The sequence below is a fragment of the Peterkaempfera griseoplana genome (assembly GCF_001418575.1).
GTDB classification, from domain to species: domain Bacteria; phylum Actinomycetota; class Actinomycetes; order Streptomycetales; family Streptomycetaceae; genus Peterkaempfera; species Peterkaempfera griseoplana.
Genome location: NZ_LIQR01000186.1, coordinates 203 through 42,713 on the forward strand (window position 1 = coordinate 203; position 42,511 = coordinate 42,713).

Consider the following 42,511-nt stretch of genomic DNA (forward strand, 5'->3'; position numbering starts at 1 on the left):
CTGCACGCCACCAACAACTTCCCCGAGTTCACCGGCCGGCTCTGCCCCGCCCCGTGCGAGACCGCCTGCGTCCTGGAGATCAATGCGGACCCCGTGACGATCAAGGATGTGGAGGTGGCCGTCGCCGACCACGCCTGGGCCACCGGGGCTCTCCCTGCGCGCCCGCCGCAGCGGCTCTCCGGCCGCACCGTCGCGGTGATCGGCTCCGGCCCGGCAGGTCTTGCCGCGGCCCAGCAGCTGACCCGCGCCGGGCACACGGTGGCGGTCTACGAGCAGGCGGACCGGATCGGTGGACTGCTGCGCTACGGCATCCCCGAGTTCAAGATGGAGAAGCGGCACCTGGACCGCCGGATCGGGCAGCTGGAGGCGGAGGGCACCGTCTTCCGCACCGGCGTCCGGGTGGGCGTCGACCTGGACGCCCGGGAGCTGCTGCGGCGCAGCGACGCCGTCGTGGTGGCGGTCGGCGCCACCCGGCCCCGGGAGCTGGCGGTGCCCGGCAGGGAGCTGGCCGGCGTCCACCAGGCGATGGAGTACCTGCCGATGGCCAACCGGGTGGTGGAGGGGGATCTGGCGGCGCCCCCGCTCACCGCCGAGGGGAAGGACGTGGTGATCGTCGGCGGCGGCGACACCGGGGCGGACTGCCTGGGCACGGCACTGAGGCAGCACGCGGCCTCCGTGGTGCAGCTGGACATCAACCCCCAGCCGGGCGAGTACCGGGCGGAGAGCGAGCCCTGGCCGGTGTATCCGCGGGTGTACCGGGTCTCGCCCGCGCACGAGGAGGCCCGGGAGCTGGCCCTGCTGCGCGACCCCGGCGGGGGACGCCCGGACCCGTCGGGGGCGGATCTGCCGCCGCCGGGAGCGGTGGGGGACGTACGGATGTTCTCCGCGTCCACCCTGCGGTTCGAGGGGGACGCGGAGGGCCGGGTGCGGGCACTCCACCTGGCCGAGGCGGAGCCCGGCAGCAGGTCCCCGCGGCCGGGCACGGAACGGGTCGTCCCGGCCCAGCTGGTGCTGCTGGCCCTCGGCTTCCAGGGGCCGGAGCGGGACGGCGGCCTGGCGGAGCAGCTGGGCCTGCACTTCGACGTACGCGGCAACTTCGGGCGGGACGCGGGCTACGCCGCGGGAGCCGACGGGGTGTTCGTCGCGGGCGACGCGGGCAGGGGGCAGTCGCTGGTCGTCTGGGCGATAGCGGAGGGGCGGTCCGTGGCGGCGGCCGTGGACCGCTATCTGACGGGCGCCACCGCCCTGCCCGCCCCCGTGGGGCCCACCGATCGGCCGCTGGTGGCCTGATCCGCCGTCGGTCGGCGCCGCTTCGTTCCCGTGCGGTTCACGGTCGCACGGCGCCCCCACGGACGGCGGGAGGCACCGGCCGCGACGGGGCCATGTACGATGCCGCACGGGACAGTTACCGACGGGTAGTGTGCAGGCCGGAGCGTGTCCCGCGCAGTCGCACGACGCCGCGTCCGTGACGGCCGTACCCGTGACGGCCCCCGTGAAGGAGCTGCCATGCCCGCGCTCGACCGGCAGGACGACGTCTTCGTCCTGGACATCGGGGACACCGAGAACCGCTTCCACCCCGACTGGGTGGCGTCGGTCGACGCGCTGCTCGACGAGGTGGTGAAGGCGGAGGGCCCTCGGGCCCTGGTGACCACCGCCACCGGCAAGTTCTTCTCCAACGGCCTGGACCTGGACTGGCTGTTCGCCCACACCGACCAGGCGGGCGCCTATGTCGCGGGCGTGCAGGAGCTGCTGGCCCGGATGCTGACTCTTCCGGTGGTCACCGTGGCGGCCCTGCAGGGGCACACCTTCGCTGCCGGGGCCATGTTCTCCCTGGCACACGACTTCCGGGTGATGCGCGGCGACCGCGGCTACTGGTGCCTGCCCGAAGCCGAGATCGGCATACCCTTCACGCCGGGCATGTCCGCGCTGATCCAGGCCCGGCTCACACCGCAGACGGCGCACGAGGCCATGGTCACCGCCCGCCGCTGGGGCGGCCTTGACGCCCTGGCCGCGGCGATCGTCGACCGTACGGCGGCGGACGAGGCCGACGTCCGCCGGACCGCCGTGGAGATCGCCCGCGCCCAGACGGGCAAGGCGGGGGAGACCCTCGGCACGATCAAGGCGCGTATGTACGCCCCGGCCGTGGCCGCGCTGCGGGAGAAGGAGATCCCGCTCGGGCCTGCTGTCGCCTCGTGACCCACGGCCGCAGCACCGCCGACAGGGGCTGCGGCCGCTCGACGGACGTGCGATGGCCGGACTCCTCGGCCGGCGCCGGCGAGGCCCGGCGATGCCCGCTGCGGGGAACAGCGCCTCCTCCCCCGCGCTGACGCGGTCCTGGCGGCCCCGGATCACCTGAGTGCCGGCCCGGATGCGGCCGGGCAGCGGTCCGGTGCCGCAGTCGCGCGCCGGCGGACGCAGCGGTCACCGGGGCTCGCGCTGCCGTGCCCGCAGCCGGTCGCAGAACGCCGTGTCCGGGTAACGGCACGCGTGCAGAATCCGGCCGACATGGTCGTTCAATGCTTGGTCGGTCCCGGACGAGTTGGACGCACAATGGGTCGAGCTGCTCTGGAATGCCCTGCTGCCTTCGCGTTCGGGTGCCCGGAGAGAGGGTTTCGGCACCCTTTCCGGCGCTCGCTCCGCGACTTCCCGGGCGACCCGTCCGCCGGGCGGCTGCCCGGGGTGGGAGAAGGACTCCGGTGGGTGCACAAGGACGTGGTCGGCCGGCTGGGCCCGGGTCGCCTGCTGGTCGACGACCATGACCTCTCCGGTGGTGAGATCGGCGAGGTCGGCTGCCTGACGGCGCCGGAGCCACTCCCGCCCTCCCGCTCCCGGGACGAGGACGATGTGCTCGGAGGACGGAATCCCCGCTCGCTCCCCGCCGCGGCCGGGGTTCAGTCCCGGCCCGGTGCCCGGCGGCGGCCACGTCCGTCCTCGGCCGCCGCTCGCCCCTGCGCATCCGTCTCCCGGCTCCCGGCCCCGTCTCCGGCGCCGGTGTCCCGGCCGCGTACGTCCTCGGCGGCCCGCTGCAACGCGGCGAGGACGGTGCGGACGGCCCTGCGCGCGGTCCGCTCCGGGCGGTGGAGCACATCGATGTGGCGCAGGGCGTGCACACCGTCGAGCGGCCGCAGGACCACCGCGGGGTGCGGACGGGCCGTCCAGCGCGGCATCAGCGCCAGTCCCGCTCCGGCCGCCACCACCTCGGCGACCACCGAGAACTCGTTGATGCGGTGGGTGACGGTCAGTCGGCGGCCCGCCGCGGTCGCCACCGCCTCGACCGTGGCCAGCAGCGGGAATCCCTCGTGGACGCTGATCCAGGGCTGGTCGGCGACATCCCCCGGGGTGACAGTGCGTCCGGCGGCCAGCGGATGACCGGCCGGCATGGCGACGTCCAGCGGTTCGCGGAGCAGCGGGGTGACGGCGACGGTCCGCGGCCAGGGCGGGGCGTGGTCCAGACGGTGGGCCACCACCAGGTCGTAGTCCCGGGTCAGCTGGGGGAAGCGGTCCTGCGCCACGTCCTCGTCGGCCAGGACGAGTTGCGGCCGCCCCGGGCCCGCGAGGCTGCGCAGCAGCAGAGGGAAGAAGGTCGCGGCCGCGCTGTGGAAGGCGGCGACCGACACACTGCCGTCCGGCTGCTCGATGAAGTCGTCGACCGAGTGCCGGGCCCTGCTCAGGGCGCTCTCCACCTCGATCGCGGCGCCCGCCAGCGCCTGCCCGGCCTGGGTGAGCACAAGTCGCCGCCCCTCGCGCTCGGTGAGCGGTACGGGGATCGAGCGCTGCAGCAGCCGTAGCTGCTGGGAGATCGCCGATGGCGTCACCCGGAGCGCCTCGGCGACCGCGGTGACACTGCCCAGCTCGCCGAGTTCGCGCAGGATCCGCAGTTGCCGCTCATCCACGGCCGACAGTGTAGGACTTCTTAAGGGTTGCTTGAGAAGGTCGTCCTTGGCTTGGGTGTCTCCGTTGGTGCACCGTGAGGGCGTGCCCGACACCCGCCGTACCGACGCGGTACTCCTGCTTGTCGCCGCCGTCTGGGGTTCCAGTTATCTGGCCGCCAGAACGGCCACCTCCGCCCTGCCCGTGACGGTGGTGCTCTTCGCGCGGTACGCGATCTCCGCCGCCGCCTGTGTCGCGGTCGCCGCCGCCGGACGCCGCGGCCGGCGCCGCTGCACCCGCGCGGAGCTCCGGGCCGGCTCACTGCTCGGGGTCACCCAGGCGGTCGTCCTGGCGCTGGAGACCTACGGCGTCGCCCACACCAGCGCCGCCGACGCGGGACTGATCATCAGCCTGGCCATTGTGCTCACCCCGCTGATCGACCGGCTGGGCGGCCCCGGTGGGCTGCCTCCGCGGTTCTTCGCCGCCGCGGGTGTCTGCGTCCTGGCCGTGGGGCTCCTGGTGTGCGGCAGCGGATTCCGTTCACCGCGCTCCGGTGACCTCCTGGTGCTGGCCGCCGCGGTGGTCAGAGCCGCGCACGTCAGCCTCGTGGGACGGCTCTCCGCGGGCCGCGAGCTGCGGCCCACCCAGCTGACGGCCGTGCAGACCGTCGTCGGCTCGGTCCTCTTCCTGGTGCCCGCCGCGCACGGGCTGCCGGCTCTGGTCCGCGCCGACGGCGCCACCTGGGCAGAGCTGCTCCATCTCGCCCTGCTGTGCAGTGTGTTCGCCTTCCTCGCCCAGACCTGGGCGGTGCAGCGCAGCTCGGCCAGCCGGGCCAGTCTGCTGCTGGGCACCGAACCGGTCTGGGCCGTCGTGGTCGGCATCGGCCTCGGGGGCGAACGGCTCACCGTCGTGGCGGTCCTCGGCGCGCTGCTGATGGTCGCCGGAACCTACTGGGGCCAGGCCGTCGAGGCCGCCCACCGCACCGCCCTGCGGACGGAGCCGGCGCAGGTGGGGCCGCCCGTGCTGCCGCTGGGCACCGGCTGACGCTGCGTCAGGCTGCTTGTGCCACAGCCTGCGGGATCCAGTCCGCGCGGTGTCCCGCCACGGCGCTGCGGCGGCTGACGCTCCGGCCCGTCCGCCACCGCGGCGCCGCAGTGGCGGACGGGGCCGGCCGCGCCCCGGGCCGACGGCAACGGGGACACCCCCGTGACCCCCCCGTTGCCGTCGCTCACGAGCCCCGGCGGTCACGCCCCGGGGCCGGGGTGCCGCTGAAAGCCCCCGGCTCTGTTCAGACGGCGGCCCCGGAGGCGGCGCGCAGCGGCGCGAGCGCGGCGCTCCAGGCGATGACCTGGTCCAGCATCGCGTCCAGCGCCGTGACGTTGTAGTCGCCCGGCCTGAAGACGGTGAAGTTCTCGAACTCGGTCTGCAGCGACAGGGCGACCTGCTGGGTCACATCGGCCATCTGCAGCGCCCCGCAGATCAGCCGCAGGTGCTCCGCCGCCCGGGCGCCGGCCGCGCCGCCGTAGGAGACGATGCCGACCGCCTTGTTGTGCCACTCGGCGTGCAGGTGGTCGATGGCGTTCTTGAGCACCCCGGAGGTGGAGTGGTTGTACTCGGGGGTGACCATGACGAACCCGTCGAAGGAGGCGACGGTGTCCGCCCATGCCTTGGTGTACTCGTGCTCGTACTGGCCCAGCGACGGTGTCAGCGGCTCCTCCTGGGGTGGCATCGGGTAGTCACGCAGGTCGATCAGCTCGAACTCGGCGTCGCCGCGGCTCGACGCTCTGTCATGCACCCAGGCGGCGACCTGCTCGCCGTTGCGGTGGGCGCGGGTGCTGCCGAGGATGATGCCGATCCTGGTCACGGTGGGGTTCTCCTGTACTGGTCGGGATGGTCTGGAGCCGTCATGGGCCGGTACGGCAGGGCTGCGCGGCGATCGGGCGCGTCGCGGTCATCCCTGTGGCGCGGGGGCGTCCCCCGTGGACGGGACGGTGGGTGCCCCCGCCGACCGGTACGCCGAGCCCGCCAGGGGGCTCTCGTCGAGGTACCGGATCTCGTAGACCCGCTCGGTGAACCGCCAGCCGTCGCCGGTGCGCCGGTAGCGGTCGTGGTAGATGGCGAAGTTCTGGTGCGAGCCGCCGTCACGGAGACGGATGAGCTCCTGCATGTAGGCGCGGCCCCACGCGGTGTCGCCCTCGATTCGGACGACGCCCGGGTGCATGGTCTGCACCAGGTAGTCCACGAGGTGCGGCACCCGCTCGCCCCAGCCGCGGATCTCGGCCGCACCGTTGAGTTCCACGGGGACGTCGGGCATCCGCAGCACGCCGTCCGCGGTGAACAGCGCCGCCAAGCGGTCGTAGTCGCGCATCATCGCGGCGTCGGTGAACTCGCCGCGCAGCGACTCGATCTCGACACGGTCGGCGATCGCCTGGAAGTCGTTCATCGTTCCCTCCCTGTCACGTCCGAGCCGGTGAGCCGCCGTCGCTGATCGCGGCGCTCATGGAACGGCCGTGGTCTCGCGGGGCTCTCCCGCTCGCGGGGTGGTGTGTCCCCCTCGCAACAGTCCGACGAGACAGGGCTCCGGAATGTGAGGCGGCCCGGGGGCCCCAGTGCCGCATCACCCGTCCTTGCGCGGCAGAGACTCCGTTCGCCGAGGCTCGCCCGGGAGCCGCAACCCGGCCGTTCGGTGAACGGCGGCCGGGAAGGCGCATGCCCAGACCCGGGTGTGCCGTCGTGCCGTATGTCCGACGCGACCTGGTGACGGGTTCCTTCACGCGGCGATGCGAAACGGGCTGCGTCGAGTCGGGCGGGGACGCCCCGGCCAAAGCGCCCGCTGTCCCTGGCGCCCGCCCAGTCGCGTGATGACGAACCGTCAAGTCCGACGGAGGAACTCAGCGAGCAGACGGTCCTCGCGGAGGAAGAGCGCGTAGTTGTGCCATCCGGCGGCGGAGACCGCGGCGAGCACCTGCGGCCACACCTCGTCGTGCCCGCGGTACTCGTCGACACGGCCGCGGGCGGCAGTCGGCGCCGCCCGTCTGACCATCTGGAGTGAATCCTTTCAACCGGCCGCGCCCGAAGGGTCGGCCTCCAATGGATCGTGCACCCAGGAGGCCGCCGTACACAGGGGAGCCACGGAGAGCGACCAGCGACGGACGGAGCGGCACCGGCAACACCCGCTGCCCGGTGCCCGCCTGCACAGTGACACGATTCAACACGGCTCCTCGGGCGGCGCTCCCGACGCCCCTCGCCGCCCGGGCGCCGGATCGCCCGGTCAGCGGTCCGCGGGCCAGGCCGCCAGGCTGGAACTGCGGACCACCAGTTCCGGCTGCAGCACGACCTGCCGGTGCCGGTGGCCGACGTCGGCGCCCGAGGTCTCCTCCATCAGCAGCTCCGCCGCCAACCGCCCCATGGCGGCGGCCGGTTGGCGCACCGAGGTCAGCGGCACAGCGGCGGCGGCGGCGAACTCGATGTCGTCGTACCCCACGATGGCCAGCTCGTCCGGGACGCCGACCCTGGCCGCGTACATCGCCTGCAGCACGCCCAGCGCCAGCAGGTCGTTGGCGCAGAACACCGCGGTCGGGCGCGGCGCGAGGCCCAGCAGACGGGCTCCGGCATCACGCCCCGCCGCGACGTCCATGCCGTCGGCGGAGATCTCCAGCAGGGACTCGGGCGGCAGGCCCGCCTCGGCCAGAGCGGCGCGGGCGCCCGCACCGCGGTCGCGGACCTGGATGAGCTCCGGGGGGCCGCCGATGAAGGCGATGGAGCGGTGGCCCCGGGCGATCAGGTGGCCGGCCGCGAGCATGCCGCCGTTGACGTCGTCCACCGAGACCGAGCACTCCGCGGGGCCCGCGGCGACCCGGTCCACCAGGACGAACGGTGTGCCGTTGCGGCGCAGCGCGTCCAGGGTGCGTCCGGTCGGGTCGGCGGGGGTCAGCAGGACGCCGCGGACCCGCTGCTCGGCGAAGAGCGAGATGTAGTCGGCCTCCTCGCTGGGGCTCCGGGCGCTGTTGCACACCATCACACCCAGCCCGGCCTGGCGGGCGGCGCGTTCGGCGCCCCTGGCGACGTCCACGAAGAAGGGGTTGCCCATGTCCAGGACCAGCAGGGCGACGATCCGGCTGCGTCCGGCCCTCAGCTGCCGCGCCGACTCGCTGCGTACATAGCCCAGACGCTCGATCACCGCCTGCACCCGGGCTCTGGTCTGCTCGGACACCAGATCAGGCCGGTTGATCACATTGGAGACGGTGCCCACCGAGACGCCGGCCTGCCGTGCCACGTCCTTGATCCCCGCCATGGTGCTCCCACCGCTCCGCCGACCATGCACTGAATCTGTTCAATCATAGGGGTCGCCGAGGTGCCGGACAGCTCGCCGCGAGGCTCCCGCACCGTGGCCGGGGCGTGCTGCGAGCGGCAGGGTCCGTACGACGGAGGCCAGCCGACGGCGTTCCGCCGAATGAGTCGTTTCAAGACCACCAGATGAGCCTGAACCGGGCGGACCGACCGGGCGGTCGCGGTGACGGTCGACGTCACCTCGGACGGTCACCGACGAGATCCGTTGCACTCCCCCGGCCTGGTACCGGCGGCCCGCGTCCGCCCGGCGCTCGCCGACGTCAACGCCGGGGATCGGCCGCAGGACCGCCGGTTCCGCGGCGCGCCCGCCCAGCCCCCGCGGTAGCCGCACGGATCCGTACGCAGGACCCGGCGGCGACATGTCCCGTATGGTGGGTTTTATGCGGCGTTCCGCGTGACGACGGGATCAGTGGGATGTGCCCTTCGGTCAACGCATCCGCAGCCGGCTTCCGCACCGGTCTCCCCCGCGTCGGCCAGGTGGCGACATTCCTCTTGGACGGCAGGGGTGCCGTGATCGCGTGGAGCCCCGCGGCGGAGCAGCTGTTCGGCTACCGTACGGCCGAGGTCCTGGGCCGCGCGGCTGCGGAGTTGTGGCCCGAGACCTTTCCGGCCGTCCTGTCGCCGCCGCTCGGCGCCATGCGCACCGACGGCACCCCCCTCGGTGTCATCGCCCTCGCCGACCGGCACGGCCGTCGACTGGACGCCACACTCCTGGTCTCCCCGCTCGCATCCGGCCACCCGGACGGCGACTTCACCGCGGTGGTCGTGTGGGTGCAGGGCCTGCTGCGGCAGGCGGAGGACCAGGCCATCCTGGACGGGCTGTTCACCCAGTCCCCGATCGGTGTGGCCGTGTACGACGCCGAGCTGCGCCTGGTCCGGATCAACGCGGCCCTGGAGAGCATCCACGGGATCCGACAGGAGGAGGCGCTGGGCCGCCGGATCGGCGAGGTCCTCCCCGACGTGGACGCCGTGGCGGTCGAGCAGCGGCTCCGCAGCGTCCTGGAGACCGGTCTGCCGATCTTCAACGCCGTGCACCGCGGACGCACCCCCGCCGACCCGGACCGGGAGCACGTCTGGGAGGTCTCCTCCTTCGCGCTCACCGCCCCGGACGGCACGACTCTGGGTGTCACGGACGCCGTCATCGACATCACCGACCACTACTGGGCCCGCGAGCGCATGCTCCTGCTGGACGAGGCCGCCGCCCGGATCGGCACGACCCTGAACGTGACCCGGATCGCGGAGGAGCTCACCGACGTCCTCGTCCCGCAGCTCACCGAGTTCGCCGCGGTCGACCTCCTGGAGGGGGTGACGTCGGGCGCCGAACCGCAGCCGTCGGAGACCGGCCGCGACATCCTGCGCCGCGCGGCGTGCAAGGCCGCCGACCCGCGGCTGCTCCCGGGCCTCAAGCAGGTCGGTGAACTGCTGGACTTCCCGGAGGGTTCGCCCTACAACGAGTGCCTGCGCGACGGGCAACCCAGGCTGCTGCCGGTCGTCGACCCTGACGCCGACTGGCTGCGGAGCATCGCGAGCGAGGCCCGGGTCCGGTCCATGGTGGAGTACGGGGCGCGCTCGCTGATGGTGGTGCCGCTGCGCGCCCGCGATGCCGTCCTCGGCTTCGTGCACATGTACCGCACCTCCCAGGCCAACGCCTTCGAGTGGGACGACCTCGTGCTGGCCCAGGAGCTGGTCGCCCGCACCGCGGTCTGCATGGACAACGCCCGGCGGTACACCCGCGAGCACACCGCTGCGGTCACCCTCCACGAGAGCATGCTCCCGCGCAGCGTCCCCGACCAGAGCGCCGTCGACGTCGCGCACCACTTCGTTCCGACCCGCAAGCACGCCGGGGCGAGCGGCGACTGGTTCGACGTGATCCCGCTCTCCGGCGCCCGGGTCGCGCTGGTGGTCGGCAGCGTGCCGGGCACCGGCGTCCACGCGGCGGCGTGCATGGGGCAGATCTGCTCCGGGGTGCGTACTCTCGCGCAGCTCGACCTGGCGCCTGAGGAGCTGCTGGGGCGGCTCGACGAGATGGTGCCGCGCCTGGTCGAGCGGGAACTCGCCTCCGGATCCGCGCCCATCGTGGAGGGGCTGGTCGGCGCCACCTGCCTGTACGCCGTCTACGACCCCGTCTCGCGCCGCTGCGTCATGGCCAGCGCCGGGCACCCGCCGCCCGTCATCGTCCCTCCGCTGGGCGGGGCGCACTTCCCCGACCTGCCGTCCAACAAGCCGCTGGGCAAGGGCGACCCGGTGTTCGAGCCCCTGGAGATCGAGCTGGACGAGGGCAGCACCCTGCTCCTCTACACCGCAGGCCTGGTGCACGCCTGCGCGGCCGACAGCGGGGCGCGTGCCGGGCTGCGTACCGTCCTCACCGAGGACGACCGGCCGCTGGACGAGACCTGCCGGGCGGTGGCCGACGTCGTCGTCCCGCATCTGGCGGCCGAGGACGACCTGGCGCTGCTGCTCGCCAGGACCCGCTCGCTGGGTCCGGCCCGGGTCGTCACCTGGGACCTCCCCAGGGATCCCTCCGTCGTCTCGGAGGCCCGCGCCCTGCTGCTGCGCCAACTCGACCGGTGGGACCTGGGACATCTGGCCTTCACCGCCGAGCTGATCGTCAGCGAACTGGTCACCAACGCCATCCGCTACGGCAGCGAGCCCCTGCGACTGCGCCTGATCCGCGATCGGACACTGATCTGCGAGGTCAGCGACGCCAACAGCACCTCGCCGCACATCCGCCGGGCGGCCGACACCGACGAGGGGGGACGCGGGCTGTTCCTGGTCGCGCGGTGCTCCCACCGCTGGGGCGTGCGCTACCCCGCCACGGGCAAGATCATCTGGGCCGAGCAACTGCTCACCCCGGCCTGGGACGCCTTCGCGGCGGACGACGGCGCCCCGGACGGACCGCACGCCCCCTGCGCGGGCGTACCCGACCTCGGCATTCTCTGACCGGCCCGGACCCGCCGCGGGGGCGGTCCCGTCACCCGATCGGGTGGGACGTCCACGACACGGCCGCCGCGCCACGGGGAACGGCCGGCCCGCTGGAAGCATGACCGGGTCCGCGGCCCCCGCTGGAGATCGGGCAGATGACGAAGCTTCCCCGAATCACCCTGGCCTTCTGGGTCATGAAGATCGCGGCGACCACCCTGGGTGAGACCGGGGGCGATCTGCTCGCCCAGACCCTCGCCGTCGGCTACGCCGTGAGCTCGCTGGTCCTGGTCGGGCTGTTCCTGGTGAGCCTCGGCGCCCAGTTGCGGACCCGGCGCCACCACCCGGCGCTGTACTGGGCGGTGATCCTGTCGACCAGCACGGCCGGAACCACCATGTCGGACTTCATGAACCGCACCGCGGGCCTGGGCTACGCCAGGGGCGCACTGGTACTGACCGCCCTGCTGGCGGCGGTGTTCGGCGTCTGGCGGGCCGCCGGCCTCCCGTTCGACGTCGGGCGGATCAGCACCTTCCGGGGCGAGCTGCTGTACTGGGCGGCCATCCTGCTCTCCAACACCCTGGGCACCTCCCTCGGCGACTTCCTGGCCGACAGCTCCGGACTCGGCTACGCCGGCGGGGCATTGCTGATCAGCGGACTGCTGGCGTCGGTCGCCGTCGCCGCGTTCACAACCCGTGTCCCCACCGCGCCGCTGTTCTGGGCCGCTTTCGTGCTGACCCGGCCGCTGGGTGCGACCGTGGGCGACTTCTTCTCCAAGCCGACGGACAAGGGCGGCCTCGGGTACGGCACCGTCGGTTCCTCGCTGATCCTGGCGGCGGTGCTCGCGCTGCTGGTCGGGCGTTCGGTCCTGCAGCAACGCCGGGAGCGCGGGCCGGCCGGGGCGCAGGCCCCCGCGGAGGCGTCCGCGGGCTGACCGGCCGGGGCGCGCGGCGGCCGGTCAGGCCGTGGGCGCCGCTTTGGGCGCCGCCGTGGCCGCTCCGCTCAGTACGGTGATCAGCTCGGCCACCGTCCGGCTCATCGCGGTGCGGGCCGGCGCCAGATAGCCGCGCGGGTCCACAGCGCGGGGGTCGCCGTCGAGATGGGCGCGTACCGCCGCGGTCATGGCCGCGTTGAGAGCGGTGCCGATGTTCACCTTGGTGACGCCTCCGGCGACGGCCCGGCCCAGCTCCCCGTCGGAGAGCCCGGAGGAGCCGTGCAGCACCAGGGGCAGCTCCAGTGCCTCGTGCAGCCTGGCGAGGAGGCCGTGGTCGAGCCGGGCGGTGCGGGAGGTCATGGCGTGGGAGCTGCCGACGGCGACGGCCAGCGCGTCGACGCCGGTGGCCTCGACGAACGCCCGGGCCTCGGCGGGGTCCGTCCGGGCACCCGGGGCGTGCGCATCCAGCGGGGCGGCGCCGTCCTTGCCGCCCACCTCGCCAAGTTCCGCCTCCAGCCAGAGCCCCCTGCGGTGGGCCCAGTCGGCGGCGGCCCGGGTCGCTGTGAGGTTCTCCCCGTACGGGAGGCGGGAGGCGTCGAACATCACCGAGCTGAACCCGCAGTCGGCGGCCTGGTGGAGCAGCGCGGTGGTGTGCACATGGTCCAGGTGCAGGCCAACCGGGACGGCGGCGAGCCGCGCCGCCTCGGCGGCGGCGCGGGCCAGGGGCGCGGGGCGGCCGTGGTGGAACCTCACGGCGTTCTCGCTGATCTGCAGGATCACCGGGGATCCGGCGGCCTCGGCGCCCGCCACGATCGCTTCGACGTGTTCCAGGGTGATGACGTTGAACGCCGCGACGGCGCGGCGCCCGGCGGCCGCGTCGGCGACCAGGGTGCCGGTGGCTGCGAGGGGCACGGGTGCCTCCGTAGGAAAGATGGTTGACGATCCGTCAGTGCGGGGGTGTCGGCGGACGGCCGGCCCGCCGCCCGGCACGGCCGGCGGCGGGATCAGCCGCCTCGGTCAGTCGTCCGCGAGGACCACCGAGCGCGTCAGGTGGCGCGGCCGGTCGGGGTCGAGGTTGCGGGCGGCCGCGCAGGCGACGGCCAGGCGCTGGACCCGGACCAGGTCGGCCAGCGGGTCCAGGGGGCTCTCCACCCAGCGGGCACCGGTGGCGCGCACCTGCTCGGCCAGGCCGTCGGGGGCCGTGCCGAACATCCAGGTGGCGGTGCCGGCGGTGGCGATGCTGATGGGGCCGTGGCGGTACTCCATGGCGGGGTACGACTCGGTCCAGGAGAGGGACGCCTCCTTCATCTTGAGCGCCGCCTCGTTGGCCAGCCCCACGGTCCAGCCCCTGCCGAGGAAGCTGAACTGGGTGCAGTCCGGCAGGCCTTCGGGCAGCGGCTCGGCCAGTGCCGTCAGCGCGTCCCGCACCACGGCGTCGGTGTGCAGACCGAGGTGGGCGCGGAGCAGGGTCAGCGCGGTGGTGGCGAACCGGGTCTGCACCACCGACTGCTCGTCGGCGAAGTCCAGGACGACGAGCTCGTCCGCGGCCGCCCGCACGGGGGTGTCGGGGTCCGCGATGACCGCGACGGTGCGGGTGGTCCCGCGCAGCCGGGCGAGCAGGTCCAGCACCTCGGTGGTGGTGCCGGAGCGGGTGAGGGCGACCACCCTGTCGTAGCGGCGGGCGAGGGGGAACTCCGAGGCCGCGAAGGCGTCGGACTCCCCCTGGCCGGAGTTCTCGCGGAGCGCCGCGTAGGCCTGCGCCATGTAGAGGGAGGTGCCGCAGCCCACCACGGCGATACGCTCCCCGGCCGCCGGGAGGGCGTTCGCCCTGGCGTCCGCCAGCTCCGCGGCGCGGCGCCAGCACTCCGGCTGGCTGGCCGTCTCGATGGCGACATGGGACATCTCTGCACTCCGCCCTGTGAGTTCGATGCTTGTTTCTGCACGCTATATGCGCTCATCGAGCATTTTCAAGCATGGAGCGCGCAGCAAACCTGCTCGATCGGCGCCATGTGCGACGCTTACGCCTGTTTGTGACCGCGCCCGCAGGGGGCGCCGACGGCAGGCCGCCAGCTGTGAGGAGCACGCTCATGTCCAGGGATGCCCGGTGGAACGCTCTGCTGGAGCTGCTCGCCCAGCACGGCCGGGTGGAGGTCGAGGACGCCGCCGCCTCACTCGACGTCTCGGCCGCGACCATCCGGCGCGACCTGGACCAGCTCGCGGAGCAGCAGATGCTCACCCGGACCCGGGGCGGCGCGGTCGCCCACGGCGTCTCCTACGAACTCCCCCTGCGGTACAAGACCGCGCGCAACACCTCGGAGAAGCAGCGCATCGGCCGCGCCGCGGCCGATCTGGTGGCCGTGGGCGAGGTGGTGGGACTGACCGGCGGCACGACGGTGACCGAGGTGGCCCGGGCCCTGTCGGTGCGCGCCGACATCGCCGGCGACACCGCTGCGGGGGCCGGTCTGCGCCCCGCGCTGACGGTGGTGACCAATGCCCTCAACATCGCCAACGAGCTGGTGATCCGCCCCCAGATCAAGATCGTGGTGACCGGCGGCGTCGCCCGGCCCCAGTCCTACGAGCTGATCGGCCCGCTGGCCGGCGGAGTGCTGGAGGAGATCATCCTGGATGTCGCCGTCCTGGGGGTCAACGCGCTCGACACCGCGCGCGGGGCGTACGTGCACCACGAGGGCGAGGCCCGCATCAACCGGCTGCTCGCCGAACGGGCCCAGCGGGTGGTGGTGGCGGCGGACTCCTCGAAGATCGGCAAGCGGGCCTTCGCCCGGGTCTGCGACCTCTCCCGCATCGACGTCCTGGTCACCGACACCGGTATCGCACCCGAGGCCGCCGCCCGCTTCGGTGAGGCCGGAATCACCGTCGTCACAGTGTGAGGGGCCGTCACCCCACAGCACCACCGCCCGGACCGGGGGCAGGCGCCACCAGGGGCCTCGGGCGGCGACCGTACGGGCAGGGACGCTCACCCGCACGGCGGCCGAGCCGCGCCGCGCCCACGCCGGGCCCCGGTCAGGACGGAGGTGCGCGGCACACCCCGGCGCGTGCCCGGCGACCACCCCGCCGGCAGCACGCCGCCCGCCGCCGGGCCTCTCCGGCGACGGACGAGGAGCCCGGCCGGGCCGGACCCCTTCGCGGCGCAGGCTCGGGGCCCGCGCCGCGGGCTGCCGCGGTAGCACCGGATCCCTGGCCTGTGCGCGGTCTCGGCCCGGGTGCAACGCCCAGGGCGTACGGCCGCCTGCTGCGGCCCGCGCCCCGGCCGGGGCGCCGCGCAGCGCATCGCTGGGAGGCGTCCGCGGGCACGCGCGGGAGCCCCAGTCGTACGGCTTGCCCCGACCACGTTCGGGAACCGGTCGCTACCATGAGGAGAACGACCCCCGCGTGACCCGGGGTCCTGAGGAGGTGGCTGTGAACAGCGGCCAGAAGGCAACCGGTCCGGCGCCCGCGCCCGGCGCGGAACCGGCGGACGGCGGCGTCGCCGCACCCCGGCGGTGCCCCTCCCGCAGCGCCGAACGGAGCGGCGCACGGGCACCGCACGCCGGAACCCCCGGACGAAGCGATGGCGGCCCGGCCTAGGGTTGCGTCCCCGCCCGGCACGGCGCCGGGTACCCGCGTTCCGGTGGACGCCGGCGCCCGGCCGCAGGCCGACGGCCGGGAGCAGACGGCACTCGCGGCCATGTTCGCGAGTTCCCCGGCGATCGTCGCCGTACTGTCCGGCCCCGACCATGTCCTGGTGGAGGCCAACCGGGCCCTGTACCGCGCACACGGCACAGCGGACGCCGACACGCTGCCGGGACGGCCGGTGGGCGACACACTGCCGGAACTCGTCCACCAGGGCATGCTCGGCCTGCTCGACCAGGTGTACCGCACCGGCGCACCCGTCGTCGTCCACGGCGCCCATGTGCTGCTCGGGCGGGGGCCGACGGCCCACGAGGGGTACTTCGACTTCACCCTGGAGGCGCACCGCGACCCGCTCGGCGGGATCACCGGCGTGATCTGCACCGCCGTGGACGTCACCAGGGAGCGCCGCGCGCGCCAACTCGCGGCCGAGCAGCACGCGCTGCTGGAGCAGATCGCCCGCAACGTTCCGCTGGGCGAGGTGCTGGAGGGCATGTGCCGCACGATCGAGGGGCTCTCACCCCGGGTGCTGGTCTCGGTCCTGCTCATCGACGAGAACGGGCACCAGCTGCGGCACGGCGCCGCACCGAGCCTGCCCGACTTCTACAACCAGGCCATCGACGGCTCGGAGATCGGCCCTTGCGTGGGCTCCTGCGGCACCGCCGCCTACCGCCGGGCCGGTGTCATCGTCACCGACATCGCCCATGACGAGCTGTGGACGGACTTCCGGGAGCTGGCCCGGACGGCCAGGCTGGGCGCCTGCTGGTCCAACCCGATCATGTCGACCACCGGGGAGCTGCTGGGCACCTTCGCCTTCTACCACCGCACGCCCCGGACCCCCCGCGAGGAGGACCTGGACCTGTGCGCGGTCTTCGCCCGCACCGCCGCCCTGGCGATCGAGCGCGACCGCGCCGAGACGGCCCGGCGGGAGGCGCACGCCCGCGAGCAGGCCGCCGCCGCGGACCTGGCCTTCGTCCTGGAGACCAGCACCGCGGTCAGCCGGGAGCCCCGGTATCCGCAGAACCTGCAGCGTCTCGCCCGCCTGGCGGTGCCCGCGCTCGCCCCGGTCTGCCTCATCGACGTCCTCGCGGACGGTCACATCAGCCGGGTCGCCGTGGCGGTGTCGGACGACCTGCCGGAGGGCACCGAGGCGGCGCTGGCCGCACAGCCTCCCGATCTGCGGGCGGACAGCCCCGTGAGCCGGGTGATGGCCGGGGGCGTCCGGGAGATCGACCACGGGGCGTGGCCCAGGCCGGTGCCGGCGCTCCCCTGCACCGTCACCGGCTATGTCTGCGTCCCACTCACCGTGCGCGGGCGCACCTTCGGCACGCTGACCCTGGTCGCCACCACGGACAAACCCCTGGACGCCCGAGCCGTCGCCCTGGCCGAGGAACTCGCCCGTACGGCGGCGGCCGGGGCCGACACCACTCGGCAGTATGCGCACCGCGCGCAGCTGGCGCGTGATCTGCAGTCCGGGCTGCTGCTGTCCGCCCTGCCGGACGTCCCGGGGGCGCACCTCTGCGCCTGCTACCGGCCCGCCGGCGAGGGGCTGGACATCGGTGGTGACTTCTACGACGTCTTCCCGCTGCCGGGCCGCCGCTGGGGGCTGGTCATCGGGGACGTCTGCGGGCGTGGCGCCCGCGCGGCCACCACCACGGCCCTGGTCCGCCACACGGCGCGGGCGGTGGCGCCGTTGCTGTCCGACCCGGTCGCGGTGGTGCGGGCGATCAACGACGCACTGCTCGGCCAGCCCGACGGGGAGGAGCGGTTCGTCACCCTGGTGTACGCGGCCCTGGAACCCGCTCCGGCCGGCCTCTCCGCCTGCCTGGTACGGGCGGGGCACCCCTCGCCGCTGCTGCGCCGCGGCGACGGCTCCGTCACGGTGTCCCTCGCGCCCGGCCAGCTGCTCGGGGTGGCGGCCGACCCGGTCCAGACGGCGGAGACGGTGCTGCTGCTCAGCGGTGAGGCGATCGTGCTGGTCACCGACGGCATCCTGGAGGCGCGGGACCGCAGCGGCGCCTTCTTCGGCGAGGAGCGCCTGGTCGAAGCCGTCCGGTCCGGCGGCGCGGCAGCCTCGGCCCGGCGGACCCTGGAGGCGATCACCGGGGCCGTGGACGCCTTCAGCTACGGCGCCACCGACGACGACCAGGCAGCGGTGGTCCTCACGGTCCGCTGAACCCGCCCTCTCCGCCCAGGTCACGGGGATCCTCGCGGAGTACGGTGGAGTGAGCGGGGGCGCCCGGAAACGACGGCCTACGACCGCAACGGACCGCCCTGGCGGCCCCGGGGTCCGTACGCCACCGGGAGTGCCCTCTGCCGCCGGCCGCGCCGCAGCAGGCCGCGGCGGCTTGCGGTACAGGACGCGCCTCGCCGCGGACGGGGCTGGAAGGCCGTATGGACGCAGACCAGAGTCCGGTCGGGGCGGTCGGCCGGGTGACCGTTCCCATCCCGCCGGACGGACCGGGTGAGGTGCTGGTGCCGGTCCGCGGCGGCACCGAGGCGTTCGCGGCCTGGTCGCGTACGGCGGTTGCCAAGAACGCCCTGGTCATCGTGGTGGACCGGACGTCGGCTCGCTCGGTGATCGTGGAACTCTTCCCCTCTTCCTAGGCCCGGCGGAGCGAAAGGAGCCACCCGTGCTGTTCTGGCATGTTCCCGCCCCCAACGAGGCGATGCTGATCTCCGGCTCCAAGCGGCAGGCACAGGACACCCAGTTCCGGATCGTCACCGGTCACGGCAGCTTCGTCCTGCCCGTGAAGCAGAAGGCCCGGATGCTGTCGCTGGCGCTGCGCGAGGCGGAGATCACCGAGGACTGCGTGACCCAGCAGGGCATCCGCCTCAACGTCCGGGCGGTCGCGGTGTTCAAGGTGGGCGACGACACGGTCTCCATCGCCAACGCCGCCCGCCGCTTCCTGTCGGAGCAGAGCCGGATGGAGGAGCTGGTGGGGCGGATCTTCGCAGGCCACCTGCGGTCCATCGTCGGCGGCCTGACGGTCGAGCAGATCATCCGGGAACGCGACCGGGTGGCCCAGGAGGTCAAGGAGGGCAGCCACAGCGAGATGGAGAAGCTGGGCATCGTGGTGGACGCCCTGCAGATCCAGGAGATCGACGACACCTCCGGGTACATCACCAACCTGGCGGCCCCCCATGTCGCGGCCGTCGCCAGTCAGGCGCGGATCGCCCAGGCCAGGGCCGACCAGGAGGCCACCGAGCGCGAGCAGCAGGCCGCCGCCCTCAAGGCCGCGTACGAACGGGACACCGCGATCAAACGCGCGGGCTTCCTCGCCGAGACCGAGCAGTCCAACGCACAGGCCGCCCAGGCGGGCCCGCTCGCGGAGGCCCGGGCCTCCCAGGAGGTCATCGAGGAGCAGACCGCCCTGGCCCAGCGCCGGGCGGCGCTCGCCGCACAGCAGCTGGAGGCGGAGGTCCGGCGCCCCGCCGACGCCGAGGCCTACCGGCAGCGCACCCTCGCCGAGGCCCGGCGCGACCAGGTGCGTTTCGAGGCCGACGGCACCGCCTACGCCGAACGGACCCTCGCTCAGGCCCAGGCGGAGGCCAACACGGCACGGGCCGCCTCACTGCGCGACGGCAACCAGGAGCTGATCGCGGCCAACCGGATCGTGGAGAACCTGCCCGTTCTCGCCGAGGCAGCCGCCCGCGGCATCTCCGGGTCCTCGCTGACCGTGCTCAACGGCGCCGACGGGGTCAATGAGCTGGCCACCGGCATCGTCGGACAGGGCCTGGCCATCCTGGAGTCGCTGAAGCAGCCCTCCGCCACTCCGGCGAAGCTCAACGGAGGCTCGCCCTCCCAGCCGCAGGTGCCCCGAGGCGCGAGCCAGGTCTGAGCGCGGGTGAGCCAGGTCTGAGCGCGGCCTGCGCCGGGGCGCTGCCCGGACGGCGCCCCGGCGGCGCCGTCACGGCGGGTTCTGCCGAGAGGCCGGGCCGTCGCTGCCGGGCGGCGGCTCGGCGACCGCCGCGGCCAGCTGAATGCAGGCCCGCCTGATCTCCGCGTAGGCGCGGTTGCGTTCGGTGACGACCGCCGAGAGCAGCAGCGCGGTCAGCGCGATCGACCCGTTGAACGCCTGCAGGGTGACCATGTCCATGAACAGGCCGTGCTGACCGAACCGGCCGTGCCCCTGCACCGCCAGCACCACCGTGGTGCTGGACGTCAGCAGCACACAGGGCACCGCCCCCGCCAGCTGGAACCGCACCGCGGCCCAGACCAGGAAGGGGAAGCCCAGAAAGAGCATGCCGTTGGGACTGGTCACCGCGATCAGCGAGACCACCAGCGTCACCGTCAGCAGCCCCGCCAGCTCCGCCCAGCGGCGCAGCGGCACCTCCCGGACCAGCCGGATCCGGGGCAGCAGCAGGAACGCCGGGGCGAAGACCAGCACCCCCATCGCATCCCCCGTCCACCACACCGCCCACGTCGGCCAGAAGTCCCCGCGGGCCACCGCCCCGCCGAGCGACAGGGCGACGCTGCCGACGGTAGCGCTGATCAGCATGCCGCCCAGCGCGCCGACGAAGACCAGTTTGAGGGCGTCCCGTAGATGCTCCAGTTCGGGGCGGAAGCCGGTGCGCCGCAGCGCCAGACAGGCGCACACCGGCGCCAGCGTGTTGCCCACGGCGATCGCCACGACGGCGGGCGGCGAGGGGCCGAGCGGCAGATTGACCAGCAGCGCCCCCACGGTGATCGCCGGCCACAGCCGCAGGCCGAACAGCAGCAGCGCCGCAAGGGCGACGCCGGTCGGGGGCCAGTACGGCGTCACCTGGTTCTCGACGACGTGCAGCAGCAGCCCGGCTCTGGCGCAGCCGTAGTAGGCGGAGGTCAGCGCGAGGATTCCCAGCAGCACCAGGGCGTGGTGGCGAAGCCTCTCCCGAGGGGGCGTACCGGCCATCAGACCGCCCTGGGGGCGGCCGGAGGAGGGGCGTGGGATGTCGGGCCGTGCACGGTACTCCCTTCACAGCTGTCCTGCAGCCCTGACCGCCGCCGGCCCGGGCCGGTGGGGGTCAGGGCGGCGCCGGCGTCCGGTGGCGGCGGACGACCAGGGCGGCGGCGTCGTCGTCGTGGCCGGTGAGATCCGCGACCTTCATCACCCGCGAGACCATGGTCTCGGGGTCCGCGTCCAGGTCCGCGGTCACCACCTGCCGCACCCGCTCCAGCCCCTCGTCCAGGCAGAAGTGCGGCCCCTCCACCACCCCGTCGGTGACCATGACCAGGATGACCTCCTCCGAGGCGCCCATGTGGCCATGGATCACCGGGTACTGGGCGCCCTGCAGGATGCCCAGCGGCGGGCCGCAGGCGCCCAGCAGGGTGCCCGAGCAGCCGTCGGGTGTGGCCCAGACGGTGGGGACGTGCCCGGCGCGGGCGCCGGACAGGGCCGGGCCGGGGGTCGTCCCGATCCGCAGCAGGGTGCAGGTCGCGAAGAGGCCGCAGCCCAGTGCGACCAGCAGGTCATTGGCTGCGGAGAGCACCTCCCCGGGGTTCGCGGTGACGCCCCCGACCGCACGCAGGGAGGCGCGGACCTGCCCCATGACGGCCACCGCGTCGACGTCGTGGCCCTGCACGTCGCCGATCACCACCCCGATGGAGCCGTCCGCCAGGGAGAAGGCGTCGTACCAGTCGCCGCCCACCTCCAGCCCGTTGCGGGCGGGCACGTACCGGGCGGCGAACTGCAGGCCCGGCAGGTCCGGCAGCTGCGGAGGGAGCATGTGGCGCTGCAGGGCCGTGGCCAGGTCGACCCTTGCCCTCTGCAGCTTGATCCGCTCCAGGGCCTGCTCGACCAGACTGCCGAGGGTGAGCAGGGTCTCCTCGGCCGTGTCCGGCACGCTGGGACGGCGTCGAGTCATGACCCCTCCAAGGGGTCGCGGTACCTACCTGCACTCCAGCGTAGTTGCCCGGTCGCCGGCCGGCCCCGCGGCGCCGCCCGGGCGTACGGTGCGCAGGCGGGCAGGGCGCGTCAGCCGCCGGAGTCGAGCCTGAGCCGGGGGCGTTCCAGTTCGAACCAGACGGCCAGGTCCAGGGCGCGTTCCAGTGCCGCGCGTTCAGCGGTGCCGACCAGGTGCTGTTCGGTGTCCGCGATCGACCGGAGCCGGTCGCGGTCCATCAGCTCCAGGGCGGGACTGCGCCCGGCCGTCAGCAGCTCCCGGATCTGGGTCTGCAGCTCCTTGGTGTAGCCGGGGTCCTGGGTGGAGGGGTAGGGGCTCTTCACCCGCTGGAGGACCGAGGCCGGCAGCAGGTCCCGGACGGCGTGCCGCAGCAGGCTCTTCTCCCGGCCGTCGAAGGTCTTCGCCGACCAGGGGGTGTTGAAGACGTACTCCACCAGGCGGTGGTCGCAGAAGGGGACCCGCACCTCGAGGCCGGTGGCCATGCTCATCCGGTCCTTGCGGTCGAGCAGGATCCGGACGAAGCCGGTGAGGTGCAGATGGCAGACCTCGCGCATGCGGCGTTCCATGCCGTCCTCCCCGTCCAGGCGCGGCACCCTGGCGAGGGCCTCCTGGTAGCGGCGGTCGAGGTAGCCGGGTACGTCGAGCAGCCGGGTCAGCCCGGGTTCCAGCACCGTGGTGCCGCTCAGGCCGTGCCGCAGCGCACTGGCCATCCAGGGGAAGGTTCCCGCGTCTCGAGCGGCGGGGTCGTGGAACCAGGGGTAGCCGCCGAACACCTCGTCCGCGGACTCTCCGGACAGTGCCACCGTGGAGTGCTCGCGGATCGCCCGGAAGAGCAGCAGCAGCGACTGGTCCATGTCGCCGAGGCCCAGCGGCAGATCCCTGGCCCGCACGGCGGCGGTCCGTACGGCCGGGTCGGCCAGCTCCTTGGCGTCCAGCACGATGTCGCGGTGGTCGGTGGCCGCATGCCGTGCCACCTCGTGGACGAAGGGGGTGTCCGGGGTGGCCCGCAGCTCGTCCTGGACGAAGTTCTCGGTCTGGCCGACGAAGTCCACCGAGAAGCTGCGCACGGTCTCCCGGCCCCGCAGTTGCCGGGCCGCGAGCGCGGTGACCGCGCTGGAGTCCAGGCCGCCGGAGAGCAGGATGCAGCGCGGTACGTCCGAGACCAGCTGCCGGCGGGTGATGTCCTCCAGGAGTTCCCGCACCCGGGCGACCGTGTCCTCCAGGGTGTCGGTGTGCTCCAGGGCCCGCAGCTGCCAGTAGGTGCGGGGGTGCCTCCCGCCGCGGTCGAAGGTCACCACGGTGCCGGGCTCGACCTCGTGCATGCCGGACCAGACGGCGTGACCCGGGGTCTTGGCCATGGAGAACAGCTCGCGCAGTCCCTCCAGGTCCACCTCGCGGGGTGTCTCCGGGTTCGCCAGGATCGCCTTGGGTTCGGAGCCGAAGAGGACACCGTCGGCGGTGGGGAAGTAGTAGAGCGGCTTGACGCCCATCCGGTCGCGGATCAGCACCAGCTGCTCGGTGCGGGTGTCCCAGACGGCGAAGGCGTACATGCCGTTGAGCCGCTCGGGCAGCCGGTCGCCCCACTCCAGGTAGCCGCGCAGCACCACCTCGGTGTCGCTGTCGGTGCGGAAGCGGTGGCCTCTGCGACGCAGTTCGTCACGGAGTTCCACGTAGTTGTAGACCTCGCCGGAGTAGACCAGCACCACCTCTCCGTCGGCGGTGCGCTCCGTCATGGGCTGGCCGCCCCCGGGGAGGTCGATGATGGCCAGGCGGCGGTGCCCCATGGCGGCGCGGCTGTCCAGCCAGAGCCCTTCCGCGTCCGGCCCGCGGCAGGCCATGGTGGCGGTCATCGCCTCAGCGGTGGCCCTCTCCTGCCGCAGGTCGCGTCGGTAGGACACCCAGCCGGCGATACCGCACATCGATGACACTCCTGATCGTCGAGCCCTGTCTCCCTCGGCTCAACGTAACTCCAGGCATTCATCAGCAAAAGTCATGAATCCCGCAAATCACCCCTGGATCGGCCGGCTGCCCGGCGATCGCGGCAGTCCGCCCCCTGGCCGCCGGGCCGGCCGCACCCGGGGCTCGCGGCGGCCGTCGCTCCGCTGCCCGCTGGGCCGACCGGGGTACGCCGGATCCCGCGGCCCCCGGCACGGGGGACGCGGGATCCGGCCGCCGACCGCCGCCGGTGGTCCCAACCGGTCGGCGCGGCGCGGTCAGCGGGTGGCCACGGTGGCGGTCATCTCCCACATCAGCACCTCGGCGCCGTCCGGCCCGCCCGTCATCCGGCGGCCGTCGGAGCGGCTGATCCGGGCCGCGTCCCCCTGCGCGAGGACTCCGGAGCCCTCCAGCTCCACCTGGCCGCGGGCGACGAAGAGGTGGACGAAGGGAGCGGTGGCGACCTCGAGGGTCTCGCCGGGGCGCACCCGCGCGACATGCAGCGCGGCGTGCTTCTGGCGGATGCCGATGGCGCGCCGCGACGCATCCCGGGGCATGCCCGAGGCGAGAGTGGTCCAGCCGCCCCGGTCGAGCTCGCCGTTGATGTCGAGCTGCTCGTAGCCCGGGCGGATGCCCGCCTCGTCGGGGATGGTCCACATCTGGATGAAGCGCACGGGGACCTGGTGCTCGGGGTCTCCGGTGAGGGTCCAGGAGTCGTTCTTCTCGCTGTGCAGGATGCCCGCGCCGGCGCTCATCCGCTGGGCGAGGCCCGGGTAGATCACTCCGTTGTGCCCCTCGGAGTCCTGGTGGACCAGGCTGCCCTCCAGCACCCAGGTGACGATCTCCATGTCGCGGTGCGGGTGCGTGTCGAAGCCGGTGCCGGGTGCGACGACGTCGTCGTTGGAGACCAGGAGCAGCCCGAAGTGGGTGTTCTCGGGGTCCCAGTGCCGGGAGAAGGAGAAGGAGTGGTGGGAGTCCAGCCAGCCGGCGCGGGTGTGGAAGCGCCCGCCCGCACGGCGGACGTCGACGAGAGAGGACATGGCTTCTCCTGAGGTCGTGGGAGTCGCCGTCGGCGGCCCCGCGAGAACTAGTTGAAGCTTATACAATTTTGCCCGCCGTTTCATTCCGGGCCGCCCCATCGGCTCCGCCGGGCCGCCTCCCCGCTCCCCCCGAGCGCCCGCCCGCGCCGGACCGCGGGACACGGGCCCGGCGCGGTTCGCGCCCGGGCCCCGGGCGGCACGGGCGGGCGGGCCGGAAATGCGGTGCGGAGCACGGCGGCACTCCGGCACACTCGAGCGGTCCGTCCAGGGAAGGACCCACCGTGCACCTGCTGCTCTCCGGCATCGTCGGCTCCACCGCGTACGGGCTGGCCCACGCGGGCTCCGACGTGGACCGCCTCGGCCTGTTTGCCGCGCCCACGGAGGACCTTCACGGCCTGCACCGCCCCGCGGAGTCCCAGGTGTCCACCCGTCCGGACCGGACGCTCCACGAGGCGGCCAAGTGGTGCCGGCTCGCCCTGTCCGGCAATCCCACCGTGATGGAACTGGTGTGGCTGCCCGGCGAGCTGTACGAGGTGCGGACGCCGCTCGGCGACGAGCTGATAGGGCTGCGCGGCGCACTGCTCTCCGCCCACGCCGTACGGAACGCCTATCTCGGCTATGCCACGCAGCAGTTCCGCAAGCTCCGTTCCCGGGACCACGGCGTGCTCTCCGACGAGACGCGCCGCCGCAGCGCCAAGCACGCCAGACACCTGGTGCGGCTGACCGAGCAGGCCGTGGAGCTGCACCGCACCGGGCGGCTGACCATCCGGCTCGCCGACCCGGAGCGGGTCCGGGAGCTGGGCGAGCGGGTGGTCGACGACCCGTCGGCGGGTGAGCGCATCATCGCGCGGGCCCAGGCCGCGCTGGACGGGCCGGGCGTGCTGCCGCAGTCCCCGGACGAGGCCTCGGTGGAGGCCTGGCTGCGGCGGGTGCGGGCGTTCCACTACACCAGGGAACCGATCGGGGCCTGACCCGTGCGGGGAGCGGCTGACGGCGCTGCCCGGCCCGGGCTCCGCCGTCAGCCGCCGGGCGGTAGTCCCCATGCAGGGGCGCGCGTGGCGGACGGGCTGCCCCCGTCCGCCACGGCCCGGTGGATCAGATGGTCCCGGTGTCGATGACGAAGCGGTAGCGCACATCGCTGGTGAGCACCCGCTCGTAGGCCTCGTTGATCCGGTCGGCGCTGATCACCTCGATCTGCGCGCCGATGCCGTGCTCGGCGCAGAAGTCCAGCATCTGCTGGGTCTCCGCGATGCCGCCGATCATCGAGCCGGCCAGCGCCTTGTTGCCGCCGATCAGCGAGAAGACCTGGACCGGGACGGGGTGCCCCGGGGCGCCGACCTGGACCATGGTGCCGCCGGCCTTCAGCAGGCCGAGGTAGGCGCCGAAGTCCAGGTCCGCGGAGACGGTGTTGAGGATCAGGTCGAAGGAGCCGGCGAGCTGCTCGAAGGTGCCGGGGTCACCGGTGGCGTAGTAGTGGTCGGCACCGAGCGCCAGCCCGTCGTCCTTCTTGCGCAGCGACTGGCTGAGCACGGTCACCTCCGCCCCCATCGCATGGGCGATCTGCACGCCCATGTGGCCGAGGCCGCCCAGACCGACGACGGCGACCTTCCGGCCGGGGCCGGCGCCCCAGCGGTTCAGCGGGGAGTAAGTCGTGATGCCCGCGCAGAGCAGCGGCGCGGCGACGTCGAGGCCGATGCCCTCGGGGATGCGCAGCACATAGCGCTCGTCCACCACGATCCTGGTGGAGTAGCCGCCGTAGGTGGGCTCACCGTCACGGCCGCGCGCGTTGTACGTCCCGGTGTTGCCGTTGGTGCAGAACTGCTCGGTCCCGGCGAGACACTGCTCGCACTCACGGCAGGAGTCCACGAAGCAGCCGACGCCCACCCGGTCGCCCACCTGGTGACGGGTGACCGCGGAGCCGACCGCGGAGACCGTGCCCGCGATCTCGTGCCCGGGGACCATGGGGAAGATGGCCGGTCCCCACTCCTCGTTGACCTGGTGGATGTCGGAGTGGCAGATACCGGAGTAGGCGATGTCGATCAGCACATCGTGTTCACGCAGCTCACGACGGGGAATCTCGGTCCGCTCCAGCGGAGCCTTGGGGGCCGGGGCGGCGTAGGCGGGAACAGTGGTGACAGTCATGACCTCCATCCTGTGCGCAGGCCGGGACCGCAGCCAGCACCTTCCTGTTCGTACGCCTGCTGTTCGTACCACTGGCAGGAACACCCTCATACTCGCCTCATGGACCAGCGCACCACCCTGACCGAGTTCCTCCGTTCCCGCCGCGCCCGGTTGCAGCCGGAGGATGTCGGCCTGCCGTACTTCGGCAGCCGCCGGCGGGTGCCGGGGCTGCGCCGCGAGGAGCTGGCCCAGCTCGCGGGGGTGAGCGTCGCCTACTACGTCCGTCTGGAGCAGGGCAACGCCCGCAACGTCTCGGCCGCGGTGCTCAACGCGGTCGCCGACGCCCTGCGGCTCGACCCCGCCGAGCGCGAGCACCTCAACCACCTGGCCAAGCCCCGTCCCCGCCGCACCCGTGCCGCGGGCCGGCCGCAGCGGGTCCGTCCGGCGCTGCAGCATCTGCTGGACGCGATGGAGGGCATCCCCGCCTATGTGATCGGCCGGCGCAGCGACGTCATCGCCTGGAACCGGATGGCGTGCGCGCTCTTCGGGGACTTCGCGGCGCTGCCGCCGGACCAGCGCAACATGGCATGGCTGACCTTCATGGAACCGGCCTCCCGGGAGCTGTACGACGACTGGGAGAGCAAGGCCCGCGACGTGGTGGCCGGACTGCGGATGGACGCCGGACGCTACCCGGACGACCCCCGCCTGGCCTCGCTGATCGGGGAGCTGTCGGTGAAGAGCGAGGAGTTCCGGTGCTGGTGGGCGGCGCACGACGTACGGGACCGCGGACCGTGTGTGAAGCACCTGCACCACCCCGTGGTGGGGCGTCTCACCCTGGCGTACGAGACCCTGGTGCTGCCGATCGACACCGACCAGCTGCTGATGACCTACCACGCCGAGCCGGGCACCCCCTCCGCCGAGGGTCTGCGGCTGCTGGCGAGCTGGACCGCGGAGCAGCCCCCGGGGAGGTCCGAGGCGGCCGGGCACGGCACCGGGCGCGGCGGCGACGGCTGAGCGGACCCCCGGGCGCCCTCCGCCGTGGCGCGGATCTCCGGCCGCGCAACTAGGGTGCTGAGGGAGAGACCCGGTGGCGAAGCGCCAGAAACGTCTGGACGGCTATGGACAGAGAGCTCGGCGGCGTCGGCGGCCCCGCGGGCGGCCCGTCGCCCGACCCGTTCCAGGGTGCGCAGGCCGCCACCGCGATGCTGGACGCCCAGGGCACCGTCGTCCGCTGGAGCACGGCGGCGGAGCAGCTGGTGGACCGCCCGGCCTCGGCGGTGCTGGGCCGCCCGGTGACCTCGCTGCTGGCCGGGGCGGGACGGGGCCGTACCGAGGCGATGGTGGCGCAGCTGCTGGCGTCCGGGCAGCCCTGGCAGCGGGCCCTGCTGGTCCGCAGGGGGGACGGCCGGCTGCTCACCGTGACCGTGCGGGCGTTCCCCTCGATCGGCCCCGAGCCGGTACCGAGCTGGGTGCTGCTGGCCGCCCCGGCGGCGGAGGCCCGGCGCCGGGAGGAGGAGCAGGCCGTCCTGACGGCGCTGTTCACCGACTCCCCGGTGGGGCTGATGGTCTCCGACCTCAGACTGCGCTGCATCCGCCGCAATCCGGCGCTGGAGCAGATGACGGGGGTCCCCGACGGCGAAGGCCTCGGCAGAAGGCTCGGCGAGTCGCTGCCGGAGGTCGACTCCCTCGCGGTGGAGACGGCGATGCGGGAGGTGCTGGAGACGGGGGTCCCGCAGCTGGACATCGTCCACCGGGGCCGCACCCCGGCCTTCCCCGACCAGGAGACCACCTGGTCGACCAGCCTCTTCCGGCTGACGGACTCCCACGGCGGCGTCATCGGGGTCTGCCATCTGGTGGTGGACGTCACCGACCGCCAGCGGACCCTGGCGCGGGTGGCGCTGATCAACGAGGCCAGTCTGCGCATCGGCACCACCCTCGACGTGGGGCGGACGGCGCAGGAACTCGCCGACGTGGCGGCCCCGGCGCTCGCCGACACGGTGACCGTCGATCTGCTGGACTCGGTGCTGCAGGGCGAGGCGCCCTCGCCCGGTCCGGTGGGCGAGGACGTGACGCTCCGCCGCTGCGGCTACCGCTCCGACTGGAAGGGCCCGTCCCGGGCGGTGTGCGAGATCGGCGAACCGGCCCGCTTCTCGCGGTTCTCCCCGCAGGCACGCTGTATGACGGACCTTCAGGCGCGGCTGGTCGCGCTGTCGGAGGAGCCGCAGGACTGGCAGCTCGACGACCCCCGGCGGGCCGAGGCGATGGCCGAGGCGGGTGTGCACTCCCTGATCGCCGTTCCGCTGACCGCGCGTGACGTGCTGATGGGGGTGGCCACCTTCTACCGGTGGCGCAAGCCGTCCCCGTTCGACGACGAGGACCTCAGCCTGATCGCCGAACTTGCCGCACGGGCCTCGGTCTGCATCGACAACGCCCGTCGCTACACCCGGGAGCACCGCGCCACACTGGCTCTGCAGCGCCGGATGCTGCCCAGCTCCTCTCCCCCGCTGACCGCCCTGGAGACCGCCGGCCGGTACCAGCCCGCCGGGGAGAGGTCCGAGGTGGGCGGCGACTGGCTGGATGTGATCCCGCTGTCGGGTGCCCGGGTGGCGCTGGTGGTGGGCGACGTCCCCGGACACGGCTTCCAGGCCGCCGCCACCATGGGGCGGCTGCGTACCGCGGTGCACACCCTGGCCGATCTGGACCTGGCTCCCGACGAGCTGCTCACCCATCTGGACGATCTGGTCTCCCGCCTCACCGAGGAGGAGGACGAGGCCCTGCCCGCAGGCCTCAGCGAGGGCCCGGTGACCGGTGCCACCTGCCTGTTCGCGGTGTACGACCCCGCCGACCGGCGCTGCACCCTGGCCAGCGCCGGGCACTACCCGCCCGCGGTGGTGCACCCCGACGGCGAGGTCCGCTTCCCCGACCTGGCGCCCGGCCCGCCGCTGGGCCTGGGCGGGGTGCCCTTCGAGACCACGGAGCTGGAGCTGCCCGACCGCAGCCTGCTGGCGCTGTACACCAACGGCCTGCTGCTGGCCAGGGACCGGGACATCGACAGGGGACTCGGGGAGCTGCGGCGGATCCTGGCCCGTCCGGAGCGTCCCCTGGAGGAGATCTGCGACCAGGTGTTCTCGGAGCTGCTGCCGTTCCGGCCGCCGGACGACGTCTCGCTGCTGATCGCCCGCACCCGGGTGCTCGGTGCGGACCGGGTCGCCGCCTGGGACCTGCCGTCCGATCCCGCGATGGTGCTGGATGCCCGGACGCTGGCCACCGACAAGCTGGCCGACTGGGGCCTGACCGACATCCTGTTCACCGCCGAACTGGTGGTCAGTGAGCTGGTCACCAACGCGGTCCGCTACGGACGCCCGCCGATCCGGCTGCGGCTGATCCGTGACTCCGCGCTGATCTGCGAGGTCTCCGACGGCAGCAGCACCTCGCCGCATCTGCGGCGGGCCCGTCTCGACGACGAGGGGGGACGCGGTCTCTTCCTGATCGCGCAGCTGACCCAGCGCTGGGGCACCCGCTACTCGGGGACCGGCAAGACGATCTGGGCCGAGGTGCCGCTGACCCCGCTCGCCTGAGCCCGTCGCACGGTCATCCGGGCCCGGCGTACGGCGCCGCAGCCCCGGCGGCCGGGGCCCCGGCGTACGGAGGCGGCCCGGTTCAGCGCTCCTCGCCGGTCTGCAGCAGCCGCTGCAGCAGCCGTTCGTCCTCGTCGGTCAGCTCGGAGACGAAGCGCGCCAGCACCGCCTGGCGGTCGGAGCCGCGCTCCAGCAGCGAGAACATCCGGCCCGCCGTGTCCGCGGCCTCGTCCCGCACCGGCTCCCAGGTGTAGCCGCGCCCCTCGCGACGCCGGGTCAGCCGGCCCTTGGCGTACAGGCGGGACATGATGGTCAGCACCGTCGTGTAGGCCAGCTCCCCGGGCAGCCGCTCCCCCACCTGAGCCGCGGTCAGGGGCGCTCGGGCCGCCCACAGCACGGCCATGACCTGGGCCTCCAACTCGCCCGCCGCCTTGCGGCCCGCTCTGCCGGGCTGCCGGCCGTGCCCGTCCGGCACCTCGCACCTCCTCCTGGTCCTCATGGCCCCGCCGCTCCGGGCGGGCGCCGCGTTCCCTCGTGGGGCACACCCGTACCGGGGTGGGCCTGCGGGGGGACATCCAACGTACTACGGCCGTTCACCGGCCCGTCCTCGCGGGGCCGCGCGGGCCATGCCGGGGGTGGGGTCCGGCTTGCTACTACACGTTGTAGAGTTTGGCCCGCCCGGGCCGGGCACACACCCCGGCACCCGCTGGTCGGGCGCGCCCGCCTGCCCTCTGCCGGGCCGGGACGCCGCACCGGGACGGTTCCTTCCACCCCTCGCCACAGGAGGCTGCTCGGCCGTGTCGTACATAGCCAGTCCGGTGGGTGCGGACACCGCAGCCCACCACTCCGGCACTCCCGGGCAGCCCGCTCCGGGCCGCGTGGTGATCGTCTCCGCCGGCGTGGGAGCCGGCCACGACGGAGCCGCCGACCAGCTCGGCCGCCGCCTGACCGCGCTCGGCGGACAGGTGGAGCGATGGGACTTCCTGGACCTGCTCCCCGCGGGCACCGGCCGGCTGCTCTGCTCCTCCTACCACCGGATGCTGGCCCTGGTGCCCTCGCTGTACCAGCGCATCCACGACACCACCGGACGCACCGGCCGGCCCGGCGCCCTCCAGCGGGCCCTGCTCGGCCGGGCACAGACCCGACTGCTGCACCGGCTGCCGAGCGACACCCGGGCGGTGGTCTCCACCTACCCGCTGGCGAGCCAGACGCTCGGCGCCCTGCGGCGCAGCGGCCGGCTCTCCGTACCGGCGATCACCTATCTGACGGACTTCTCCGTCCATCCGCTGTGGGTGGCGCCCGGTGTGGACGTCCATCTGGCCGCCCATCCGCTGCCCGCCGCCGAGGCGACCGCGCTCGGCGCGGCCGGGACCCTGGTCACCGGGCCGCTGGTCGACGAACGCTTCCGCCCCGCCGCGGCCGACGCCCGCCGGGCGGCGCGCGCCAGGTTCGGCCTGCCCGCCACCGGGCGGCTGGCGCTGCTGGTCGCCGGTTCCTGGGGCGTGGGCGAGGTGGCCAGGGTCGCCGCCGAGGTCCTGCGGTCCGGTGCCGCCCTGCCGGTCGTGGTGTGCGGCCGCAACGAGGCCCTGCGCCGGCGCCTGTCAGCCCAGGGCTTCCGGCATGTGCACGGATGGGTGGCCGACATGCCGGAGCTGATGCAGGCCGCCGACGTCCTGGTGCAGAACGCGGGCGGCCTCACCTCGCTGGAGGCCTTCGCCAGCGGCCTGCCGGTGGCCAGCTACCGCTGCCTCCCCGGTCACGGCCGGACCAACGCCGCCGCCCTGGACGAGGCCGGGCTGGCCGTGTGGATCCGCGAGCCCGGGCAGCTGGCGGCGGTGCTCGCCGAACTGCCGGACGGACCGCGCGGCCGCAGCCAGCGCGCCGCCGGACGGGCGCTGTTCGCCTCTCCGGGCGGCCCCGCCCACGCCGTCGTCCGCGCTGCCGCCCCGGCGCCGGTCCCGGCGGCACCATGGATCCCAGCACCGAGGGACGCCCAGGCCCCCACCCATCGCACCGCGCCGCCCGGCGCCCTCACCGACCTGGCCCAGGGAGGTCACCGATGACCGCGGTCACCCCGCACCGCACCGTCTTCACCGCAGCGGCGGCGGCCGCCGCAGCCGCACTGGCCGTGCAGGCCGTCCCCGCCGTCTCCACCCTCGGGCCGCTGCGCAACCGGTGGATGCCCGGTCTCGCAGGTGTCGGACGCCCCGGCCATGTCGCGCTGACCTTCGACGACGGCCCCGACCCGATCTCCACCCCGCGTTTCCTGGAACTGCTGGAGAAGCGCGGGATCCGGGCGACCTTCTTCATGCTCGGCTCGATGCTCACCCTCGTCCCCGAACTGGCCAGGGAGATCAGCGCCGCCGGGCACGAGATCGGCATCCACGGCTGGGCACACCGCCCCCTGCTGCTGCGCAGCCCCCGCGCCACTTACCACGACCTGGCCAGGGCCCGGGACGCGGTGGCGGAGACCACCGGCACGGTGCCCAGGCTCTTCCGTCCCCCGTACGGGGTGATGAGCACGGCCGCGCACCTCTCCGCCCGGCGCCTGGGGCTCACCCCGGTGCTGTGGACCAGCTGGGGCGAGGACTGGACCAGCCGGGCCACCCCCGTGTCGGTGTACGGCACCGTCACCCGGGATCTGCGCGGCGGCGGCACCGTCCTGCTGCACGACTCCGACTGCACCTCCGCACCCGCCGCCTGGCAGTCGGCACTGGGCGCACTGCCGGGCATCCTGGACCTGTGCGAGCAGCGGGGGTGGGAGGTCGGCCCGCTGCGCGACCACGGCGTCCCGGCGCTGCCGAGCCTGGCCTGACCGGCGCTCCCGGCCTCGGACGGCGGCCCGCCGGGGACGGCCCCCGGAGGTCCGGGCGCACCGCCCCGGCGGCGGCCGCGCCACCGGGGCGGTGCGCCTCCCACGGGGCTGCAGCCGAGTGGTGCGGGGCCCCGAATGGGTGTGACATATGGGCATGGGCGACACCGTGGTCCCCGAAACCGCCGGTGGCCTTCCCGAGCCGAGCGGCGATGCCTTCGCCGTCGTCGACGGGCACGGTGCGCTGGCGGGCTGGAGCGTCGGTGCACAGCGGCTGCTCGGCTACCCGGCGGACGAGGTCCGGGGGCGCGGAGCGGCCTGGCTGCTGTACCGCCCGTCGGACGCGGCAGGGCTGGTGCGGCGCGGCCGCAGCGCCCGGTCGAACCTGCTGGGGCCGGTGACCCTGCGCCACCGGGACGGCGGCGAGGTCGAGGCGGTGCTGTGGGTGCACCTCATGACCTCCCCGGCCGGGGAGCCGCAGTGGCTGCTCCAGGCGGCCGAGGCGGCGGCGGTCCGCCGGGCGGATCTGCGCCGCTCGTTGCTGCGGGGCCTGTTCACGGAGTCGCCCTTCATCATCGACGTCTTCGACTCGGAGCTGCGGCTGCTGGCGCAGAACGACTCGCAGCGCCGCGCCCAGGGGTTCGCCGAGGAGACCGTGGGGCGCACCATGCGGGAGGCGGCGCCCCCCGGCCTGCTGGACCTGGACGCGCTGGAGGAGCGCCAGCGGCGGGTGCTGGCCACCGGCGTCGCACAGATCGGCGCGGAGGTGCACGGCCGCGATCCGGCGGACCCGCAGCTGGAGACGGTCTGGTCGGAGAGCATCCTGCCGCTGCGCAGCAGCGCCGGGGAGATCGTGGCGCTGGCGCATCTGGTCGCCGACGTCACCGAGGAGGCCCGGGCGCGGGGGCGGCTGGCCCTGGTCAACGACGCCAGCGTCTGCATCGGCAGCACCCTCGACGTCCTGCGCACCGCACAGGAACTCGCCGACTTCGCCGTGCCGCGGTTCGCCGACTACGCCTATGTGAACCTGCTGGACGCGGTGTTCAGCGGCGGGGAGCCGGTCACCGGTCCGCCGCCCGCGGCGACGCCGCTGCGGCGGGCGGCGGAGTCGATGGTCGACAGCGGGCCGGAGACACGGCTGGTCGCCCTCGGCGAGATCGACCTCCTGGCCTCCCGGCCGGGCTCCCCCACGCTGCGGGCCCTGGTCGACGGCAAGCCCCGGCTGCTGAGCGGGGAGACCCTCGCCACCAGGTACCCGCCGTCCGACGAGCGGGGGGCGGCGCTGCGCAGCCACGGCGTCCACTCCCTGATCCTGGTGCCGATGCACGCGCGGGGGGCGGCCCTGGGCACGGCCATGTTCTTCAGGTTCCGGCGCACCCGCAACTTCGAGCCCGACGACGTGCTGCTGGCCCAGGAGGTCGTGGCACGCGCCGCCGTCTGCATCGACAACGCCTCGCGCTACACCCGGGAGCGGACCACCGCGCTGGCCCTGCAGCGGAGCCTGCAGTTGCAGCGGCTGCCGGCGCTGCGGACCCTGGACGCGGCGTCGCGCTATCTGCCGCCCGGGGGCCCCGCCGTCCTGGGCGGCGCCTGGTTCGACCTCATCCCGCTGTCCTGCGCCCGGGTCGCCCTGGTCGTCGGGGACACCGCCGGCGAGGGGGTCCACGCGGCGGTGGCGATGGGGCGGCTGCGCACCGCGGTGCGCACCTTCTCCGACCTCGACATGGCACCCGACGAACTGCTCACCCATCTGAGCGACCTGGTGAAGCGCGCCGGGGACGGGCACGGCCTCGGCCCGGCCGCCGGGAGCGGGGAGACCACCTGCATGTACGCGGTCTTCGACCCCATCTCGCAGCAGTGCGCGCTGGCGAGCGCCGGACACCCGTGGCCGGCGCTGGTGACGGCCGGCGGTGTGGAGTACCCCCGCCTCGCAGCGGGCGCCCCGCTGGGGGTCGACGGGGCCCCCTACGAGAGCTGCGAGATGACCCTGTCGCAGGGTGACCTGCTGGTGCTGCACTCGGCGGGGCTGCTGGCGACCGGGGACGGCCGGCCGGACGGTGACGGCGCGGACCGGCTCCGCGGGGCCCTCCGCGACGCCCGCGTACCGGCGTCCACCGCGCGGGAGACGGGCCGGACGGACCAGCTCGACAGGGTCTGCGACGCCCTGCTGCGGCGCCTGCTGCCGCAGCACCGGGTGGGCGATGTGGCGCTGCTGGTCACCCGGTCCCGCGGGCCGCAGGCGGACCGCCATGCCACCTGGGACGTACCGGCCGAACCGGAGGCGGTGGGGCGGGCCCGGACCCTGACGGGCGGCAAGCTGTCCGAGTGGGGCCTGGAGGAGCTGGAGTACACCGCCCAGCTGCTGGTCAGTGAGCTGGTCACCAATGCCGTCCGCTACGGCAGCCCGCCGATCCGGCTGCGGCTGATCCTCGACCGCCGGCTGATCTGCGAGGTGACCGACGGCAGCAGCACCTCGCCGCACGTACGGCGCGCCCTGAAGACGGACGAGGGCGGACGGGGGCTCTTCCTGGTCACCCAGCTGGCGGAACTGTGGGGCACCCGCTACCACGCCCGGGGCAAGTCCATCTGGGCGGAACTGCCCCTGCCCGCGGAGTCCTGACCGCGCCGCTCCCCGGCGGCACCTGACCGGGGGGCGGCGGGCGCGGGCGCCGCTGTGTCAGCCGCCGGCGGGCAGGACCAGGGCGGCCGTCAGCCCGTCGAGTTCGGCGGGGGTGAGGCCGTGCCGCAGCAGCCACTCCGCGCCACCGCCGAAGTCGCTGTGCAGGATCTCCAGGAAACGGAGCATCACCTCGGCGTCGGCGACCAGGTAGCGCCGTCCGGACGCGGTGAGCTGCCGGTACGAGGGCAGCGTCGCCAGCCGGGCCCGGATCCGCGCCACCCGCTGTGCGGTGAGGGCGTAGTCGGCGGCGACGGCGTCGGCGGGCACCCCCACCGCGTCCAGCAGCAGGGCCGCCAGCACACCGGTGCGGTCCTTGCCGACGGCGCAGTGGAAGACCACCGCGTGCCGCTCGCCGTCGGCGACGATCCGCGCGGCACCGGTCAGCGTCTCGCCGCTGCCGGCCAGCAGCGCCCGGTAGAAGTCGACGAGGTCGCCGCCGGACCGCTGCGGCACCGCGTCGGCGCTCTGCGGCCGCGGGGTGCGGACGGGCAGGTTGACCCGGTGGACGGCGGCGGACGCCAGCAGCCCGTGCCCTTCGACGGCCGACTCCTGGCGGCTCCGCAGATCGATCACGGTCCGCAGCCGCAACCCGTCGACCAGCACCTCCACATCGGCGGCGGTGGCCTGCTGCGGGGTGCTCGCCCGGTAGACGACGCCGCGCCGGGTGGTGCCGCCGCCGCGTACGGGGAGGCCTCCCAGGTCGCGGACGTTGTCGATCTCGGCGAACTCCACCCAGCGGGGCGCGTCCGCCCCCGACCCGTTCTCCACTGCTGCCATCTGCCCTCCAGGCAGGAGATCCCTCCAGGACGTCCACCGTCGGCGAGCAGGGCCGGCGGGCGGTGGCAGCAGGAGGGCCCACAGTCCGCGTCTCACCCGGATAGGTGGTGCCGCTTCGACGCGGACGCCGTGCCACCACTCCCGGACCGGCGCCCTGGGACGCCGGTTGCACCGTATCGATCCGCGGCGGCCCGCGCAGTGGCCACCGTCACTCGGGGGCCGGGTTCGGGTGCGGCGGGCGTCCGCTGCTCCGGGGGTTGCTGACGGACCGGGGCCGGGGCGCCGTCCGTGCAGCCATGGCCCGCGCGTGCGCGGCGGCGTACGTTGCCGGCTGTTGACGAGGCGTCAGTCAGTCGCCAGGAGCGGTTCCTGGCCGCATTCCCAGCGCTGGTACGGCTGCTCGACGCCGCGCCGTGGGAGCCGCACCACCAGCGGTGGTGCGGGCGGCTCTGCTGACCGGCCCGCGGTACGGGCCGATCGGCCGCCCGGCCCGTACCGCGGGCGCGGGCGGCCGGGCCACGGCCGGGGGTCAGCCGCAGGAGGCGGCCTCGTCAGGCCCGTGCGGGGCGATCACGGTGACACCGGCTCCGGGGGCCGCGCCCATGGCCGTCAGCGCCTCCGGGGCGTCGTCCAGGCGGATGGTGCGGGTGAGCAGCCGGTCGGGGCGCAACGCGCCGGCGGCGATCATCCGCATCATCGGCGGGTAGTCATGAGCCGCCATGCCATGGCTGCCCAGCACCTCCAGCTCCCAGGCCACCACCCGTTCCATGGGCACCGCGGTCATCCCGTCCGCCGACGGCAGCAGCCCCACCTGGACATGCCGGCCGCGCCGTGCCAGGCCCAGTACGGACGCCGCGCAGGTCTGCGGGCTGCCCAGCGCGTCCAGCGAGAGCTGCGCCCCGCCGCCGGTGGCCTCCCGGACGGCCTGCGCGGTCCCGCCCGGCGCCACGGCGGCGTCGACGCAGACCGCGGCGCCGAACTCCCGGGCCAGGTCGAGGGCGGCCGGGGAGACGTCCACCGCCACCACGCGCGCTCCGGCGGCGGCCGCGATCATCACCGCGGAGAGTCCCACGCCTCCGCAGCCGTGCACGGCCACCCACTCGCCGGGGCGGACCCTGCCCTGCCCCACCACGGCGCGGAAGGCGGTCGCGAACCGGCAGCCGAGCCCGGCGGCGGTGGCGAAGGACAGTTCGGGAGGCAGCGCGACCAGGTTGACGTCCGCGTTCTCGACCAGTGTGTACTCGGCGAAGGATCCCCAGTGGGTGAAGCCCGGCTGGGTCTGCCGCTCGCACACCTGGTGGTCGCCGGCCGTGCAGGACGCGCAGCGTCCGCAGGCGCAGACGAACGGCACGGTGACCCGGTCCCCGGGCCGCCATCCGGCGACCTGCGGGCCCACCGCCTCGACAGTGCCGGCCAGTTCATGGCCGGGGACATGCGGCAGCGCGATTCCCTGGTCGTGGCCCATCCAGCCGTGCCAGTCGCTGCGGCACAGCCCGGTCGCGGCCACCCGCACCACCACCCCGCCCGGGGTGGGTTCCGGGGCAGCGACATCGCGGACCTCCGGCTTCCCCTGGAACTCGTCGAACACCACTGCGCGCATCCAGCGCCCTCCTCCGCAGTCGGACCCCGCGGACGGCAGCATCTCACCGGGCGGCACCCGGGCGGCGAGCGGCCGGGGCCACCGGAGGGCGAGCAGCAGGGGCCGGTTGACGGGCGGCGGCACCGGGTGCCAGGCTCTCGGCCGGAGAGCGCTCCCACCACCTGCCCCGGCGGGGCGGAGCCGCTGCGCCCACCCGTTCGTCAGGCGCGAGGGACCACCATGAGCAGCATCTTCGTCACCGGTTCGACCCAGGGCATCGGTCTGGAGACCGCCCGCACGCTGGCCGCCGCCGGGCACCGCGTGGTGGTGCACGCCCGCGACGACGCCAGGGCCGCAGACGTCCGGCGTGCGCTGCCCGCCGCCGACGCGGTGGTGGTGGGCGACCTCGCCTCACTGGCCGGCACCCGGGCCGTCGCGGCGGCCGCCACCGCGGCGGGCCCCTTCGACACCGTGATCCACAACGCGGGTCTGGGCGGGGGAGCACCCCGCCGTACGGTGACCGCGGACGGCCTGGAACTGCTCTTCCAGGTCAATGTGGTGGCCCCCTATCTTCTGACGGCTCTGATGCCCAGGCCCGGCCGGCTGGTGTACCTCACCTCCGGGCTGGAGGCCGCGGGCCGTCTGCGCTGGGACGACCTCCAGTACGAGCACCGGGCGTGGGACGGCATGCAGGCCTACTCGGACTCCAAGCTGCACGACGTGCTGCTCGCCTTCGCCGTGGCGCGGCGGTGGCCGGACGTACCCACCGACGCGGTCGACCCCGGCTGGGTGAGGACCCGGATGGGCGGCCCCGGCGCCACCGACGAGCTGCCGCAGGGGGCCGACACCCAGGTCTGGCTGGCCACGGGCGCGGACCCGGAGGCGAAGGCGGGCGGCCGGTACCTCAAGCACCGGCGGTCCCTCAGGGCCAATCCGGCCGCCTATGACGAGGCGGAGCAGGAGCGGCTGCTGGCCGTCCTCGCGCGAATCACGGGCGTCGCCCTGCCCGCCGTCTGACCCGTCACCACCGCGGCTCCGGCCTGCGCCGCGCCCCGGGGCCCGCGGCGCCCGGTGCCGCTGCCCCGGGCCGTCGCCTGCCCGGTCCGCGGCGCGCCCGCGGCGTTGCCCGGTCCGCCCTCGGCGGCGCGTGAGGACGTCCTCCGGTCCGGCCGCCCGTTCCGCCCCGCCCGTTCCGCCCTGCCCGTTTCGCCGTGCACCCACGGCGGCGCACGGCCACACCCACTGAGGGACGGCGGCGGATCTCCCGCACACGTCGATACGCTTCGACGGCTGATCACCACAACCCGCCCGAATGCGGCGAGGCACAGCAAAGCCCCGCAACCCCGGGGAACCGCGACCGCCGTTGAACACAGCAGTTCAGACCGGCCATTTGGCGTCAACTTCAGCCCCGTCCCTTGACACCGCCGATGGAGACGATCAGCATCGAAGCGCTTCGAAGCGCTTAGAAGCTCAATTGCCCGGCCCTGAGGGGATCGAAAGTGATCGACACGCACCTGCCCTTCCGTGACCCGCAGCTGCCGGTCGACCAGCGCGTCGACGACCTGCTCTCACGTCTCACCCTCGAAGAGCGGGTCGCGATGCTGCACCAGTTCGCTCCGGCGGTCGAGCGGCTGGGCGTCGGCGCCTTCCGGACCGGGCAGGAGGCGCTGCACGGGGTCGCCTGGATGGGACCGGCCACCGTCTTCCCCCAGGCCGTGGGACTCGGCGCCACCTGGAACGAGGAACTGGTGCGCCGGGTCGGCGACGCGGTGGGCGCCGAGATCCGGGCCATGCACGCCCGCGACCCCAGGGTCGGGCTGAACGTCTGGGCGCCGACCGTCAACCTGCTGCGCCACCCGCTGTGGGGGCGCAACGAGGAGGGCTACTCCGAGGACCCGGCGCTGACCTCGGCCATCGCCGTCGCCTACACCCGCGGACTGCGCGGCGACCACCCCTCGCTCTGGCGCACCGCGCCCGTGCTCAAGCACTGGCTGGCCCACAACAACGAGACCGACCGCGACACCTCCTCCTCCTCGGTACGGCCCCGGGTGCTGCACGAGTACGATCTGCGGGCCTTCCGCGCCGCCGTGGAGTCCGGGGCGGTCGCCGGGGTGATGCCCTCCTACAACCTGGTCAACGGGCGCCCCAACCACCTCTCCCCCCACCTGGAGGAGCACCTGCGCAGCTGGACCGCGCAGGACCTGGTGGTCTGCTCCGACGCCGGCGCCCCGAGCAACCTGGTGGGCTCCGAGCACTACTACGACACCCACGAGGAGGCCACCGCCGCCGCCCTGCGGGCCGGCGTGGACAGCTTCACCGACCACGGCCAGGACTCCTCCACCATCGTCGCCCGGCTGCGCGGCGCCCTCGACCGGGGCCTGATCGAGGAGCGGCACATCGACCGGGCGGTCCGCCGGCTGCTGGCCATGCGCTGCGCCCTGGGCGAGTTCGACCCCCGGCCGGCACCCGGGGCCGCAGCGGACCGCTTCGACACCCCCGAGCACCGGGCACTGGCCCTGGAGGCCGCCGAGCAGGCCGTGGTGCTGCTGAAGAACGACGGGCTGCTGCCGCTCGCCGAGGGCACCAGGATCGCCGTGGTCGGCCTGCTCGCCGACGAGTGCAAACTCGACTGGTACAGCGGCACCCTGATCCACCGAAGCACCCCGCTGGGCGGGCTGCGCGAGCGGTTCGGCGCCGCGAACGTCTCCTTCGCCGAGGGCGCCGACCTGGTGCGGCTGCGGACCGCGGCCGGCTGGGTGCAGGTGCCGCTCGCCGGGGACGGCGCCGACGGGGCGGACGCGGTACGCGGCGCCGAGGGCTCACTCGACCCGGCGCTGCTCGCCGGCCGTACCGACCTGCCGCCGCTGACCTGCGGCGACGACCCCGCGGAGCTGGCGCTCGTCGACTGGGGCGGCGGGGTGCTCACCCTGCGCGCCGCCGACGGCCGCTATCTCTCGGTGGCCGACGACGGCCGGCTGCGCGCCTCCGCCGACCAGCCCGGCGGCTGGGTCGTCCAGGAGACCTTCCGGCTGGAGGAGCAGCCGGGCGGGCAGCTCCTCCGCCATCTGGGCAGCGGCCGCGCGGTGGCGGTCGGCGACGACGGTCTCGAGGTCGCCGACCAGGGTGACCTCTTCGAGGTGGTCGTGGTGCGGCACGGTGCCGAGGCGGTGGCCGCCGCTGCGGCGGCCGCCGACGTGGTGGTCGTGGTGGCGGGCAACGACCCGCACATCAACGGCCGGGAGACCGAGGACCGCACCACGCTCGCCCTGCCGGAGCAGCAGCAGCGGCTGTGGCGTGCGGCCCGCGCCGCCAATCCCCGTACGGCGCTGGTGCTGGTCTCGTCCTACCCGTACGCCGTGGCGGAGGCCGCCGCGGAGCTGCCCGCCCTGCTGTGGACCGCCCACGGCGGCCAGGCGGCGGGCACCGCGCTCGCCCGGGTGCTGGCCGGGGACGTCTCGCCCGCCGGCCGGCTGCCGCAGACCTGGTACGCCGCCGACGCCGACCTGCCGGATCTGCTGGACTACGACGTGATCGGCGGCCGGCAGACCTATCTCTACTTCGAGGGCGAGCCCCTCTACCCCTTCGGCCACGGCCTGTCGTACAGCTCCTTCGGATATGACGGCCTGTCGGCCGAGCGCGACGGCGACCTGCTGAGGGTCGGCGTCACCGTCCGCAACACCGGCGCCCGCACCGCGGACGAGGTGGCCCAGCTCTATGTCCGCTTCGAGGACGGGACGGTGCCGCGTCCGCTGCGGCAGCTGGTCGCCCATCGCAGGGTGACCCTGGCGGCGGGTGCCGGGCAGCGGCTGGAGTTCGGGATCCCGCTTGCCGAGCTGGGGTTCTGGGATGTCGCCCGCGGCCGCTGGACGGTCGCCACCGGCCGGTACACCGTGCTCGCGGGCGCCTCCGCCGCGGACATCCGGTGCACGGCGACGGTGGCGGTCGACGCCGAGGCGCCCGTCACCCGCGACGTCCTGGTGCGCGGCCTGGCCGCGGCCGACTACGACGAGCAGCGCGGCACCCGGATCGTCGACCNNCCGTGGCGGTGGACGCGGGCGGCAGCGGGGTGCTGCTCTTCCGCGGGTGCGACTTCGGCGACGGCGCCACCACCGTGGCCGCGGAGGTGTCCGCCACCGGGCCCGGCGCCGTGGAGTTGCGGCTGCCGGACGGGGCGGTGCTCGCCTCGCTGGCCGTGCACGCGACGGGCGGTCCCTACGACTTCACCACGGTCAAGGCCGAGCTGCTGCTCTCCGGGGTCACCGACCTGGAGGTCGGGGTGAGCGGAGCGGTGCGGCTGGCGGGGCTCTCCTTCAGCTGACCGCCCGGCGGCCCGGTCCGCCGGGACCGCTGCCGGACGGGGCGGCCGAGGTTGCCCCGTCCGGCGGGGGCGGGATAGGTTCCGGCC

The 42,511-nt window shown here is 74.3% G+C and carries 32 protein-coding genes and 1 pseudogene; 18 read left to right on the plus strand and 15 right to left on the minus strand.

What is annotated here, in order from left to right:
• Together AOK09_RS14840 and AOK09_RS14845 are read left to right on the plus strand one after the other, a co-directional pair.
• A partial coding sequence (locus AOK09_RS14840) for a glutamate synthase subunit beta (RefSeq protein ID WP_245687297.1) occupies positions 1–1,290 on the plus strand: 1,290 nt, incomplete at its 5' end.
• A gap of 216 nt (positions 1,291–1,506) precedes the next feature.
• Positions 1,507–2,196 (plus strand): enoyl-CoA hydratase-related protein, encoded by a 690-nt coding sequence (locus AOK09_RS14845; RefSeq protein ID WP_055587661.1) that lies wholly within the window; start codon positions 1,507–1,509, stop codon positions 2,194–2,196.
• Between the two features lie 695 nt (positions 2,197–2,891).
• Here the strand turns inward: AOK09_RS14845 and AOK09_RS14850 are convergent.
• Positions 2,892–3,893, minus strand: coding sequence for a LysR family transcriptional regulator (locus AOK09_RS14850; protein ID WP_079063071.1), 1,002 nt, complete (start codon positions 3,891–3,893; stop codon positions 2,892–2,894).
• A gap of 82 nt (positions 3,894–3,975) precedes the next feature.
• Here AOK09_RS14850 and AOK09_RS14855 point away from each other — a divergent pair, with 82 nt between their 5' ends.
• The gene (locus AOK09_RS14855; RefSeq protein ID WP_055587684.1) at positions 3,976–4,914 is read left to right on the plus strand and encodes a DMT family transporter; all 939 of its coding nucleotides are present in this window, start codon (positions 3,976–3,978) and stop codon (positions 4,912–4,914) included.
• A gap of 244 nt (positions 4,915–5,158) precedes the next feature.
• Here the strand turns inward: AOK09_RS14855 and AOK09_RS14860 are convergent, their stop codons facing one another.
• From AOK09_RS14860 to AOK09_RS14870, 4 genes and pseudogenes are all read right to left on the minus strand, one after another.
• On the minus strand, positions 5,159–5,734 hold the full coding sequence (locus AOK09_RS14860) for an NADPH-dependent FMN reductase (RefSeq protein WP_055587662.1): 576 nt from the start codon (positions 5,732–5,734) through the stop codon (positions 5,159–5,161).
• Between the two features lie 87 nt (positions 5,735–5,821).
• Entirely contained in the window at positions 5,822–6,313 is a 492-nt protein-coding gene (locus tag AOK09_RS14865) for a nuclear transport factor 2 family protein (protein ID WP_055587663.1), read from the minus strand.
• A 441-nt stretch (positions 6,314–6,754) separates the two neighbouring features.
• Positions 6,755–6,913: pseudogene (locus AOK09_RS37790) on the minus strand (L-rhamnose mutarotase); the annotation flags it as partial.
• A gap of 228 nt (positions 6,914–7,141) precedes the next feature.
• Positions 7,142–8,164 (minus strand): LacI family DNA-binding transcriptional regulator, encoded by a 1,023-nt coding sequence (locus tag AOK09_RS14870; RefSeq protein WP_055587664.1) that lies wholly within the window; start codon positions 8,162–8,164, stop codon positions 7,142–7,144.
• A 470-nt stretch (positions 8,165–8,634) separates the two neighbouring features.
• Here AOK09_RS14870 and AOK09_RS14875 point away from each other — a divergent pair, with 470 nt between their 5' ends.
• Together AOK09_RS14875 and AOK09_RS14880 are read left to right on the plus strand one after the other, a co-directional pair.
• A complete protein-coding gene (locus tag AOK09_RS14875) occupies positions 8,635–11,160 on the plus strand; it encodes a SpoIIE family protein phosphatase (protein WP_055587665.1) in 2,526 nt (841 codons plus the stop codon).
• A gap of 137 nt (positions 11,161–11,297) precedes the next feature.
• Positions 11,298–12,071: a COG4705 family protein gene (locus AOK09_RS14880; protein WP_055587666.1), complete on the plus strand. Its 774-nt coding sequence runs from the start codon at positions 11,298–11,300 to the stop codon at positions 12,069–12,071.
• Positions 12,072–12,095: 24 nt separating this feature from the next.
• On the opposite strand, the gene AOK09_RS14885 is transcribed toward AOK09_RS14880, so the two are convergent.
• Positions 12,096–12,983: a class II fructose-bisphosphate aldolase gene (locus AOK09_RS14885; protein ID WP_055587667.1), complete on the minus strand. Its 888-nt coding sequence runs from the start codon at positions 12,981–12,983 to the stop codon at positions 12,096–12,098.
• Positions 12,984–13,088: 105 nt separating this feature from the next.
• The gene (locus tag AOK09_RS14890; protein WP_055587668.1) at positions 13,089–13,973 is read right to left on the minus strand and encodes an SIS domain-containing protein; all 885 of its coding nucleotides are present in this window, start codon (positions 13,971–13,973) and stop codon (positions 13,089–13,091) included.
• A 185-nt stretch (positions 13,974–14,158) separates the two neighbouring features.
• Between AOK09_RS14890 and AOK09_RS14895 the strand changes: the two genes are divergently transcribed.
• The 4 genes from AOK09_RS14895 (at position 14,159) to AOK09_RS14910 (ending at position 19,540) form a co-directional block, all read left to right on the plus strand.
• Positions 14,159–14,959, plus strand: coding sequence for a DeoR/GlpR family DNA-binding transcription regulator (locus tag AOK09_RS14895; protein ID WP_055587669.1), 801 nt, complete (start codon positions 14,159–14,161; stop codon positions 14,957–14,959).
• Positions 14,960–15,699: 740 nt separating this feature from the next.
• Positions 15,700–17,874, plus strand: coding sequence for a SpoIIE family protein phosphatase (locus AOK09_RS14900; protein ID WP_245687298.1), 2,175 nt, complete (start codon positions 15,700–15,702; stop codon positions 17,872–17,874).
• A 218-nt stretch (positions 17,875–18,092) separates the two neighbouring features.
• The gene (locus AOK09_RS14905; protein WP_055587670.1) at positions 18,093–18,305 is read left to right on the plus strand and encodes a hypothetical protein; all 213 of its coding nucleotides are present in this window, start codon (positions 18,093–18,095) and stop codon (positions 18,303–18,305) included.
• 26 nt (positions 18,306–18,331) lie between these two features.
• A complete protein-coding gene (locus tag AOK09_RS14910; protein WP_055587671.1) occupies positions 18,332–19,540 on the plus strand; it encodes an SPFH domain-containing protein in 1,209 nt (402 codons plus the stop codon).
• Between the two features lie 69 nt (positions 19,541–19,609).
• On the opposite strand, the gene AOK09_RS14915 is transcribed toward AOK09_RS14910, so the two are convergent.
• From AOK09_RS14915 to AOK09_RS14930, 4 genes are all read right to left on the minus strand, one after another.
• Positions 19,610–20,548 (minus strand): MASE1 domain-containing protein, encoded by a 939-nt coding sequence (locus AOK09_RS14915; protein ID WP_245687299.1) that lies wholly within the window; start codon positions 20,546–20,548, stop codon positions 19,610–19,612.
• A gap of 157 nt (positions 20,549–20,705) precedes the next feature.
• On the minus strand, positions 20,706–21,545 hold the full coding sequence (locus tag AOK09_RS14920) for a PP2C family protein-serine/threonine phosphatase (protein ID WP_055587673.1): 840 nt from the start codon (positions 21,543–21,545) through the stop codon (positions 20,706–20,708).
• Between the two features lie 110 nt (positions 21,546–21,655).
• Positions 21,656–23,503: an asparagine synthase (glutamine-hydrolyzing) gene (asnB, locus tag AOK09_RS14925; RefSeq protein WP_055587674.1), complete on the minus strand. Its 1,848-nt coding sequence runs from the start codon at positions 23,501–23,503 to the stop codon at positions 21,656–21,658.
• A gap of 294 nt (positions 23,504–23,797) precedes the next feature.
• On the minus strand, positions 23,798–24,559 hold the full coding sequence (locus AOK09_RS14930) for a pirin family protein (protein WP_055587675.1): 762 nt from the start codon (positions 24,557–24,559) through the stop codon (positions 23,798–23,800).
• Between the two features lie 281 nt (positions 24,560–24,840).
• On the opposite strand from AOK09_RS14930, the gene AOK09_RS14935 reads away from it, so the two are divergent.
• Complete coding sequence (locus tag AOK09_RS14935) at positions 24,841–25,530, plus strand: nucleotidyltransferase domain-containing protein (RefSeq protein WP_055587676.1); 690 nt, start codon at positions 24,841–24,843, stop codon at positions 25,528–25,530.
• A gap of 124 nt (positions 25,531–25,654) precedes the next feature.
• Here AOK09_RS14935 and AOK09_RS14940 read toward each other — a convergent pair whose 3' ends face one another.
• Positions 25,655–26,701, minus strand: coding sequence for an NAD(P)-dependent alcohol dehydrogenase (locus tag AOK09_RS14940; protein ID WP_055587686.1), 1,047 nt, complete (start codon positions 26,699–26,701; stop codon positions 25,655–25,657).
• A 99-nt stretch (positions 26,702–26,800) separates the two neighbouring features.
• Between AOK09_RS14940 and AOK09_RS14945 the strand changes: the two genes are divergently transcribed.
• Both AOK09_RS14945 and AOK09_RS14950 read left to right on the plus strand, forming a co-directional pair.
• Positions 26,801–27,694, plus strand: coding sequence for a helix-turn-helix domain-containing protein (locus AOK09_RS14945; RefSeq protein WP_055587677.1), 894 nt, complete (start codon positions 26,801–26,803; stop codon positions 27,692–27,694).
• A gap of 104 nt (positions 27,695–27,798) precedes the next feature.
• Complete coding sequence (locus AOK09_RS14950) at positions 27,799–30,258, plus strand: SpoIIE family protein phosphatase (RefSeq protein ID WP_055587678.1); 2,460 nt, start codon at positions 27,799–27,801, stop codon at positions 30,256–30,258.
• Positions 30,259–30,340: 82 nt separating this feature from the next.
• On the opposite strand, the gene AOK09_RS14955 is transcribed toward AOK09_RS14950, so the two are convergent.
• Complete coding sequence (locus AOK09_RS14955) at positions 30,341–30,733, minus strand: BlaI/MecI/CopY family transcriptional regulator (protein WP_265736724.1); 393 nt, start codon at positions 30,731–30,733, stop codon at positions 30,341–30,343.
• Positions 30,734–31,055: 322 nt separating this feature from the next.
• Between AOK09_RS14955 and AOK09_RS14960 the strand changes: the two genes are divergently transcribed.
• From AOK09_RS14960 to AOK09_RS14970, 3 genes are all read left to right on the plus strand, one after another.
• The gene (locus AOK09_RS14960) at positions 31,056–32,321 is read left to right on the plus strand and encodes a glycosyltransferase (protein WP_157875902.1); all 1,266 of its coding nucleotides are present in this window, start codon (positions 31,056–31,058) and stop codon (positions 32,319–32,321) included.
• Positions 32,318–33,073 carry a polysaccharide deacetylase family protein gene (locus AOK09_RS14965; protein WP_079063074.1) on the plus strand — a complete coding sequence of 252 codons (756 nt, stop codon included), beginning with the start codon at positions 32,318–32,320 and terminating at the stop codon, positions 33,071–33,073. The genes AOK09_RS14960 and AOK09_RS14965 overlap by 4 nt, the downstream gene beginning before the upstream one ends.
• A 154-nt stretch (positions 33,074–33,227) precedes the next feature.
• Entirely contained in the window at positions 33,228–35,690 is a 2,463-nt protein-coding gene (locus AOK09_RS14970; RefSeq protein ID WP_063795955.1) for an ATP-binding SpoIIE family protein phosphatase, read from the plus strand.
• 57 nt (positions 35,691–35,747) lie between these two features.
• Here the strand turns inward: AOK09_RS14970 and AOK09_RS14975 are convergent, their stop codons facing one another.
• Positions 35,748–36,527 carry a tyrosine-protein phosphatase gene (locus AOK09_RS14975; protein WP_055587681.1) on the minus strand — a complete coding sequence of 260 codons (780 nt, stop codon included), beginning with the start codon at positions 36,525–36,527 and terminating at the stop codon, positions 35,748–35,750.
• 529 nt (positions 36,528–37,056) lie between these two features.
• Positions 37,057–38,127 (minus strand): zinc-dependent alcohol dehydrogenase family protein, encoded by a 1,071-nt coding sequence (locus AOK09_RS14980; protein ID WP_055587688.1) that lies wholly within the window; start codon positions 38,125–38,127, stop codon positions 37,057–37,059.
• A 219-nt stretch (positions 38,128–38,346) separates the two neighbouring features.
• On the opposite strand from AOK09_RS14980, the gene AOK09_RS14985 reads away from it, so the two are divergent.
• From AOK09_RS14985 to AOK09_RS42100, 3 genes are all read left to right on the plus strand, one after another.
• Positions 38,347–39,123, plus strand: a complete 777-nt coding sequence (locus AOK09_RS14985; RefSeq protein WP_055587682.1) for an SDR family NAD(P)-dependent oxidoreductase — start codon at positions 38,347–38,349, stop codon at positions 39,121–39,123.
• A gap of 482 nt (positions 39,124–39,605) precedes the next feature.
• The coding region (locus AOK09_RS14990; RefSeq protein WP_407675401.1) for a glycoside hydrolase family 3 C-terminal domain-containing protein at positions 39,606–42,141 on the plus strand (2,536 nt) is incomplete at its 3' end.
• A gap of 88 nt (positions 42,142–42,229) precedes the next feature.
• Positions 42,230–42,424 (plus strand): carbohydrate-binding protein, encoded by a 195-nt coding sequence (locus AOK09_RS42100; RefSeq protein ID WP_322973176.1) that lies wholly within the window; start codon positions 42,230–42,232, stop codon positions 42,422–42,424.
• Positions 42,425–42,511 lie beyond the last annotated feature (87 nt).

Bases quoted from the DNA above. Each gene is read 5' to 3' on its own strand.
- AOK09_RS14930 (WP_055587675.1), bottom strand. From the start codon at position 24,559: ATGTCCTCTCTCGTCGACGTCCGCCGTGCGGGCGGGCGCTTCCACACC.
- AOK09_RS14950 (WP_055587678.1), top strand. From the start codon at position 27,799: ATGGACAGAGAGCTCGGCGGCGTCGGCGGCCCCGCGGGCGGCCCGTCG.
- AOK09_RS14975 (WP_055587681.1), bottom strand. From the start codon at position 36,527: ATGGCAGCAGTGGAGAACGGGTCGGGGGCGGACGCGCCCCGCTGGGTG.
- AOK09_RS14865 (WP_055587663.1), bottom strand. From the start codon at position 6,313: ATGAACGACTTCCAGGCGATCGCCGACCGTGTCGAGATCGAGTCGCTG.
- asnB (WP_055587674.1), bottom strand. From the start codon at position 23,503: ATGTGCGGTATCGCCGGCTGGGTGTCCTACCGACGCGACCTGCGGCAG.
- AOK09_RS14965 (WP_079063074.1), top strand. From the start codon at position 32,318: ATGACCGCGGTCACCCCGCACCGCACCGTCTTCACCGCAGCGGCGGCG.
- AOK09_RS14980 (WP_055587688.1), bottom strand. From the start codon at position 38,127: ATGCGCGCAGTGGTGTTCGACGAGTTCCAGGGGAAGCCGGAGGTCCGC.
- AOK09_RS14920 (WP_055587673.1), bottom strand. From the start codon at position 21,545: ATGACTCGACGCCGTCCCAGCGTGCCGGACACGGCCGAGGAGACCCTG.
- AOK09_RS14940 (WP_055587686.1), bottom strand. From the start codon at position 26,701: ATGACTGTCACCACTGTTCCCGCCTACGCCGCCCCGGCCCCCAAGGCT.
- AOK09_RS14945 (WP_055587677.1), top strand. From the start codon at position 26,801: ATGGACCAGCGCACCACCCTGACCGAGTTCCTCCGTTCCCGCCGCGCC.
- AOK09_RS14870 (WP_055587664.1), bottom strand. From the start codon at position 8,164: ATGGCGGGGATCAAGGACGTGGCACGGCAGGCCGGCGTCTCGGTGGGC.
- AOK09_RS14985 (WP_055587682.1), top strand. From the start codon at position 38,347: ATGAGCAGCATCTTCGTCACCGGTTCGACCCAGGGCATCGGTCTGGAG.
- AOK09_RS14905 (WP_055587670.1), top strand. From the start codon at position 18,093: ATGGACGCAGACCAGAGTCCGGTCGGGGCGGTCGGCCGGGTGACCGTT.
- AOK09_RS14895 (WP_055587669.1), top strand. From the start codon at position 14,159: ATGTCCAGGGATGCCCGGTGGAACGCTCTGCTGGAGCTGCTCGCCCAG.
- AOK09_RS14890 (WP_055587668.1), bottom strand. From the start codon at position 13,973: ATGTCCCATGTCGCCATCGAGACGGCCAGCCAGCCGGAGTGCTGGCGC.
- AOK09_RS14880 (WP_055587666.1), top strand. From the start codon at position 11,298: ATGACGAAGCTTCCCCGAATCACCCTGGCCTTCTGGGTCATGAAGATC.
- AOK09_RS14875 (WP_055587665.1), top strand. From the start codon at position 8,635: ATGTGCCCTTCGGTCAACGCATCCGCAGCCGGCTTCCGCACCGGTCTC.
- AOK09_RS14970 (WP_063795955.1), top strand. From the start codon at position 33,228: ATGGGCGACACCGTGGTCCCCGAAACCGCCGGTGGCCTTCCCGAGCCG.
- AOK09_RS14845 (WP_055587661.1), top strand. From the start codon at position 1,507: ATGCCCGCGCTCGACCGGCAGGACGACGTCTTCGTCCTGGACATCGGG.